The sequence below is a fragment of the Saccharopolyspora terrae genome, from assembly GCF_004348435.1.
Taxonomy (GTDB): domain Bacteria; phylum Actinomycetota; class Actinomycetes; order Mycobacteriales; family Pseudonocardiaceae; genus Saccharopolyspora; species Saccharopolyspora endophytica.
Genome location: NZ_SMKS01000053.1, coordinates 1 through 43,119 on the forward strand (window position 1 = coordinate 1; position 43,119 = coordinate 43,119).

The 43,119-nt window shown below is 70.6% G+C and carries 30 protein-coding genes; 11 read left to right on the plus strand and 19 right to left on the minus strand.

Annotation, left to right across the window (positions count from 1 at the left end; genetic code table 11):
- Window positions 1–24: 24 nt before the first annotated feature.
- The 5 genes from E1181_RS23615 (at window position 25) to E1181_RS23635 (ending at window position 15,429) form a co-directional block, all read left to right on the plus strand.
- Window positions 25–6,585, plus strand: coding sequence for a hypothetical protein (locus E1181_RS23615; protein ID WP_132677948.1), 6,561 nt, complete (start codon window positions 25–27; stop codon window positions 6,583–6,585).
- 95 nt (window positions 6,586–6,680) lie between these two features.
- Window positions 6,681–10,160 carry a hypothetical protein gene (locus tag E1181_RS23620; protein ID WP_132677950.1) on the plus strand — a complete coding sequence of 1,160 codons (3,480 nt, stop codon included), beginning with the start codon at window positions 6,681–6,683 and terminating at the stop codon, window positions 10,158–10,160.
- Window positions 10,157–11,122, plus strand: coding sequence for a hypothetical protein (locus E1181_RS23625; RefSeq protein WP_132677952.1), 966 nt, complete (start codon window positions 10,157–10,159; stop codon window positions 11,120–11,122). The genes E1181_RS23620 and E1181_RS23625 overlap by 4 nt, the downstream gene beginning before the upstream one ends.
- Window positions 11,119–14,514, plus strand: coding sequence for a right-handed parallel beta-helix repeat-containing protein (locus tag E1181_RS23630; RefSeq protein ID WP_132677954.1), 3,396 nt, complete (start codon window positions 11,119–11,121; stop codon window positions 14,512–14,514). Before E1181_RS23625 ends, E1181_RS23630 begins: the two co-directional genes overlap by 4 nt.
- Before the next feature lie 42 nt (window positions 14,515–14,556).
- On the plus strand, window positions 14,557–15,429 hold the full coding sequence (locus E1181_RS23635; RefSeq protein WP_132677956.1) for a macrolide 2'-phosphotransferase: 873 nt from the start codon (window positions 14,557–14,559) through the stop codon (window positions 15,427–15,429).
- Window positions 15,430–15,659: 230 nt separating this feature from the next.
- Here E1181_RS23635 and E1181_RS23640 read toward each other — a convergent pair whose 3' ends face one another.
- Genes E1181_RS23640 through E1181_RS23690 form a run of 11 tightly spaced genes read right to left on the minus strand, consistent with a single transcriptional unit; the run spans window position 15,660 to window position 27,150 of the window.
- Entirely contained in the window at window positions 15,660–16,214 is a 555-nt protein-coding gene (locus tag E1181_RS23640; protein ID WP_235876987.1) for a GNAT family N-acetyltransferase, read from the minus strand.
- A 40-nt stretch (window positions 16,215–16,254) separates the two neighbouring features.
- Window positions 16,255–17,715, minus strand: coding sequence for an ABC transporter ATP-binding protein (locus tag E1181_RS23645; RefSeq protein ID WP_235876989.1), 1,461 nt, complete (start codon window positions 17,713–17,715; stop codon window positions 16,255–16,257).
- On the minus strand, window positions 17,712–18,509 hold the full coding sequence (locus E1181_RS23650) for an ABC transporter permease (protein WP_207922277.1): 798 nt from the start codon (window positions 18,507–18,509) through the stop codon (window positions 17,712–17,714). Before E1181_RS23650 ends, E1181_RS23645 begins: the two co-directional genes overlap by 4 nt.
- The gene (locus tag E1181_RS23655) at window positions 18,506–19,444 is read right to left on the minus strand and encodes an ABC transporter permease (RefSeq protein ID WP_235876990.1); all 939 of its coding nucleotides are present in this window, start codon (window positions 19,442–19,444) and stop codon (window positions 18,506–18,508) included. The genes E1181_RS23650 and E1181_RS23655 overlap by 4 nt, the downstream gene beginning before the upstream one ends.
- Window positions 19,441–20,967 (minus strand): ABC transporter substrate-binding protein, encoded by a 1,527-nt coding sequence (locus tag E1181_RS23660; RefSeq protein WP_132677958.1) that lies wholly within the window; start codon window positions 20,965–20,967, stop codon window positions 19,441–19,443. Before E1181_RS23660 ends, E1181_RS23655 begins: the two co-directional genes overlap by 4 nt.
- A gap of 11 nt (window positions 20,968–20,978) precedes the next feature.
- Window positions 20,979–21,818: a class I SAM-dependent methyltransferase gene (locus E1181_RS23665; protein WP_132677960.1), complete on the minus strand. Its 840-nt coding sequence runs from the start codon at window positions 21,816–21,818 to the stop codon at window positions 20,979–20,981.
- The gene (locus E1181_RS23670) at window positions 21,803–23,068 is read right to left on the minus strand and encodes an MFS transporter (protein WP_132677961.1); all 1,266 of its coding nucleotides are present in this window, start codon (window positions 23,066–23,068) and stop codon (window positions 21,803–21,805) included. The genes E1181_RS23665 and E1181_RS23670 overlap by 16 nt, the downstream gene beginning before the upstream one ends.
- Window positions 23,065–24,072, minus strand: coding sequence for a dipeptide epimerase (locus tag E1181_RS23675; RefSeq protein WP_235876991.1), 1,008 nt, complete (start codon window positions 24,070–24,072; stop codon window positions 23,065–23,067). Before E1181_RS23675 ends, E1181_RS23670 begins: the two co-directional genes overlap by 4 nt.
- Window positions 24,069–25,118: a PLP-dependent cysteine synthase family protein gene (locus tag E1181_RS23680; protein ID WP_132677963.1), complete on the minus strand. Its 1,050-nt coding sequence runs from the start codon at window positions 25,116–25,118 to the stop codon at window positions 24,069–24,071. The genes E1181_RS23675 and E1181_RS23680 overlap by 4 nt, the downstream gene beginning before the upstream one ends.
- Complete coding sequence (locus tag E1181_RS23685; RefSeq protein WP_235876992.1) at window positions 25,115–25,894, minus strand: Rossmann-like domain-containing protein; 780 nt, start codon at window positions 25,892–25,894, stop codon at window positions 25,115–25,117. The genes E1181_RS23680 and E1181_RS23685 overlap by 4 nt, the downstream gene beginning before the upstream one ends.
- Window positions 25,891–27,150 (minus strand): ATP-grasp domain-containing protein, encoded by a 1,260-nt coding sequence (locus E1181_RS23690; protein ID WP_132677964.1) that lies wholly within the window; start codon window positions 27,148–27,150, stop codon window positions 25,891–25,893. Before E1181_RS23690 ends, E1181_RS23685 begins: the two co-directional genes overlap by 4 nt.
- Before the next feature lie 94 nt (window positions 27,151–27,244).
- Here E1181_RS23690 and E1181_RS23695 point away from each other — a divergent pair, with 94 nt between their 5' ends.
- Window positions 27,245–28,642: an alpha/beta hydrolase gene (locus tag E1181_RS23695; protein ID WP_132677966.1), complete on the plus strand. Its 1,398-nt coding sequence runs from the start codon at window positions 27,245–27,247 to the stop codon at window positions 28,640–28,642.
- An 81-nt stretch (window positions 28,643–28,723) separates the two neighbouring features.
- Entirely contained in the window at window positions 28,724–29,350 is a 627-nt protein-coding gene (locus tag E1181_RS23700; protein WP_132677967.1) for a maleylpyruvate isomerase family mycothiol-dependent enzyme, read from the plus strand.
- A gap of 10 nt (window positions 29,351–29,360) precedes the next feature.
- On the opposite strand, the gene E1181_RS23705 is transcribed toward E1181_RS23700, so the two are convergent.
- From E1181_RS23705 to E1181_RS23715, 3 genes are all read right to left on the minus strand, one after another.
- Window positions 29,361–29,591 (minus strand): non-oxidative hydroxyarylic acid decarboxylases subunit D, encoded by a 231-nt coding sequence (locus E1181_RS23705; RefSeq protein ID WP_132677968.1) that lies wholly within the window; start codon window positions 29,589–29,591, stop codon window positions 29,361–29,363.
- A gap of 26 nt (window positions 29,592–29,617) precedes the next feature.
- The gene (locus E1181_RS23710) at window positions 29,618–31,042 is read right to left on the minus strand and encodes a non-oxidative hydroxyarylic acid decarboxylases subunit C (protein WP_132677970.1); all 1,425 of its coding nucleotides are present in this window, start codon (window positions 31,040–31,042) and stop codon (window positions 29,618–29,620) included.
- Window positions 31,043–31,134: 92 nt separating this feature from the next.
- Window positions 31,135–31,719, minus strand: coding sequence for a non-oxidative hydroxyarylic acid decarboxylases subunit B (locus E1181_RS23715; RefSeq protein WP_132677971.1), 585 nt, complete (start codon window positions 31,717–31,719; stop codon window positions 31,135–31,137).
- A 108-nt stretch (window positions 31,720–31,827) separates the two neighbouring features.
- Between E1181_RS23715 and E1181_RS23720 the strand changes: the two genes are divergently transcribed.
- The gene (locus E1181_RS23720) at window positions 31,828–32,679 is read left to right on the plus strand and encodes a helix-turn-helix domain-containing protein (RefSeq protein ID WP_207922279.1); all 852 of its coding nucleotides are present in this window, start codon (window positions 31,828–31,830) and stop codon (window positions 32,677–32,679) included.
- A gap of 9 nt (window positions 32,680–32,688) precedes the next feature.
- Here E1181_RS23720 and E1181_RS23725 read toward each other — a convergent pair whose 3' ends face one another.
- Window positions 32,689–33,285 carry a DsbA family oxidoreductase gene (locus tag E1181_RS23725; RefSeq protein ID WP_235876993.1) on the minus strand — a complete coding sequence of 199 codons (597 nt, stop codon included), beginning with the start codon at window positions 33,283–33,285 and terminating at the stop codon, window positions 32,689–32,691.
- The gene (locus E1181_RS23730) at window positions 33,282–33,974 is read right to left on the minus strand and encodes an SDR family NAD(P)-dependent oxidoreductase (RefSeq protein ID WP_132677973.1); all 693 of its coding nucleotides are present in this window, start codon (window positions 33,972–33,974) and stop codon (window positions 33,282–33,284) included. Before E1181_RS23730 ends, E1181_RS23725 begins: the two co-directional genes overlap by 4 nt.
- Window positions 33,975–34,071: 97 nt before the next feature.
- Between E1181_RS23730 and E1181_RS23735 the strand changes: the two genes are divergently transcribed.
- Complete coding sequence (locus E1181_RS23735) at window positions 34,072–34,905, plus strand: helix-turn-helix domain-containing protein (protein WP_165944725.1); 834 nt, start codon at window positions 34,072–34,074, stop codon at window positions 34,903–34,905.
- On the opposite strand, the gene E1181_RS23740 is transcribed toward E1181_RS23735, so the two are convergent.
- Complete coding sequence (locus tag E1181_RS23740; protein ID WP_132677976.1) at window positions 34,898–36,214, minus strand: FAD-binding protein; 1,317 nt, start codon at window positions 36,212–36,214, stop codon at window positions 34,898–34,900. The genes E1181_RS23735 and E1181_RS23740 overlap by 8 nt on opposite strands.
- 270 nt (window positions 36,215–36,484) lie before the next feature.
- Between E1181_RS23740 and E1181_RS23745 the strand changes: the two genes are divergently transcribed.
- Complete coding sequence (locus tag E1181_RS23745; protein ID WP_408010516.1) at window positions 36,485–38,194, plus strand: bifunctional metallophosphatase/5'-nucleotidase; 1,710 nt, start codon at window positions 36,485–36,487, stop codon at window positions 38,192–38,194.
- Between the two features lie 208 nt (window positions 38,195–38,402).
- On the opposite strand, the gene E1181_RS23750 is transcribed toward E1181_RS23745, so the two are convergent.
- Window positions 38,403–39,332 (minus strand): proline dehydrogenase family protein, encoded by a 930-nt coding sequence (locus tag E1181_RS23750; RefSeq protein WP_132677977.1) that lies wholly within the window; start codon window positions 39,330–39,332, stop codon window positions 38,403–38,405.
- Window positions 39,333–39,404: 72 nt separating this feature from the next.
- Window positions 39,405–41,033, minus strand: a complete 1,629-nt coding sequence (gene pruA, locus E1181_RS23755) for an L-glutamate gamma-semialdehyde dehydrogenase (protein ID WP_132677979.1) — start codon at window positions 41,031–41,033, stop codon at window positions 39,405–39,407.
- A 119-nt stretch (window positions 41,034–41,152) separates the two neighbouring features.
- Here pruA and E1181_RS23760 point away from each other — a divergent pair, with 119 nt between their 5' ends.
- Window positions 41,153–42,808, plus strand: coding sequence for a PucR family transcriptional regulator (locus tag E1181_RS23760; RefSeq protein ID WP_132677980.1), 1,656 nt, complete (start codon window positions 41,153–41,155; stop codon window positions 42,806–42,808).
- Window positions 42,809–43,119 lie beyond the last annotated feature (311 nt).

Sequence of the window (43,119 nt, forward strand, 5' to 3'; positions counted from 1 at the left end):
CGGGATTACAACCTGGTTTCGCACGTGCACGGTGGTGATGCCGCGCGCAACTCCGGCTACGTGTCGGTGACGCCGAGCGCGACCGCCGCGCACCAGTTCGTCGTGCCCGACGGTGGCGAACCGATCCGGTACAACGGGCGTTGGTACGTGCCGATGTCGGGGCAGATCTACCAGATCGAGTCCTCGGGCAACATGATTCACATGGCGTCGCAGAACCTTCCGCGGGATCTGTTGGAGCGGATGCAGTACCAGACCGAGTGGGACTCGGTGCGGCACGTCGACCGGCGCAACATCCACTCGGCGATGACCGTGAGCGGTCACTTCCACCAGGGACCCGACGGTCGCCGGACGATCCTGCCCGGTACGACGCCTCGGTTGACCAACGTCGACAACGACGGCTTCGTCGACGGATACCGGGGTTACGACCCGCACGCCGACCGGGACAGCGGATTCACCCGCGACACCGACCTCGGACTCGGTCGTTCGCCCAGGCGGCGCTCGCCGTCCGACGACTACCCGGCCACCACGAGTTCGTCGTCCTACTACCCGAGGTATTCGAGCTCGTACGACAACCACTACGACCGGGGACCCGGACTGCCGCCCAGCGCGGAGAGCTCCAGCAGCGGTTCCCCAACGTCGCCCGACGCTCAGCAGACCGCCACCGACGAGGTCGTGCTCGACAACCCGCAGCTGCGGGCGAATCCGCCGCGCCCGCGCTGGATGTACCGGGGCGACACGCGTCCGCCGGAGGAGATCTTCCGCGACGGCATGACCTCCTGGGGACGCGACTACGACCTGGTCGCCCACGTGCACGGCGGTGACCAGGCCATGAGTTCCGGCTACGTGTCGGTGACGCCCAGCGCCGTTGCGGCGCACCAGTTCGTGGTGCCCAACGGCGGCCAGCCGATCCAGCGGGACGGCAAGTGGTACTTCCCGATGTCCGGGCAGATCTACCAGATCGAGTCCTCGGGCAACATGATCCACATGGCCTCGCAGAACCTGCCGCAGGCGCTGCTGGACCGCATGCAGTTCCAGACCGAGTGGGACGCCGTCCGCCACGTCGATTCGGAGAACATCCACTCCGCGATGACCGTCGAGGGCTACTTCCACCAGGGCCCCGACGGCAAGCGCACCATCCTGCCCGGCACGACGCCGAACGTCACCAACGTCGACAACGAGAACTTCGTCCCGGGCCACCGGGGCTACGACCCGCACGCCGACCAGGACAGCGGGTTCACCCGCGACAGCGACCTCGGGCTCGCCGAGGACACCCAGACCAGCAGCACCGAGTCGGCCGATATCTCGCCCGGTTTGCCGCCGTCGGATGGGTATTCGTCGCGTCGTTCGCACGAGTCCTCGCGGTCGCATCATTCGTCGGGGTCGCATCGTTCGTCGTCGGGTCGGCCTTCGTATTCGACGTACACGGTGGTTCCGTCATCGTCTTCTGCTCAGGGGAGTAGTTCGTCGCAGTCGGCTGGTCCGGTGCGGTTGGACAATCCGCAGTTGCGGGCGAATCCGCCGCGCCCGCGCTGGATGTATCGGGGTGATACGCGTTCGCCGGAGGAGGTCTTCCGGGATGGGATGACGTCGTGGGGTCGGGATTACAACCTGGTTTCGCACGTGCACGGTGGTGATGCCGCGCGCAACTCCGGCTACGTGTCGGTGACGCCGAGCGCGACCGCCGCGCACCAGTTCGTCGTGCCCGACGGTGGCGAACCGATCCGGTACAACGGGCGTTGGTACGTGCCGATGTCGGGGCAGATCTACCAGATCGAGTCCTCGGGCAACATGATTCACATGGCGTCGCAGAACCTGCCGCAGGATCTGCTCGACCGCATGCAGTACCAGACGGAATGGGATTCCGTCCGCCACGTCGACCGGCGCAACATCCACTCGGCGATGACCGTCAGCGGCCACTTCCACCAGGGACCCGACGGGCGGCGGACGATCTTGCCGGGTACGACGCCGAGGCTCCACAACGTGGAGAACCGCAACTACGTCCCCGGGTACCGGGGCTACGACCCGCATGCCGATCCCACCAGCGGCTTCACCCGGGACACCGATCTCGGACTCGCCGAACGCCCCCGGCCGAGCCGGTCCTCGCACGAGTCGACCCGTTCGGTGCCGTCCTCCTCGTACTACCCGGCGAGCTCCTCTTCCTCGTCGTCGAGGTACTATCCGACGTCGAACGACAGGTACTACTACGACCGGCGACCGGGACTTCCCCCGGAATCGACGAGCACTCCCGGCGAAGCACCCCGCGTCCAGGACGGCGCCGGCTCGGTTCGCGTGCCCAGCGCGATCGGCGACAGCCCCAGGCTCCAGGCCCCTGCAGGTCCCGTCAGCGCCGAAACACTGTCCGCCCAGGTCGGCCCCAGCGCGGACCGCGTCGTGCTGGTCCCGGACCCCGGCGCTCGCGGTGTCGACTTCGCCGACAGCGGCACCCGGGTCGCCATCGACCTCGGCAAGGAGGTCGTGGCGCTGGTCGACAACGGTCGCGGCAAGTTCCAGTGGCGCAGCTTCCAGCCCGACGGATCCCGGCCGCGCGTCGTTCGCGACGACACGCCCACGACTGACCCGACACCCTCGGACGACCGCCCGAAGCAGACCGCCGCACCGCAGCCCGCTCGTCAGCAGCCCCCGACGTTCACGGTCGAGGCTGAGCGGTGGAAGCCGCTGGACAACGCCTTCGTGGTGGACGGCAACGGCGACCGCAGGACGATCCAGCGCGGTCCGGCGAGCGGCATCCGGCAGGAGGTCCGCTACAGCCTCACCCCCGAGCCGGGTCGCTGGAACCTGGAGACGAAGCTGCACCTGCGTCCGGCTGAGGGCGTGAGCCCGGCGGATCTGGCGGCGGTGCGCGCCAACACCGCCGACGGCATCGAGCGCCTGCTCAACCAGCCCGAGAACGTCCTGCCCGGACCCGACGTCCGCGCGCACGGCCAGGTCACCTTCGTCGACGACCCGGCCGACGCGGACGGCATCATCGATGTGGTCCCGGGTCGGCCGGATGATGTGAAGAACCCGATGGATCAGCATCGGTGGGCGGCGGGTGCGAGTCCGTCGGAGTTCACGCACGAGGTGATGCACTTCTTCGGTGTTCGGGACGCGTATCCGCATCCGCGTCAGTTGCTGAACACCTCGGACAGCCCGGTGCCGGGCGACCTGATGGACACCCGCCGGGACGGTGTCGACTACCGGATTCTCGACCGCCACATGCAGCAGATCATGGACGTGGCTTCGCCACACCTGCCCGGGTTCTTGGTGACCGATGGTGTGGTTCCGCCTTCATCGGGAACGACGACGTCGTCCCAGCGCGAGGTCAACCCGGCCGACGTTTCCCCCGGCGTCTCGCCCGACGACCGCTACCGCAGCTCGTACGAGTCCTCGCGCTCGCACCATTCCTCGCGCTCGCACCACTCTTCGAGGTCGCACCACTCGTCCAGGTCGCACCACTCCTCGTCGAGCCACCACACACCGCCGTACTCGACCTACGCGGCCGCACCGGCACAACCGGCCGGACCCGTGCGGCTCGACAACCCGCAGCTGCGCGCGAACCCACCGCGCCCGCGCTGGATGTACCGGGGTGACACGCGTCCGCCGGACGAGATCTTCCGCAACGGCATGACCTCGTGGGGCCGGGACTACAACCTGGTCGCCCACGTGCACGGCGGCGACGCCGCCCGCAACTCCGGCTACGTGTCGGTCACCCCGAGTTCCGTTGCCGCGCACCAGTTCGTCGTCCCCGACGGCGGCGAACCCATCCGCCACCACGGGCGTTGGTACGTGCCGATGTCGGGGCAGATCTACCAGATCGAGTCCTCCGGCAACATGATTCACATGGCGTCGCAGAACCTGCCGCAGGATCTGCTCGATCGCATGCAGTACCAGACCGAGTGGGACTCGGTCCGGCACATCGACCGGCGCAACATCCACTCCGCGATGACGGTGCGCGGCTACTTCCACCAGGGACCCGACGGTCGCCGGACGATCCTGCCCGGCACGACGCCGCAGCTCACCAACGTGGAGAACCGCTACTACGAAGAGGGCTACCGGGGCTACGACCCGCACGCCGACTCCCGCAGCGGCTTCACCCGTCACACCGACCTCGGGCTCGCCCCACCGCCCCTGCCCAGCCGTTCCTCGCACGAGTCGAGCCGAACCGTCCCATCGTCCTCGACGTACCCGACGTCCTCCAGCTACTACCCGACGACCAGCTCCTCCTCGTCGACGTATTACCCGCCGTCGAGCAGCAGCTCGTACTACTACTACGACCGGCGACCGGGACTCCCGCCCAGCCAGGGCGGACCGATCGGCGACAGCACGAACCGGTCCCACGACCCCGCACCGGCCTCGTCCGTGCCGCGCGACCAGCGCTTCGCCGCGATGCTCGACACCTACCGGGCCGCGCGGTCCGCGGTGTCCTCGGGCGTCAACCCCGTCCAGTACCACGCCGACGGCGTCCCCGGCGGTGCCAGCAGCCGGCCCGACGCGCGGTTCGGCACCGAGATCGAGTTCACCGTCCCCGAAGAGCACTTCGACGTCGCCGTGCAGGAACTCGGCGCCGCCTTCCGCGACGCCGGCCTGGGCGACTGGCGCGACGGTCAGGAACTGGGGTCGGGGCTGGTCAAGAAGGCCCCGGACCGCTGGCGACTGGTCGACGAGGACACCCTCGACAACGGCATCGAGGCGGTGTCGGAGAAGCTCGGCGGCGACGCGCGCTCGTGGCAGCGCTTCGAAACCGCAGCCGACATCATCCGCTCCGTCGTGGAGAAGTACGGCGGCTCGGTGGACGAGGGCGGCGGGCACGTCAACGTCAGCTTCGACGGGGCGACCTTCACGCCCGAAGCCAGCGTGGCGCTCGCCGGACTGGCCAAGGCGCGAGAGCAGTCGCTGTACCGGATGGCGAACTCCACGATGGGCGGACGCCAGCGCGAACTCCGAGCGGTGGGCGCGATGCCGATCCCTCCCCGCGCCAACGCGCTGCAGACCCCGGAGGACGTGCGCACCCTGAACTCCAGCCGCAACGAGGGGCTCAACTTCGAGCACGTCCAAGGCGGTCCCCACGACCGCTGGGAGTTCCGGATGTTCCCCAGCAGCACCAACAAGGGGGAGTGGCAGGCTCGCGTGGAACTGGCTTCGGCGATGGTCGCCGCAGCGCAGGACCCGGCCACCCACGGCCGCATCGAGGCGCTGCTGTCCGACCCGAGGCTGCTCGGCGACGAAACGGGGGACCGTTCGGAGGAAGCCCAGCTCAACGACCTGCTGGACCTGCTGGACGTGCTGCCGCTGAGCAAGTCGGCGGAACAGCAGATCGTCGAGCTGTTCGCGGCCACCGAACCCTGGCAGCGCAGCGGCGCCACCGACGACTTCCAGACCCTGGCGGTGCCCACCCGCGACGGACTGCACTACCCGAGCCCGAACGACGACGTGTCTGCGCTGGTCGAGCAGGGCCGCGACACCAACCCGAACCCGGACGAGCAGGTCATCCGCGTGACCCCCAGCCAGGACGGCGACCGCGTGACCCTGTGGGACGGCAAGGACCACACGCCGCGCGACTTCACCAACTACGTGCGGCTGCACCCCGGCTTCGACCAGGACCGCAGGGTCGTGCTGGAGACCGGGAACACCGACGTGCGCGTGATCCAGGACGTCTCCAGGCTGCTGGGCAACGCCGAGATCCGGCCCCGCCAGGAGTCCGCTCCGAAGACCGAATCGGCGGACATCTCGCCCGGTTTGCCGCCGTCGGATGGGTATTCGTCGCGTCGTTCGCACGAGTCCTCGCGGTCGCATCGTTCGTCGGGGTCGCATCGTTCGTCGTCGGGTCGGCCGTCGTATTCGACGTACACGGTGGTTCCGTCGTCTTCGGCTCAGGGGAGTAGTTCGTCGCAGTCGGCTGGTCCGGTGCGGTTGGACAATCCGCAGTTGCGGGCGAATCCGCCGCGTCCGTCGTGGATGTATCGGGGTGATACGCGTCCGCCGGAGGAGATCTTCCGGGATGGCATGACGTCGTGGGGACGGGATTACAACCTGGTCAGCCACGTGCACGGGGGTGAGCACGCCAGGGATTCGGGTTACGTGTCGGTGACGCCGAGTGCGACTGCGGCGCATCAGTTCGTGGTGCCCGACGGCGGTGAGCCGGTTCGGTACAACGGGCGTTGGTACGTGCCGATGTCGGGGCAGATCTACCAGATCGAGTCCTCGGGCAACATGATTCACATGGCGTCGCAGAACCTGCCGCGGGATCTGTTGGAGCGGATGCAGTACCAGACCGAGTGGGACTCGGTGCGGCACGTCGACCGGCGCAACATCCACTCGGCGATGACCGTGAGCGGTCACTTCCACCAGGGGCCGGACGGGCGGCGGACGATCCTGCCGGGTACGACGCCTCGGTTGACCAACGTCGAGAACCGGGATTACATACCGGGGTACCGGGGTTACGACCCGCACGCCGATCCCACCAGCGGCTTCACCCGAGACACCGATCTGGGGCTGGGACGTTCGCCGAGGCGGCGGCGCTCACCGTCCTACGAAGACGAGTACGACGACTACCCGTCCTCGTCGTCCTACTACCGCGGTCGGTGACCGCTCGGACCCACCGCAGCCCGCGACCACGTTGAACCTCCTCGCGCTCGCCATCCGTGGAAGTAACGGGGCCACAGGGAGGAGGCAGGCAGCACATGGGCGCATTGGTCGTCGAGCGAACGGGTGCAGGCGTGGTCGTGCGCGCGGAGGAATCAGGTGCGCCGATACCGCCGCCGCCGTTCACCCTGGCGGACGGACGCACGCAGGTCTACATCGACGAGTCCGCGCTGCCCGCTTTCGACCAGCTCGAACCTGAGGTGCTGGCCGCCTTGCGCGCCGAACTGCGGCCCGACGGCGTCGGCCTTCCCGCGATCCGGCTGCTCTCACCCCGGGCGGGGCTCGCGTCCCCGAACGGTTCTCGCCCGCTGGCGCTGAGGCTGTCCGAAGCCCTCGGCGTCGAGGTCGTGGCCCCCGACGGCGAACTGGTCACGCTCCCCGGCGGCGAGCTCTTCTCCGCTGGTCAGCAGACCGGATGGGTCGGGTTCCGGCCCGGCCGGTCGAAGCTGCACGAGGGCCCCAGCTATCCCGTCCCGGAATGGCAGGACGGGCTCTCCACGAGCCTGCGAACCCGGCCTATCGACCCGAGGATCAGCGTCACCCCCATCCCCGCCGGGGTCTGGGTGCGCACTGCCGGTCAACCGGCCAGGAGCCACTCCGACATCGGGTTCCGGGTGCCGCTGTCGCGCAACCGGCTCGCCATCGTGGTCGGTGCACCCGGTGAGCCGCTGCCTGCGACCGAAGCCCTCGCCGCGTTCGTCGGTGGGCTCCCCGCGCAACTGCGCGAGACGTTCGGGCTGATCGGGTACGGGCCCGAACCGGTGAGCGTCCGGCCCATCGCGCAGCAGCTCGCCGAGCTGATCGGACAACCCGTGCACGGCTGCCACGCCGTGCCGCAGTACCTGCCCGAAGGCGGGCAGACCTGGCTGGTGCCCGACGATTCCGGTCGGCACAGCTGGCTCCCGTTCGTGCTCGAGAGCACCTACCAGCCCGGAGTTCCGCCGATCCCGCGGAACTGGCTGCCGCCGGTCTCCGGGCTCACCGAGGCCGGGACCGGAACGTTCTGGCTGCAGGACGGGTGGCTGGTCGACGTGCTGCCCGCAGGTCTGCTCGTGCGCCCCGTCCGCGTGCCGGTCGACCCCGTCGCGTCGAGGCTCCCCATCTCGCCGGACGCCGTCAACTTCGTCATCAGCTCCGCCGGCGGACCACCGCCGCAGCGCGTCCTGACCGCGGTGGAACGACTCGCCGGTGAACTGCCCGCTGCCGCGCGGGAACGCCTGCGCCTGATCGCCACGCCCCACGCCGAGCCCGATTACCTGGGACGCCTGGCCGCGTCGCTGAAGGTCGACGTCCACGTGCTCGGCACCGCAGGCCCGGGCCCCGCCGTCGAGAGCTCCGCGAGCGCGCCGCTGGGCGCGCACCCCTGGGAAGCGTCCACGGGTGTGGTTCCGGCGGGGATCGGCGGGCAGACCGTCGCCTGGATTCCCGCGCCCCCATCAGGTGCGTCCACGGTGGCCCAGCCCACCGCGCAGTTGCCGACGGTGGCGCAGCAGAGCCCTGCCGCGCCCGCCCCGGAGGAGCCTGCCACGACGCCGGATGGTGCGGCGCCGCAGCCGATTCGGCACCAACCGACGGAACCGTTGCGCATCGTCTCACCGGTCGTCGTCGACGCCGAGGGACGGATGCGCCCCATCGGTGACGGGTGGCGTCCCGGTCAGGCCGACGCGGCATCCCCGGTCGCTCCTGCTGCTCCCGCTGCGGACGTGGTGTCCGTTCCGCCGGTGCCCGCGGCGCTGGGACCGGCCACGCCGCTTCCGCAGTTGTCCCCACCGCAGTCGCCGCAAGCGCAGGCACCGGAACCGCCGGTGCCGGACGCCCAGCAGCCTGTTGATCAGGAAGCGGGTGGGCCGATCACGCCGGCGCTCGCCGCCGTCGCCGAAGCCGAAACCCCCGCTGCACCGGAAAAGCCGGTCGAGGAGCGGAAGCCGGTTGTCGCGAGCCAGGTCGCGGTGCCCGTCACGGCGACATCGGTGCAGATCCCGGCCGTCGCGTCCAGCACCCCGCTCCCGTCGATGAAGCCCGCGGAACCGGAGCCCGAACGCGAGCCTGAGCCGGAACCGGCGGCTCCGGTGCGGGCCGACGCGGCACCGGAAGCCCCGGCACCCGTGGCACCGCTGCCCGTCGCATCGGCGGCCGGACCGCCGCCCGCGGCACCGCGGGTTTCGGCAGCCCCAGCCCCTCCCGCACCCGCGCCGAGCCCGCCAGCGCCCTCACCGATGGCGCCCGCAGCGCAGCCCGCACCCCCTTCCGCTGCTGCTGCGCCTGGCCCGTCTCCGATCGCTCCCGCTGCCGCGGTCAACCGGATGCCCGCTCCTGCAGCCGCACCGGTGGCCCCACCGGTTCACGCACCTGCCCCGACTCCGGCAGCGGTAGCCCAGCAGCGGCCAGCACCGGAGCAGGGCGTTGCGGCGGTACCGGTGGCGACCACCGCGGTGCCCACCGAACCTGCGGCGCAGCAGGTGGTTTCCGACGCGGTCAACTCCGCAGCAGCTGCTGACGGGAAGGACGAGGTCGCCCAGGACGCCATCGAGTCGCGGTCGGCCGCGGAGCAGACGTCGACGCTGAACTTGGCCGACATCCGAGCAGCGGCCGTGCAGGAAGGTTCCGCGGAGGCGGAATCCGCACTCCAGGCGGAAACCGCTGCGACGGAGCAGGTCTTGTCCGTCGAGGCCGCCGAGACGAGCGCGGACGCGTCCGAGGCCGTCGCGGAGGCCGAGACCGATGACCAGGTCGCCGCAGCGGCGTTGAAGCCGCTGCTGCTGGTCGACCACGTCAGCACCGAGGAGGACCGGCAGCAGTTCAAGAAGTCCCTCGGCTGGAAGTACGACGCGGCCACCCGCTCGGTGACCCGGCTGCTCGCCGAGCGGCCGGGACTGCGAGGCGGCATGCCGGTGGACGACGCGATGCTCACCGAACTCGCCGCCGTGCACGTGTTCGCGACCTCTGACCAGCGTGAGTTCGTCAACGCGATCCGCACCGGAGACGTGGCCTCGCACTACCCGTTCATCTCCTGCCTGGCGGGTGGCCTGCGGAGGCTCCCGTCGCTGCAAGGGCTGGTCGTGCGCGGCGGCCCCGGCGACGCCGAGACCGTCGAGGACTACGTGGTCGGCAGCGAGCTCGTCGAACCCGCGCCGATGCTCGGCGTCTCGGACGAGTCGGCGTCCGTGCCCGGCTCGGTGGAACTGCTGATCTGGTCGGTGACCGCGCGGCGGCTCGGAGGCCTCGCCGCCGACGAGAACTCCGCCGACGTCGTGTTCCCGCCCGCCACGTCCTACCGGGTGCTGGCCGTGGAAGCCGATGCCGGTCGGGTGCTGCTGACCGAGGTCGGGAAGAAGCAGCGGTCCGAGGAAGCCCGCAAGCGCCACGACGCCCGCGTGCTGGAACGCCTGACCGAGGCCGCCAAGAACCGCGACGAGCGGTCCGCCGCCGATGCCACCGCACCCGACCGCGAGCGGTACTCGGTACTGCTCGGCGAGCCGACGAGCCCGTTCGCCAAGGCCGCCGGAGTCGATCGGTGAGCCTGGAACCCCCCGAGGTGCACGGTCTGCTGCTCCAGCTGGCGGGCCGGATCCCCGACGGCGAGCTCGCGGTCCTGCGCACCTGCCTGGCCGACGACGAGCTCGACGAGATCGCCGACTCGCTCATCAGCGCCGTCGGCCTGGGCCTGGCGCTGACCGAGCCGGAAGTTGAACTGCTCACGGCCCTGGCGCAGGAGCACGACATCGACGCCTCCGCGCTCGCGGAGGCACCGCGCGCCACCGAACCACCGCCGTGGCGGTTCACCGCGGAATCCGCCGACGACGCCGACGAGGCCGCAGTGCGGTCCGCCGAGCGGGTCGGGGGAGTGCGGGCGCTGTGGCGAAGCGGCCGGGTCTCGGCGGAGACGACGGAGCCGGTGTACCTCGTCGAAGCGGAGCAGGACGCCGATCTCGTCGAGCTCACCGCCGAGATCCAGCACGGGCTCACCGAAGCGGGCGCCGAACCGCGCGTCGAGGTCTTCCAGGCCGACGCCGCCCCCACCCAGTACCACGAGGCCGCGTTGGCGACATCCGAACTGGTCTGGAACACGGCGCCACCCGCGCGGCTGGCGCGGGTGTTCGACGGTGCCGACACCCTCGGCAAACCGTTCTTCCGGCCCGATCATCCGCGCGCCGAAGCGGCGGAGCGGCAGCGCGTGCTCGGTTACCTGCGCTCGGCGCCGATCGCGATGGCCACCGATCAGGTCATGCCCGACGTGATCGACCCGAACCGCACCGTTCCGCTGAACTTCCGCTCGGACGGCACCTGGGTCTGGAACGACGCGGTCCACTACTACCTCGACCGCTACCACCTGGCGCCGGATCCCGACCTGGTCTCGCACGTGGTGGCCGCGAGCACCGAGCCCCCCGCGCTCGGCCGGCTGGACCTGCACCGCGCGATGGGCGTTCTCACCGAACCATCGAAAACCGAATCGGCTGAAGAAAAACAGGGGCGAGAATGACCAACACACGATCGATGCTGTCGGTCTCCGCGACCGCCCCGGACTCGTTCCGCACCATCGGCGACGCCATCGCCGCGGCGACCACCGGTGACGTCATCTCCATCCAGCCCGGCACCTACACCGAATCGGTGGTTCTCAGCCGCGACGTGACGCTGTCGGCTGCGGGAGCGGAAGGGGGCGTGCGGATCGAGTCCACCGGTGACCCGGCCATCGTGATGGCGGCCGAAACCGCGGTGCTCTCCGGCTTGGTCCTGGTCCACAGCGGAGCCGAGACCTCGGCCATCGACGTCTCCACCGGTCGGCTGAGGCTGGAGGAGTGCCGCGTCGAGGCGTCCTCGGCGGCAGCGCTCTACGTGCACGGCCAGGCCGAGGCCAGCGCCAGCGGAACCGAGTTCACCAACCCCGCCGGGGCCGGGGTGATCGCCATCGACGGCGCCGAGGGCCACTTCGGGAACTGCACGATCAGCAACGTCAAAGCCGCCGCGGTCGTGATCCGCACCGATGCCGACCCGCAGTTCGTCGGATGCACCATCACCGACGCCGAGGGCAGCGCCGTGCTGGCCGCGGAACGCGCTCGGGGCGCGATGCGCGATTCCCGGATCGTGCGCGCCGGCAACCCCGCCGTGGTGGTGGAGGGCAACAGCTCCTTCCGGCTGGGCGGCACCTCCATCACCGAGCCGGCTGGTGTCGGACTGCTCATCGCCTCCCGGTCGACGCCGGTGATCGAGGACTGCACGATCATCTCCCCCGCGGCGCAGGGCGTCGTGCTGGTGCAGCAGGGCGAGCCCGAGATCCAGCGGCTGCGCGTCGACAAGCCCGCCGGGTACGGCGTGCACGTGCTCGAAGGCTCCAAGGGCGAGTTCGGCGAGTGCACCGTCGTGGACTCCCGCGACGCCGGCGTGTGGATCGCCGGGGCATCGCCGTCGTTCTCCGCGCTCGACGTGACCGGTGCCGGTGGCGCCGGGGTGGTCGTGACCGAGAACGGCACCGGGACCTTCCGCGAGCTGACGCTGCGACGACCGGCCGGTCCCGGCATCGAGGTGCGCGGTTCGAAGGCCACCCTCTCCGGTGGCGCTGTCGCGGAGGCGACCGGCGATGCGGTGCTGCTGGCCGCGAAGGCGCAGATCGAGGTCGAGGACGTCGCGATCTCCGGCGCCGGGGGCGTCGGCGTGCGCGTCAGCGAGCAGAGCTCCGCCGACCTGCGCGGTGTCACCGTCGCGGGCAGCGGGGGAACCGCGGTGCTGGTCGCCGATGGCCAATCGGTGCTGCGCAGCTGCGACCTCTCCGACGCCGGAGAGCACGGTGTGAAGGCGTCCGGGACCTCGTCGGTGGCCCTGGAGCAGACCCGCATCCGCGGCTGCGAGGGCAACGGCCTGGAGTGGGCGGCCGGGTCCTCCGGCGTGCTCGACCGCTGCGAGATCTCCGGGAACGCCGCCGACGGCATCGTCGTCGGCTCCACCGAGTCGATCAGCGTCCGCGACACCGTCACCAAGGACAACCGCGGCGCCGGTGTGCGGTTGCAGGTCCGACGCGACAACGTGCGGCTCAGCGGAATCACCAGCGCCCAGAACGGCGACCCGGAGAGCGACTCGGGTGAAGCCGCACCCGAATCCGACGATTCCCAGCGCTTCGGCAGTTCCCGCAGCGCCGACGCGGCGCCGTCGAGCGAGTCCGGCTACGAACCCGAACCGGTGCCGGCCAAGCGGAGCTCGGAAGGCCGGTTGGGAGAGCTCCTCGGTGAGCTCGACGCGCTGGTCGGTCTCACCGACGTCAAGCGCGAGGTGGAGGTCCTGACCCGCCTGGAGCAGATGGCGGAGAAGCGCGCAGCGGTCGGGCTGCCGATGCCGCCGATGAGCAGGCACCTGGTGTTCGCGGGTTCGCCCGGTACCGGTAAGACGACGGTCGCGCGGCTCTACGGGCAGATCCTCAAGGAACTCGGCGTGCTGCGCGCCGGCCAGCTCATCGAGGTCGGCCGTGCCGACCTGGTGGCCAGCGTCGTCGGCGGGACCGCGCTGAAGACCACCGAGTGCTTCGAGAAGGCCCTCGGTGGTGTGCTGTTCATCGACGAGGCCTACACGCTGTCCGGTGGAGGTGGTGGCGGCGCCGACTTCGGTCAGGAAGCCGTGGACACGCTGGTCAAGCTGATGGAGGACCACCGCGAGGACGTGGTGGTCATCGTCGCCGGTTACACCATGGAGATGCGCAAGTTCCTGGCCACCAACCCGGGTCTGGGATCACGGTTCTCGCGGACCATCGAGTTCGCCGACTACAGCAACGAAGAACTCGTCACCATCGTCGAGGGCATGTGCCGCGCCAACGACTACCGGCTGGAGTTCGAGACCCGCGAGGCGGTGCTCGGCTACTTCTCGAAGTACCCGCGGGACGAGGCGTTCGGCAACGGCCGCACCGCCCGCAAGGTCTTCGAGGAGATGATCGGCCGCCAGGCCTACCGCCTCGCCGACGACCCCGAGCTCAACCCCGTTGCCATGACTCGTCTGCTGCCGGAGGACATTGGTGCGCTGCCGGGTAGCGGTGTCGGCGCGGGTGCGGCCAACGCGGACACGGCCAAGGTGGAGAGCCTGCTCAACAAGCTGCACCACATGGTCGGTCTGGCCGACGTGAAGTCGGAGGTCGGCAACATGGTCGACCTGCTCGCCTCGGCCAAGCAGCGCCAGGCCGCCGGACTGCCGGTGCCGTCGCTGAGCAGGCACCTGATCTTCGGCGGGCCTCCCGGTACCGGTAAGACGACGATCGCCCGCCTCTACGGCGAGATCCTCGCCGCGCTGGGCATCCTCCAGCGGGGGCAGGTCGTCGAGGTCGGTCGTGGTGACCTGGTCGGCGAGTACGTCGGTCACACCGCCCACCGCACCACCGAGGCGTTCGACCGGGCGCGCGGCGGCGTGCTGTTCATCGACGAGGCGTACACGCTGTCCTCGCAGCGCGGTTCCAGCTCCGACTTCGGTCAGGAGGCCATCGACACGCTGGTCAAGCTGATGGAGGACCACCGCGACGAGGTCGTGGTGGTGGCGGCCGGGTACGAGGGGCAGATGGAGGAGTTCCTGTCCGCCAACCCGGGTCTGTCCTCGCGGTTCTCGCAGCGGGTGCGCTTCGCCGACTACAGCAACGACGAGCTGGTCACCATCGTCACCCAGCACGCCGCTGCGGCCGGCTACGAGTGCACCGGGCCGACGGTCGCGGCGCTGCGGGCGCACTTCGTGTCCACGCCGCGAGGCCCGTCGTTCGGCAACGGGCGTTACGCGCGCCAGGTCATGGACGCCGCGGTCACCCGCCACGCGAAGCGGTTGCGGCGCACGGCGTCCCCGACGTTGGAAGACCTCTGCCTGCTGCTGCCCGACGACGTTCCCGCCGCAGGAGAGGTCGCCAGCGGCTGACTCGCCGAGAAACCCCTCGACAGGTCGGCTAGCGTCGGAAACGTGCTGGTCGAACTGGCGGAGCGTCACGGACTGCGGATCCGGGTCCTGGAGATCGACGAGACCGGTTGGGACTTCCGGGTCGGTCACGCCGTGGACGCCGACGGGGCCCGATGGGTGCTGCGCGCACCTCGGCGCCGGGATGTCAGCGAGTTGATCGAGGGCGAGCGCCGGTTGCTGGAGCACGTGCGGCCGCGGCTCGCCGTGGCGGTGCCCGACTGGGAGGTCTGCACACCGGAGCTCATCGCCTACCGAAGGCTCCCGGGCCGGCCGCTGGGGCCGGAATACCCGACCACGCTGGAGTACCAGTGGTGGCGGGACCCGGCCGAGGACTTCTTCGACGACCTGGGTGCGGTGATCGCGGAGCTGCACCGCACGCAGGTCGACGACGCCGTGCGCCTGGGCATACCGGTCTCCGGCCCCCGCGATCTCCGGGAGGAGACCGCGGAGCACCTGGAACTGGCGGAGAACATGCTGGAGGTGCCCGAGAAGAAGGCGGCGCGCTGGCGAACCTGGATCCACGACGACGACTGCTGGTCAGGGGCCTCGGATCTGCGTCTGGTCCACGCGGATCTGCACCCCGGTCACACACTGGTGGACGAATCGGGTCATCTCACCGGAATTCTGGATTGGACGGACGCCGCGGTCGACGATCCGGCGCTGGATTTCGTGGCCGCGCACCACGCGTTCGGCGAGCGCGGCCTGTCGAGGCTGCTCGCCGGCTACGCGCAGGCCGGTGGGCGGGTACGAGCTGAATTCGTGTCGCATGTCAGGCTCCTCTCGGAGTTTCGGTTCACGGTTTCCTTGGGCGTGTACGCGCTCGAAGCCGGTCGTGGTGGATTCCTGGACATCGCGCAGCGGCGCCTTCTCGGTTGAGCGCCTTTGCTTTCCCACTCTGCAGTTGTCAAACAGCAAGTCGCCGAACGAAATCCCGCTCGTCGAACTGATGTTTCAAGTCTGCATCGCGGAGTTCGAAAACGCTAGCGAATAGCCGTCGCCAGATCGGGTGGACGATCTGGGCACGCTCCGAAACTATTTGGAGCGGAAAGCGTTTCATCACGCCACCGTGGAGTGGTTCCTGGCGTGCGTCGGCGAGTTGGTGGGTGTCAGATGACCGGGATCGGGATCTCGAAGTGCACGGCCGGGCTGTGGTCCGGGTCGGTGCGGCCGTCGTGGATCTCCTTGGCGACGCTGCGCCAGAACGGCTCGGCACCGTCGATGGCGGCGTTGGTGTGCAGGTAGATCGACTCGTATCCGGGCGTCAGCGCGACGAACCGGCAGGCCATCTCGACCAGTTCCCTGGCCAGTCCGCGGCGGCGGTGCTCGCGGCGGACGTAGACGCGGAAGATCTGCGCGGTCGTGCCCGAGGGGTAGCGCTCGGCGAGCCAGGGCGCGTGCGGCGGGCTCTGCGGGCCGTCGGCGCGGACGGAGGTGGTGGCGACGACCTCGTCGTCCAGCGCGGCGACCAGCAGCGCCTGCCGGGGGTCGTCGAAGTAGGCGGTGTCCATGTCGACCACGTCGTCGTGCCAGCGCGGGTCGTAGCCGTAGCCGAACTCCTGGTAGAAGGTGTCGAGCATGACCGACCTGGCGCCCGCCGCGTCCGCCCGGGTCGCTTCGCGCACCACGTACCGGCCGATCTGTCGCTCCCCGAGCTGGATCACGTCTACCTCCTCCATCGAGAACGTCTTTTGAAAATCATATTCAATTAGCGGCCGGCCATGTCTCCCGACCTCCCGCTTCGGCGGTGACGAGGGACCTGGTGACCGCGTGCCGCGGCGAGGTCAGGACCTCGGAGGCGGGCCCCTGCTCGACCACCCGGCCCTCGTCGAGCACCAGGACGCGGTGCGCGAGCCCGGCGACACCGGCCAGGTCGTGGGTGATGACCAGCAGCGCGCACCCGGTGTTGTGCTGCAGCTTGGCCAGCACGTCCAGCAGGTCCGCCCGTCGTCGCGGGTCCAGTCCGGAGGTGATCTCGTCGCAGATCAGCACGTCCGGTTCGGCCAGCACCGCGCGGACCAGCGCTGCCCGCTGCAACTCCCCGCCGGACAGGCCCGCCGGGGTCCGCCTCGCGGTCGATTCGGGAATCCCCAGCTGCGCCAGCTCATCGGCGGCTCGCGCCCGCGCCCGGTCACCGGGCACGCCCCGCAACCGCTCCGCGGCCCGCGCGACCTGGTCCAGCACCGGGGTGAACTCGCTGAACGAGGCCCGCGCGTCCTGGAAGACGTGCTGCACGCGGGCCAGCTGCTCCCGGGAACGCCGGCGCAGCACCGGGGACAACGGCTCACCGCCGAGCAGGACCTCACCCGAGCGGTGCCGGTGGAGTCCGGAGAAGCACCGCGCGAGGGTCGTCTTCCCGCTGCCGGAACGGCCCAGCACCGCGAGCCTCTCACCCGGCGCGACCTGCAGCGAAACGCCGTGGAGGGTGTCGGTCCCGCGATGGCCCGCGGTCAGGTCCCGCACGGACAGGACCGGGTCCGCCGCCTGCGGAGGTGCCGGTGCGACCGCCGTCGCCTCCGCGATGCCGTCCACATCGGAGGGACGAACGCGGCCGCCCTCCACGAGCAGGACCCGGTGCGCGAGGTCGCGGACCAGGTCGAGGTCGTGGGTGAGCAGCAGGATCGCCACGCCCTGCTCGGCGACCGCCCGGAGCTCCGCTGCCAGCTGCGACCTCGTGACGGGGTCCTGTCCGGTCGTCGGCTCGTCGGCGATGAGCACCTTCGCGTCGCCGATGAGGGCCTGGGCCAGCACGATCCGCTGCTGCTGCCCACCGGAGAGCTGATGCGGGTAACGGCGCAGGAACCGCTCGCCGTCCGGGATCTGCGCGCGCCGGAGCGCGTCCAGGACCCGCTGCCGGGCCTGCTGCTTCGGCACGTGCAGCCGGGCGATCTCGGCGAGCACCGAACCGATGCGGCGCACCGGGTTCAGCGCCGCCGACGGCTGCTGCGGGATGAACCCCACCTGCCCGTCGACGTCGACGTCACCGGAGATCACCGCGCCCGGCGGTCTCTCGCCGAGCAGCGCGAGAGCGGTGGTGGTCTTGCCGCTGCCGGACTCTCCGACCAGCGCTGCGATCTCGCCGCCGTTCAGGCTGAACGTAGCGTCCGAGACCAGCTCGCGGTCGCCGAGGGCGACGGTCAGGTTCCGCACGTCGATGGCGGTCACCGGGCCTCCAGGAAGGTCGTGTCGGACTGCCGGAGCCAGCGGTCGAACAGCAGGTTCACGCCGACCGACAGCGCGATGATCAGCAGCGCGGGCAGCACCACCGCCCACGGCTGCAGGAACAGCCCGGTGCGGTTGCGGTCCACCATCGCCGCCCAGTCCCCGGCCTGCGGGGAGAGCCCCACGCCGAGGAAGCTCGCCGAGGCCACCAGGTAGATCGCCCCGGTGAACCGGGTTCCCAGGTCGGCCGCCAGCGTGCGGCGCATCGCGCGGGCGACGTAGCCCACCGCGATGCGCGCCCGGCTCTCGCCCTGCAGGCGCATCGCCTCCACGGCGGGCCGTGCCGCCAGCGACAGCGCGGCGGCGCGGGTGATGCGCACGACGTCCGGCAGGTTGATCAGCGCGACGACCGCCACGAGCACCCACGGTTGACCGGGTGACAGCGCCGCCAGCAGCAGCAACATCAGCATCGACGGGACCGCGAGCAGCAGGTCCAGCGGACGCATCACCACCTCGTCCAGCAGCCGGTTGCGGGTCATGCCCGCGAGCAGCCCCAGCGGGAGGGCCAGCAGGTAGGTGCAGGCGGTGGCCGTCAGAGCCGTGAACACCAGCGACCGGCCGCCGAGCAGCACCTCGTCGAGCACGTCGCGGCCGACGAAGTCGGTGCCGAACAGGTGCCCGCCGCCGAGCACGAACGCCACGTCCTTGGCGGGGTCGTCCGCGGCGAACAGCGGGCCGAACAGCGCCACCAGCACCGGTGCGGCGACCAGCGCGCCGGGGATCAGGTACCTGTTCATCGGTGGGCCTCCGCGGTGGGGGACAGGATGCGGGCGGCGACGTCGGCGCCGAGGTTGACCAGCACCGTCGTGCTCGCGAACACCAGCGCCAGCCCCTGCAGCACCGGCAGGTCCCGTGCTGAGACGGCTTCCAGCAGCGTCGTTCCCAGGCCCGGGACCACGAAGATGGCCTCCACCACGATCACGCCTCCGATCAGCCAGTCCGCCGTCCGGGCCAGCTGCTGCACCGCCGGGGCCGCGGCGTTGGGCAGCGCGTGCGCGAACCGGATCCGGGCGGGTGAGAGCCCGAGGCGCCGGGCGTGCTGCACGTAGGGGGAGCGCTGCGCCTCGATCATCCCGGCGCGCACGAGGCGGCTCAGCGAGCAGATCGGCCGCAGCAGCAGCACGACGACCGGCAGCACCAGCAGATCGGGCCTGCTCAGCAGGGAACCGCCCACGGCCGTCGGCGGGAACCAGCCCAGCTGCACGGCGAAGACCGTCACCAGCAGGATCGCCATCGCGAACTCCGGTGCCGCGTACAGCCCGAGCGTGGTGCTGGTGATCGCGCGGTCCAGCCGGCCGCCTTCCCGGCGGGCGGCCAGCACGCCGACACCGGTCGACAGCGGCACCAGCAGCACCAGCGCCAGGCAGGCCAGCAGCAGCGTCGGCCCGGCGGCCGAACCGATGACCTCGGCGACGCTGCGCGGACCGGCCAGCGAGGTGCCGAGATCGCCCTGGGCGGCGGCGAGGCACCAGTCCGCGAACCGCTGCCACATCGGCCTGTCCAGGCCCAGCTGCTCCCGGAGCCCGGCGATGACGGCCGGATCCGGGTTGTCCCCGGCGATCGTCACGGCCGCATCGCCGGGGAGCGCTTCGGTCAGCAGGAAGATCCCCACGACCACGAGGAACACCTGGACGACGCCGAGCAGGACGCGGCGAAGCAGGTAAGGGATCACGCCAGCCACACCGTGTCGAAGCGCGCCCAGTCCAGGGTGTTGGCGGGCGCCCGGTCGTCGACCCCGCCGACGTTGGCGGCCGAGGCGACGATCCAGTCGGACACGCCCCACCACACGAAACCGCCCTCGTTGAACAGCTGCTCCTGCATGCGCCGGTAGAGCTCGGCGCGGCGGTTCTCATCCAGGGTGGACTGCGCCTCGTTGTATAGGGCGTCGAACTCCGGGCGCCGCCACGCGGTGTTGTTGGTCGTGGAACCCGACAGCAACCGCTGGGAGAAGTGCGAGTCCAGCGGCATCCCGCCGGACCGGTAGCTGGCCAGGACACCGCTCTTGTTGATGTCGGACCAGTAGGTGTCCTTGTTGCCCAGCCGCACGTTGAGGTTGAGGCCCACCTTGCGCGCCTGGTCGCTGATGGCCATCGCCGCCTCCTTCAGCCCGGTGGAGGCGTCGGAGGTGTTGAAGTCAATGGTCATGCCCTCGGCTCCGGCCTGCTTCACCAGCGCCCGCGCCCGCTCCAGGTCCTGCCGGCGTTGCGGCAGTTCGGCGTAGTAGCGGTATCCCTTGCCGTAGAGGTCGTTCCCGACCTGGCCGGATCCCTGCAGCACCGAGCGCAGCAGCTCCTCGCGGTCGATGAGGTGGAACATGGCCTGCCGCAGCTCGGGGCGGTCGAACGGCGGGCGGTCGACCTTCATGGCCAAGCCGTGGAAGTTGCCCAGCGGCAACCGGTGGACCTGGAGCTGACCGCTGGACTCGTAGGTGCGGGCGCTGGTGAGGGTGAGGTCGTGGGCGTAGTCGATCTGCTTGCCCAGCAGCGCGTTCACCCGCGCGGCCTCGTCGTTGGTGACCACGATCTGCAGCTCGTCGACCAGCGGTGCGCCGTCGAAGTACTCGGGATTGCGGGCTGCGAGGAAGGAGCGGCCCGGTTCGAAGGAGACCAGCTCGAACGGGCCGGTTCCGATCGGTTTGCTGAAGTCGGTGGTGCCCTCGGGGATGATGTAGGCGCCGAGGGTGGCCAGCGCGTTGGGGAACTCGGCGTAGGGCCGCTTGAGCCGGAACTCGACGGTGCGGTCGTCGATCGCGCGGCTGTTCGCCAGGTCGATCACCGAGAGGGTGGACTTGGCGCGGCGGCTGCCACCGGGTTCGGTGATGCGCGCGTAGCTGGCCAGCACATCGGCGGCGCGCAGCGGGCGTCCGTCGTGGAAGTTCGTCCGCCGCAGCGTGATCCGCCAGGTCAGCAGGTCGGCGGAGGGCTCCCAGCGCTCGGCGAGCCGGGGCTGCGGGGACATCTCCGAACCGTAGTCGGCGAGCTTGTCGTAGAGGGCCTTGGCGCGGGCGATCTCGATGTAGAGGTCGGTCTCGTGCGGGTCGAGGACCTCGGCGGCGCCACCGCCGGAGAACGCGGCCCGTAACCGGCCGCCGGGTTTCGGCGCTCCGACGGTGCTCCCACCGCCCGAGGCGCACCCGGTGAGCAGGACGGCACCGGCGGTCAGACCCAGGAAGCCGCGGCGGTTCAGGTTCTGCATGGGGATCTCCTCTAGCGTCGGCGTGCGATCAGGTGCAGGCGGTCTCCGGACATCCGCTCGGACAGCTCCGCGTCGGCCTGCCACGGACTGTCGGTGCGGGGGCCGGGTTCGTCGAACAGGGCCAGGACGTCGAATCCGCAGGTGTCGGCGAAGTGGCGCAGCTCCTGCGGGAACAGCAGCCGCCAGGCGGATCGCTGGACGAGCTCGGAGCCGTCGTGCTGCCACGCGCGTTCTCGCCGCAGCAGCTGTTCGGCGTGGTCGATCCACAGCCGCGTCCAGGACCGGTAGGTCGATCCGTCGTAGCTGAGCTCGCGTTCGGAGGTCGTGTCCAGCAGTTCGGTGTTGCCCAGGAAGAACGCCCCGTTGCGGGCTTCGGCGACCAGCAGCCCGCCCGGGCGGAGGTGCTCGTGGCACCGCCGCAGGAACGACACGAGCTCCTCGTTGCGGTGGCAGTACAGCAGCGCGCTGTCCAGGCAGGTGATCACGTCGAACTCGCGGCCCAGCGAGAACTCCCGCATGTCGGCGACGGCGAATTCCGCTTCGGGGCAGTGCTGTTGGGCGTGGGCGACCATGTCGGCGGAGGTGTCGATGCCGGTCACCCGGTACCCGTTGCGCACCCAGTACCGCGCGTCCCGCCCCGTCCCGCACCCCACGTCGAGCAGGTCGCGGCTCGGGCGTTGGGATTTCAGTGGAAATCGGGATTCTGATTTCCACTGAAATCCGGGATCGGGTTTCCACTGAAATTCGGTGAAGCGGGTGACGACGTCGTCGACGAAGGTGGCCGCGGTGTGGTGGGGGTCGGGGAACCAGGCCTCGTAGATCTCGGGGTTGTCGGTCAGGAAGTTGCGCATGCGGGTTCCTCGGTTCGGGGGCCGATGCCGGTGCGGCGGTGGACGGCGAGGACGGCCAGTGCGGAGGCGAGTCCGATGAGGACGCACAGGGCGGACGGGAGCCACGGCATGCTCGGGGAGGCGAGGTCGGTGGCCCAGCCGATGAGGGCGTTGCCCGCGGCGGCGGTCAGCCCGGAGGCCAGGTAGAACACGCCGAAGTAGGTGCCGGACAGCGCCGTTCCGCCGAACGACGGGATCAGCTCGTAGACGAACGGTTGGGCCAGCATCACGCCGACGGACAGCCCGAACGCGGTGACCAGCACCGGGGTCAGCCGCAGCAGCGCCTCCCCGGGCGAGGTCGGCGGAGCGCCGGGCAGCAGGCTCGCCGCGACGGCGGTGACCGCGAACGACCCGCCCATCAGCGCCAGACCGGTGGCGATGGAACGCCCCCGGCTCCAGCGCTCGGAGAACCGGGCGGTGATGCGCACCTGCAGCAGCAGGCTCGCCGCCGTCGACACCAGGAAGATCACCGACACCGCCGCAGGCGAACCGGTGAACTGCTCGGCGTGCATCGGAAGCACCAGGTAGAGCTGGTTCTGCAGGGCGAACATGCCGGTCAGCGCTCCGGTGAACGCCAGGAACCGGCGGTTGGTGAGCACGCCGCGCCAATCGGTGAGAACCGAGGTCCCCGAGCGCTCCACCCGCCGCACCGGCAGCACCAGCACCTGCGCGACCGTCAGCAGCGCGAAGATCACCGCCGCGATCACCGCCGAGAGCCGGAAGTTCACCAGCAGCAGCGCGCTGCCCAGCAGCGGACCGAGCAGCATCCCGGTGTTGGCGAACACGTTGAACAGCGAGAACACCTCGGCGCGACGGTCACCGGCCTCGGTCGCGAGGTAGGCGCGCACCGCCGGGTTGAACAGCGCACCGGCCAAGCCGCTGAGCACCGAGGCGCCCAGCAGCACCGGCACCGAGGAACCGAAGGCGAACAGCCCGAAACCCACCGCGCGCAGCGCGCATCCGGCGATGATGACGCCGCGCGCGCCGAGCCGGTCCGCGGCCGAGCCGCCGACCAGGAACAGGCCTTGCTGGCTGAGGTTGCGCACGCCGAGGATCACCCCGACCACCGCCGCCGACATCCCGAGGTCGTGCCCGAGGTAGCCGGCGAGGTAGGGGACGAGCAGGTAGAAGCCGGTGTTCACGCCGAGCTGGTTGACCAGCAGCACCTGCACCGCCAGCGGGTAGGTGCGGATGAGTCGCCAGGTCTTCAAGCGGGTCGAACCCCCAGTCCGGTGGTGTCGGTGACCCGCAGCAGCCCGTCCTCACCGCCGATGCCGGTCCAGGGATCGCGGGCCAGCAGCAGGTGACCGTCGAGGTCGACCCAGCGGGCCAGCCCGGTCAGGTGCACGGCCGGGGCGATGCCCAGCGAACTGGCGACCTGGCACCCGAGCATCACGTCGACGCCGAACTCCCGTGCGGTGTCGACGAGTTCCCGCGCGGCCCGAATCCCACCGCATTCGGGCAGTTTGATGTTGATCCCGTGCACCCGCGAGCCCAGCGCGCGCACGTCGTCGACGGTCCGGGCGTCCTCGTCGGCGATCACCGGGATCGGGGAGTCCGCCGCCACCTGGGCGAGCACGTCGGGCGTGCCCGGGGCGATGGGCTGCTCCACCGCGTCGACGTCGAACCCGGCCGCAGCGCGCAGCATGTCGGCCGCCTGCTCGGGTTCCCAGGCGCCGTTGGGGTCCAAAAGCAGCCGGACGTCCGGCAGCGCGTCGCGGATGGCCTTGACCCGGTCCAGCTCATCGGGCTCGGCGCCGATCTTCACCTTGAGCAGCCGGAACCCCTGGGAGGCCAGTTCGCAGGCCGACGCCACGGCGCGGTGGGTCGGGGTGATGCCGATGGTGCGCGCCGTGGGCACCGGCCAGCTCGGTGCCGTCCCGACCAGGTCGTAGACGGCGACGCCGCGCGAGCGGGCCACCAGGTCGTGCAACGCCGCGTCCACCGCCGACCGCACGCCGGGAGAGGCCGAGATGCCCGTCACCAGCGCGGAAGTGGGGTCGAGCGGGGCGAGGTCCCGTTGCGCCGCCGCGAGCTCCCGCTCGATGCGGTCCACGTCCAGCCCGTAGTAGACGCTGGTCACCACCTCGCCGTGGCCGACGACGCCGTCGTGCTCCGCGGCGACGGTGACCGCACCTCGTTCGGCCATCACCGATCGCGAGATCCGCAGCGGTTCGCGCAGCGCTAGTCCGCCCACCCGCCAGCTCAGCTTCACGCGGGCACCTCCAGCTTCATCAGCGGGTCGCTGATCACCCGGCAGCGCGTCCACCCCGTGGCCTCGACCTCGGGATCGGCGACCTCCACCGGGCGGATGGCCGTGGCGCAGTCGAGGAGTCCCCGCGCGCGGCAGTAGTCGTCGTCGAAGACGGTGCCCAGGTAGCGCTGCGGGCCGTCGGGGAACACCGTCACGACGTTCGCGCCCGGCTCCACCCGCGACGCCCACGCGGCGACCAGCGCCACCGCCCCGGTGCTCCAGCCGCCGGTGACGAAGGAATCGCGGGCCAGGGTGCGGCAAGCGGCGACCGCTTCGGCCGGACCGACCCAGTGCACCTCGTCGAAGAGCTCGTAGGCGACGTTGCGCGGGTGGATGCTGCTGCCGAGACCGCGCATCACGCGAGGACGCGCGGGCTGGCCGAAGATCGTCGATCCGACGGTGTCCACGCCGATCAGCCGCGCCTGCGGCCACCGCTTGCGCACCGCGCGGATCGCACCCGAGCTGTGACCGCCGGAACCGACGCTGCACACCAGCACGTCGACGCGGTCCAGACATCGGGCGATCTCGGCGCCCATCTCGTCGTAACCGGCCGGGTTGTCGGGGTTGTTGTACTGGTCCGGCCAGTAGGCGCCGGGCAGGTCGCGGCAGATCCGCTGCACCCGGTCCAGGCGCGCCTGCTGCCAGCCGCCCACCGGATGGGGCTGGTCGACGACCTCCAGACGGGCTCCGTGGGCCCGCAGCAGCGCGCGCATGCCGGGTTCGAGCTCGCTGTCGACGACCAGCACGATCGGATGTCCCAGCGCGTTGCCGGCGAAAGCCAGTCCCACGCCGAGGGTTCCGCTGGTCGACTCCACGACCGGGGCGCCGGGGCGCAGCTCGCCGCGCCGACGGGCGCCGCGCAGCATCGACAGGGCGGCGCGAGCTTTCATCCCACCCGCGCTGAGGCATTCCAGCTTCGCCCAGAACCCCGGGTGGGGACGTGGCAGCGGAGCCGACACGCGCGCCAGGGGCGTCTCCCTGACCAGGTCGAGAAGGTCGGGGTTCACGAAGCCACCTCCGAGTAGCGGTAGAGCACGCTCGGGCCGCCGTCGAGCCAGAAGAACGGGTACGGCTCGGCGGACACGGCGGTGACGCCGTCGCCGAGGAAGTGCGGCAGGATTCCGCTCCCGGTCTGGGCGAAGAACACCAGCGGTTGTCCGGTCCGGCGCGCGTGGTCGAGCAGGGTGTGGAAGGTTCCGCTGCCCAGCACCATCCCGGAGGCCAGCACCGCGTCGCAGTCGTCCAGCGCGTTCTCGGCGTCGGTGATCACCGGCTCGTCCCACTCGGTGCGGCCGCCCTTGCGGTCGCAGGCCACGTAGCCGATCCCGCGTTCCCGCAGGCGTTGCAGCAAGGAGTTCACGACGCCCACGACCAGCACCCGGCGGACCCCGGAGGGCAGCAGGTTCACGACGTGCTCCGAGCGGTGCAGCGATTTCCGCAGCGAGTCACCGCGTTCGACGTGCACGGCCTCGGCGTGCTCGTGGTGCGGACGCAGGTGCTGCAGGTGCGCGTCGAGAGCGGCGATCCGCACGGCGGGCAGCGGGTGCCGCAGGAGCTTGCGGACGGGTTCGCCGACGCAGGCCAGCACGACGTCCTCGCCGACCTCGCCGGGTTCCACCGCGCAGGATCCGACGGCCTCACCGACGCGGAGGCTGAGCACGTGGTTGCGGTAGGAGCGCTGCCGGGAGGCGTGCCGGACTCCTTGCTGGGTCAGGAAACCCACGCTGATCTCGGAATCCGCCTCGGGGAGCGCGGTCTCGATCAGGTCGTCCAGAGCCGTCACGCGGCGTCCTCCGCGTAGCGCACGTCCAGCCCGGAGATCAGCAGCTCGGCGTGCGGACGCGCCGCGCCCGGCCGGTCGCTGGTCACCATCACGTGGCCCAGGTAGTTGTTGTTGCTGGTCGCGGGGCCGGCTCGGTGGCCGGCGGGCTTGAGCTTGAACTCCGCCACCGCGGGATCGCGCAGCGCTTCGGTGCCCTGGATCTCGGCGATCGGCCCGGTGCGCGGCGGCAGCAGGAACGAGATCGCCGCGCTCGACGCCCCGGTGTCCACCGGGCTGAGATCGGGCTTCTCGCCCAGCGCGACCTGCGCGTACACCCCGGCGAGGTCGATCCCGGTGACGCGGCGGATGAGCTCGGTGATCTGGTTGCCCGCCGGACGCGGGTTGACCTCGACGATGCGCGGGCCGTCGGCGGTCAGCTTGATCTCGGTGTGGCAGACGGTGTTGTCCAGGCCCAGCGCCTCGATCGCGGCCACGGCGGTCGAGACCACGCCGTCGCGGGTCTCGTCGTCGAGCGCGGCCGGGAACATGTGACCGGTTTCGACGAACCACGGTGCGCCGGCGACGCTCTTGTCGGTCACGCCGACGACCGTGGTCCGCCCGCCGAAGGTGACCGTCTCCACGCTCACCTCGGCGCCGGTCAACAGCTCCTCCAGCAACACCACGGGACTGCGTTGCTGGCCACGAGCGTTGACCGGAAATCCTTGCAGCTCGGCGAAAGCCGCGCGCAGCTGCTCGACGTCGTCGACCCGCCGCACGAACATGCCCGCGCACAGGTCCACGGGCTTGAGCACCAGCGGGAATCCCATCGCCGCAGCCGCCTCCTCCAGACCGCGCAGCGTTTCGGCGAGCGCGAAGGCCGGTCCGGGGACTCCGGCCTCGTGCAGCGCGCGCCGGGTCCGGTCCTTGGCGCAGGCGCTCTCGACGGCTTCCGGAGCGGGGCCGGGAAGTCCCAGCCGCTGGGCGATCTTCGCGGCGGTGGGCAGGTAGTAGTCGCACGAGGTCGCCACCCCGTCGAAGCCCAGCACCGGCTGCAGCCGTTCCAGGTGCGGCAGCAGCACTTCGGGGTCGTTGGTCTCGCAGGTGAGCACGTTGTCCGCGCCGAGCAGCGGGTGCGGGCCGGGGCCTGGGGCGGAGCGCAGGTAGTGCTGCAGATCTCTGGTGACGAAGCTGAACCGGTGGCCCTCCTCGTTGAGCGCTCTGGGGAGCAACGTGCTCATCGCCCCGACCCAGCTCTCCACCAACAACAGGTGACTCACACCGACTCCTCCCGGCCATTGCGCCTGACGCTCGGCGATGATAATCGTTTTCAATAAGTCTGACAACTCGCCGTAGGGATGTGAACCCGAAGTGATGAGAACGCTTCGCCCGGTGGTGGCTCTGGTGCTGCTCGCCCCCTTGCTCACCGCAACGCCTGCGGCGGCCGAGCCGCCTGAGTTCGGTGCTTGCCCCTTCGAAGGTGCCGAGTGCGCGGAGCTGTCGGTACCGCTGGGAGAGGGGGACCGGTCGATCTCGATCACGATCTCGCGCGTGCGCGCGACCGGCACGCCCGCCGAGCACCGGGGTGCGCTGCTGGTCAACCCGGGAGGGCCCGGCGGTTCCGGGCTGGAATACGCGGTGAGCAAGGGGGAGAAGCTGCCGGAGTCGGTGCGGCGCAGCTACGACATCATCGGGTTCGACCCGCGCGGCGTCGGCCGAAGCGCCCCGCTCGACTGCGGTGAGCTGGGCGGGCTGTTCGAACACCCCGCGCCCGAGCCGGTTCCGGCCGACCGACGAGCGGAATCCGAACACCTGCACCGATTACGCGCGATGGCCGAGGACTGCCTGCGGCACAACCCGGACGCGGCGTGGATGAACACCACGAGCACCGCCCGCGACGTGGACCGCATCCGGGAAGCGCTCGGGGAGTCGAAGCTCAACTTCCTCGGCGTCTCCTACGGCAGCTACCTCGGCGCCGCCTACGCCGCGCAATTCCCCGACCGCGTCGGGCGGATGGTGCTCGACAGCGTCGTGAGCCCGGACCGATGGCACGACTTCGACGTCCGGCAGGCGTTCGCGATGCTCGACCAGCGCGACACCCTCTTCGAATGGATCGCCGCGCACCCGGATTTCGGGCTCGGCCAGACGAAACAGCAGGCCCGAGAGACGTATTCGGCGGCCCGCGCCGGGCTGACCGGGAGCTTCGGCCCCGCGGAGTTCGACAACCTCGTCTACAAGACCCTCTCGCGCACCGAGCGCTGGGAGCCCTTCGCCCGCGACCTCAGCGCCCACGTGCACCAGGGCGCGCCGCTGAGCCCCGCGCTGCCGGAGAGCGACCCGGAATCCCGCAACTACGAGGCGGCGCTGCGCACCGTCAAGTGCGCCGACAGCAGGCGTCCCAGCGAGGACGAGGTCATCGGCTCCCTCCGGGCGCTGCGCGCGGCCGACCCCGAACCGATCGTCACCGGGCTCGAAGCCACCACCTGCGCCTACTGGCCGGAACCCGTCGAGCCCGCCCGGTTCGGGCACCCGGAGATGCCGCCGGTGCTGCTCACCCAGGCCGAGCACGACCCGACCACCCCGCTCGACGGTGCCCGGCGGATGCAGGCCAGGCTTCCCGGCGCGCGCATGGTGACGCTGCACGACTCCTACTCGCACGGCGTCTTCGCCAGCCAGCGCAACCCCTGCGTCGATGACGCGGCCGCGAACTACCTGCTCACCGGCGAACTTCCCGCTGACGACCTCGACTGTCAGGGGCCGGGACTACCGTGAACCTGCTCGCACGCGCACACCGACCTCGGTCGTGACAGGTTCGCAGGTGCGGGCGTGGCGCACGGGAACTGGAGGTGGTCCATGCGTCGGGCCGACACGATGGCGATGGCCGTCGCCGAACGCACCGATCTCGCGGAGTACCTCGGCACGCTCACCCGCGAGCAGTGGGAAGCACCGAGCCTGTGCGCGGGCTGGCGGGTGCGCGACGTGGTCGCGCACGCGATCAGCTACGACGACCTCACCTGGCCTGACGTGCTCAAACGCGCGGCACGGGCGGGTTTCGCGCCGAACGCCGTCAACGATCTCGGCGTCGCCGAGACCCGTGCCCGCAGCACCGGCGAACTGCTCGACCGACTGCGCGCCCACCTCCGGCCCACCGGCCCGATCACGGTCCTGGGCGGCATGATCCCGCTGGTGGACGCGCTGATCCATCACCAGGACATCCGCCGTCCGCTCGGCCACCCGCGCGAGATCCCACCACAACGGCTGCGCGCGGTTCTGGACCTGGCGTTCAAAGCCCCACCTGTCGGGGCCAAGAAGCGCGCCGCCGGCCTCCGCCTGGTGGCCGCGGACCTCGACTGGACCCGCGGCGAAGGCCCCGAAGTCAGGGGACCGGGTGAAGCGCTGCTGATGACCCTCGCCGGGAGGTCGGCCGCCTTCACCGAGCTCACCGGAGAGGGCAAGGCCGTTCTCGCCGCCAGGGTCTAGCCTCCGGTTCTCAGCCGCGCAGCGGTGGGATGGTCGGGACCTCGGAGGCGGTGGCGATGGCTTCCGGGGTCAGGCGGAACTGCTCCGGGTAGTGCTCGCGGGTGGTGCGGCGGGCGGGTTCGGTGGTGCGCCACATGTACAGGCAGCGCGGGCACTGCAGCACCTCCCAGACGCCCGGCACCGGCGAGGTCGTCACCGTGCGGAGCTCCGGATCGGCGCAGCGGGGGCAGATCGTCTGCATCGGGTTTCCTTTCCGCGCAGTGTGCTTCATCGGTGAGCGAGCTGGGAGCGCAGGCGTTCGGCCCACTCGGCGGTTTCGGGGAGGTCCTTGGTCGGGGTGCCGAAGTTGCCGCGCACGTCGGGTTTCACCGGGGTGGTCGCGTCGATGATCATCTTGCTGGTGACGCCCGCCGGCTGCGAGGCGGGAGCCAGTTCCACCACCGACAGGTTCGGGATGACCACCACGTCCTCGGACGGGTTGACCTTCGCCGACTGCGCCCACATGACCTGCGGCAGGTCGAACGGGTCCACGTCCTCGTCGACCAGGATCACCTGGCTGACGTAGCCCAGGCCGTGCGGCGTGGTCATCGCGCGCATGCCCACCGCCTTGGCGAAACCGCCGTAGCGCTTGGCCGTCGAGATGATCACCAGCAGGCCGTGCGTGTACATCGCGTTGACGGCCTTGACCTCCGGGAACTCCGAGCGCAGCTGCTTGAGCAGCGGGACGCAGGTGTTCGGGCCCACCAGGTAGTCGCACTCGGTCCAGGGCATGCCCAGGTACAGCGACTCGAAGATCGGGTTGGTGCGGTAGGAGATCCGCTCGATGCGCACCACCGGCATCCGCCTGCCACCCGAGTAGTGCCCGGTGAACTCGCCGAACGGGCCCTCGATCTGCCGCACCCGCGACTCGATGCGGCCCTCGATGACCACCTCCGAACCCCACGGCACGTCGAAACCGGTCAGCGGAGCGGTCGCGATCGGCATCGGCTCACCGCGCAGCGCACCGGCCATCTCGTACTCGGACTGGTCGTAGGCCATCGGCATGCCCGCCACGATCGGCACCACCGGATCGTTGCCGAGGGTGATCGCCACCGGCAGGTCCTCACCGAGCTCCTCGGCCTTGCGCAGGTGCTGGGCGATGTCGTGCATCGGCACCGGTTGCAGCGCGAGCCGGTCCGTGCCGATCACCTCGATCCGGTAGATGCCCAGGTTCTGCTTGTCGAAGTCCTCCGGCGCGTCCGGATCGCGCGAGACGACGGCGGCCTTGTCCAGGTAGAACCCGCCGTCACCGTCGTTGAGCCGGAACAGCGGCAGCACGTCGAAGAGGTTCACGTCCTCGCCGGAGACGCTGTTGGCCTTCCACGGCGCGTCCTCCCGGCGGACCGGGGCGACCGGGAAGTCGTCCCAGCGCCGGGCGAACTCCTCGACCTGCTCGCGGGTGGAGGTCTCCTTCGGCAGGCCCAGCGCCATCGCGTGGTTGCGCCAGGAGCCGTGCACGTTCATCGCGATCCGGGCGTCGGTGAACCCCGAGACGTTGTCGAACCACAACGCCGGTGCGCCCTCACCGATGCGGCCCGCCGCGTTGGCGGCAGCGGCCAGGTCCGGTTCGGGGGACACCCCCTCGCTGATCCGCAGCAGCTGCCCCTCCTCCTCCAGGGCGTCGAGGAACGACCGCAGGTCGTCGTAGGCCATCGTGACTTCTCCTTCAGAGACTGGTTTGTGGTCCTGTTGATGGTCCTCACGCCTCGCGGCTGCGCCGCTTGCGCGGCGTCCGCAGAGTGAACTCAAGAAACCTTGAGCTTGGCTGTGCGCAGCCCTTCCCAGCGCTGGGCGGCCGGGGCCGGCAGGTCGAGCTGGTCGAGGACGCGGGCGGTGATGTGCTCGACGAAGTCGTCGATCGAGGCCGGGTTGTTGTAGAAGGCGGGCATCGGCGGCACGATCCGCACGCCCATCCGCGAGAGCGCCAGCATGTTCTCCAGGTGGATCTCGCTCAGCGGCGTCTCGCGCGGCACGAGCACCAGCGGACGGCGTTCCTTGATCGTCACGTCCGCCGCGCGCGCCACCAGGCCGTCGGCGTATCCGGAGCGGATGCCGGCGAGCGTCTTCATCGAGCACGGCACGATCACCATGCCGTCGGTGCGGTACGAGCCGGACGAGATGCTCGCGCCCTGGTCATCCGGGTTGTGGACGACGTCGGCGAGCTCGCCGATCTCCTTGGCGCTGAGCCCGGTCTCCAGCTCCACCGTTGCCCGCGCCCAGCGGCTGAGCACCAGGTGGGTCTCCACCTCGGGCAGCTCGCGCAGCTGCTCCAGCAGCCGCACACCGAGCGGCGCCCCGGTCGCTCCGGTCATCCCCACGACGAGTCGCACGCTTCTCCTTTTCGGTCACCTCGCGCTGATGACTCCACGCTAAGCGCCGATCACGCAGGTGAGACGGTATTCTGGCGACAAGCGATGGGGAGAATCGGACAGGACCGAATGACCGAGATCACCGACGTCGGCTACCGGCCGGGGCTGAACGCACCGATCGGCATGGACGTCATCGACTTCACGGAGCTGCGCTCGCGCGCCGAGCGCCGCGGGATCGACCTCGCCGGTCCGCAGCGGCCCGACTTCCACCACCTGATCCACGTCCACGCCGACGCCGATCCGCTGCCGCACACCGTCGACTTCACCGAGCACGTCATCGAACCCGGCGGCTGGCTGTGGGTGCGTCCCGGCCAGGTGCATCAGTACGGCGCGCTGACCCGCTCGCGCGGCACGATCGTCATCTGGCGCCCCGGGTTCGTCACCGTCGACCCGCCGCCCCCGGAAACCCCTGTGCGACCAGGAGGTTCGGCACGCGACGCGGTCGATCTGGCGCTGCGGCACCTGCTCGCCGACTACGCCGACCTGGGCTCGATGACGTTGGAGGCGCACAACAGGTCGCTGCGGATGCTGCTGGCGGTGCTGCTGCTGCGACTGGCCCACGCGGGTGAGGCCCCGCCGCCCGCCACCCCGGCCGACAGCCCGTTCGAGCGGTTCCAGGCGGCGGTGGAGCGCGACTTCACCCGCACCCACCGGGTCGCCGACTACGCCGCCGAGCTCGGGTACAGCGCTCGAACCCTCACCCGCGCAACGCTGTCCGCGACGGGCCGCTCGGCGAAGTCTCACCTGGACGCCCGGATCGTCCTGGAGGCCAAGCGGCTGCTCGTCCACACCGACCGCGCCTCAGCGGACATCGCCCGCCACCTCGGCTTCACCACGCCGGGAGACTTCAGCAAGTTCTTCCGCAAGCACGACGGCCGAACCCCGCTGACCTTCCGCGCCGAAGCCCGAGGCACGAGCTGACCCCGCCGTTCAGGCGAGCTCGCGCAACGCCTGGCGAAACCGCTCGAACTCCCCGCTTCCGGTGATCGTGCCGCAGGGGAAGCGGAAGACCGGGGGCATGTCGATGCCGAGGGCGCGGACGCGATCGAGCTCGGCGCGCAGGGAATCCGCTCCGCCCACCGGTGCCGCGACGCCGACTTCATCGGCCAGAGCCGCGAGAGTGGGCGGATCGGCGATGTTGAGGCCGTCGGTGAAGTAGGCGCGGAAGAGGCGCTCGGCCATGACCTCTCCGTTGTCCTGCTCGGACGCGGCGGCGAGGAGGCGGTGAGCCTCGAAGGTGTTGGTGAAGATCGCGCGCCGGAAGTTCAACCGCAGACCGTCCTTCTCGCCGATCGACGAGGTCGCGATCTCGCGGGCGACCGCCTCGCCGCGCTCCCGCGCGTGCAGCTCGAACAGCGGCTCGCCGTCCGGAGAGGCATCGGGACGCAGCTGGAAGGGCGCGAACCGCACCTCCACCTCACCACCGGTTCGCCGATGCGCCGCGGCCGCGTGCCGGAATCGCGTGAACCCCAGGTAGGAGTGCACGCACACGAAGTCCAGCACGACCTCCACGCGCGGGGCGCTCACCACGCCACCTCTCCGTGGCGGGAGAAGAAACCACCCGTGGGACCGTCGGGGCCGGTGGTGGCCATCCGGACGATGATCTCCGCTCCTTCGGCGACGGTCTGGACGCCGCGGTGGCCGTTGAAGTCGGTGGCGGTGAAACCGGGGCAGACGGAGTTGATGCGCATCGCCGGGAACGCCCGGGCGTACTGCGCGGTGAGCATGTTCAACGCGGCCTTCGCCGAGGAGTAGACCGGCACCGGGATCCAGTGCGGATCATCCGCGGTGGGATCCGGTTTCGCCGCCGCGGCGATCGATCCGAGACGGCTGCTGACGTTGACCACCACCGGGTTCGGGCTCGACTCCAGCAACGGCAGGACCGCGTTGAGCACCCGGACCGGACCGAAGAGGTTGATCTCGTAAGCGGCGAGCAGGTCGGCGGGGGAGGCTTGGCCGGGTGGCAGCACCGCACCCGGCACGCCCGCGTTGTTGACCAGCACGTCCAGCCCGTCAAGGCTCTCGGCTGCCGCGCGCACCGAATCCTCGCTGGTCACGTCGATGACCAGGGGAACGGCTCCGATCTCGGCCGCGGCCTCCGCGCCACGTCGTGCGTCACGCGCCCCGAGCAGCACGGTGTGTCCGATGTCGATCAACCGCCGCGCCGTCTCCAGACCCAGGCCGCGGTTGGCGCCGGTGATGAGCGTCGTCGTCATGCCGACACTCTGCGCCGACCAGCGGTGGAATCCCGATGCAACGGTCTTCCTGGGACCGCCCCACCCACGTGGAGCGAGCGCGGGCGATACTGGACCGATGACCGAACAACCCGGGGAGCTCGGTGCGGCGCTGCGCGGCTGGCGCGACCGGATCGTCCCAGCCGAGGTGGGGCTTCCAGCAGGCCTCGGCCGTCGTGCGAAGGGGCTGCGCCGGGAGGAACTCGCCCTGCTGGCCGGGATCTCGGTCGACTACGTCATCCGGCTCGAACAGGGACGTGCCAACCCGTCTCCGCAGGTCGTCGGGGCCCTGGCCAGGGCGTTGCGGTTGACCGGGGCCGAGCGCGACCACCTGTTCGCGCTCGCCGGAAAAGCCATCCCCACCAGCGGGCACAGCTCGCCGCACCTGACGCCGAGCCTGCAGCGGCTGCTCGACCAGCTGCGCGGCATCCCCGTCGGCGTGTTCGACGCGGGCTGGACCCTCACCGCCTGGAACTCGCTGTACGCGGCGCTGTTCGGCGACCCCAGCGGGTTGTCGGCGCGGGAGCGCAACGTCGTGTGGGCCTACCACGCGGGTCTCGCGATGCGGGTGCGTTCGACGCCCGAGCTGGCCGCGGTGTTCGAGTCGGCGACGGTCGCGGACCTGCGTTCGGCTGCGGCCCGCTTCCCGGCCGACGCGGAACTGCGTGCGCTGCTCGACGACCTGCGTGCATTCCCGCGCTTCGCCGAACTATGGGACTCCCGCACCGTCGGTGAGCACGTCGCGCACTCCAAGGTCGTCGACCACCCAGAGCTCGGCCCCATCCCGGTGGACTGCGACGTGCTGGAGGTGCCCGCCAGCGACCTGCGGCTCGTCGCCTACACCGCTCCGGACGAGGACGCGGCGGAACGGTTGCGGCTGCTCGACGTCATCGGCACCCAGACATTCACCTGAGGCACTGGTCCTCCTGCGGGAAGGACATCTGGGCGGGGTGGGCGAGCACCAGGTCGTGGGAGGCGGGGTCGAGGTCGGTGCCGATGGGGTAGAGGGTTCCGCCGAGCTCGGCGGCGCGGCGGCGCCAGCGCTGGTTGCGGCGCAGCCGGTCCGGCAGCCAGAACGGATCGGTCTGGCCCGCGGCGTCGGAGAGCATGTCGAACAGCCACACCAGCTCGTCGTCCGGAAGTCGCAGGCCAGGCCGGGTGAACGACGAGCGGCGGTGCGGGAACAGCAGCCCGATGCTGGTCTCGCTGAGATCGAGGTCGGTGATCTCCGGCGCCGTGCCCGCCAGGAACTCGTCCAGCGCCGAATCGGGCATGAAGTAGTCCGCCCACACCTTGTGCACCCGGTTCCAGCCGGCCGTCACGAACGGCTCGTAGCGGGTGTCGGTGCTGGTCACGAACTCCCAGTAGGAGACGTCCCAGACCTGCGCCGTCGCGTCGAGCCCGCGCAGCAGGTGCGCGTCGTCGGGCTTGCGGTCCGCGCGGTAGTAGGTGGTGAAGCGGAGCTGGTAGCGGTGGCGCTGCGGGGCGAACCAGCGGATCAGCAGGTCGTCGACCTCGTCGCGCCGGACCAGCACGCGAGCCGCCCGCACCGCCTCCTGCAGCGACGGGAAGTGCAGGTCGTACACCCTGGTCAGCGGTGGAACCGGGGTCAGCGCCAGCCGCGCGCGCGTGATGATCCCCGCGCAGCCGAGCCCGCCGAGGACCGCGTTGAACAGCTCGCCGTTGCGCTCCGGCGTGCACCACCGCACGGCTCCCGTCGGGGTGACGACCTCGACGGCCCGCACCCGGTCGATGATCGCGCCTTCGCGGTGCAGGCTGGAGATGCCGCCGACGCTGAGCACCCCACCGGTGCTCAGCTGGAGGTACCCGGTCGGGCCCGAGGTCAACCGGCGCCCGCGCAGCCAGGCGTGCCAGACGACGTCGCGCAGCAGCACCCCCGCCTCGACGTCGGCGTGGTCGTCGGTGACCGCGTGGATGAGGTCGAGGCTGCGCATGTCGACCTGGATCCCGCCGGACGGGCACAGCGCCTGACCACCGGTGGTGTGCAGGGTGCCGTGGGCGCGCAGCGGGACGTCGTTGCGGCAGCACCAGGCGGCCGCGACGGCGATGTCGGCGGTGGAACGCGGACGCAGGATCGCGGCGGGTCTGCGGTCGACGAGATTGCCGAGGTCGGAGGCGTGCAGCTCGTCCCCGTCGGTGATCAGGACTCCGCGACCGGGCAGTTCCGGGAAGGTGGAGAGGTCCAGCGCGCCCGAATCCATCCCGATCACTCCCCCCAAGTGAACGACGTCCCGCCATCGGCCCTGTCCAAATCGGAGTCCATCCTGAGGAACGGGGCTTTCCCCGTGCTTTCTCGCCTGGTCAGACCGGTTTCCGGGGGTCAGCCGAGTCCCGGGCGACGTGGGTGTCTGCTTCCAGACATTCACCTGATGGTGCTGGTCTTGGACATGTGCGCGGGAGAGGATTCCGCTGGCGACCCTCCGGCGCGTCGGGGAAGTGGAGCGGAGGGCATTCAGCGGAAGGAAATCGGTGTGAAGACAGCTCGGTTCAGCCGTCCGGCGGCGCTGGGGACCGCCGTGCTGGCCGCGGCGGCGGTGACGGCGGCCCCGGCCGTGTCGGCGACCCCGGCAGCGGTGACGGCCCCGTCGACCAACCAGGTCCGGCTGATCACGTTCAACGACCTGCACGGCAACCTCGAACCCCCGGCGGGCTCGTCCGGCCGCATCACGCTGCCCGACGGCACCGCCGTCGACGCCGGCGGTGCGCAGTTCCTGGCCACCCACGTGGCGCGGCTGCGCGGCGAGGTGAAGAACTCGCTGGTTCTCTCGGCGGGCGACAACGTCGGCGCCTCGCCGGTCAACAGCGCGCTGTTCCACGACGAGCCCACGATCGAATTCCTCAACCAGCTCGGCGTGTCCACTTCGGTCGTCGGAAACCACGAGTTCGACGAGGGATACGAGGAGCTCCAGCGGATGTCCGACGGCGGTTGCCACCCCGCCGACGGCTGCCAGTTCCGAGACCCGTTCCCCGGCGCGGACTTCGAACAGCTCGGCGCCAACGTCACCTTCACCGACGGTCGTCCCGCTCTCAAGCCCTTCGACGTCCAGAACGTCAACGGCACGCGCGTCGGCATCATCGGCGCGACGCTGGAAGAGCTCCCGTCGGTGGTCGCCCCCGGCGCCATCGAAGGTCTCGAGTTCGGCGACGAGGTCGAGGCCATCAACCGCACCTCGAAGATGCTCGACACCATGGGCGTGAAGGCGCAGGTCGTGCTGCTGCACCAGGGCGACAGCGCCGAGAGCGGTGGGCCCGACAGCTGCAACCTGACGCCGGGGCCGGCGAGCGAGATCGCCAAGGCCGCGTCGCCGAACGTGGACCTGATCTTCACCGGGCACAGCCACGCCCAGTACAACTGCACGATCGACGACCCGGCGGGCAACCCGCGCCAGGTGCTGCAAGGCGCCTCCTACGGCCGCCTGCTCTCGGTCGCCGACCTGGCCATCGACCGCGTCAGCCAGGACGTCGTGCGCTCGGAGACCAAGGCGCGCAACGAGATCGTCACCCGCGACGTGCCCGCCGACCCCGCCGCTCAGGCGCTGATCGACGAGGCGGCCACCAAGGCGGCGCCGATCGCCAACCGCCCGGTCGGCAGCATCACCGGAGACCTGCCCCGCGCGGCCGCCCCGTCCGGGGAGTCGCCGCTGGGCGACGTCATCGCCGACGCGCAGTTCGAGGCCACCGCGGCCAACTCGCCGCAGATCGCCATCACCAACCCCGGCGGCATCCGCGCCGACCTGCTCTTCCCCGGCTCACCGGCCGGTGAGGGAGACGGCGTGATCACCTACGGCGAGGCGTTCGCGGTCCAGCCGTTCGGCAACATCATGCAGACCATGACGCTCACCGGCGCCCAGCTCAAGGCCGTCCTCGAGCAGCAGTGGACCCCGGAGGAGACCAACGTCCTGCAGGTCTCGGCCGGTCTGCACTACAGCTACTCGGCGAGTGCGCCGATCGGTTCGAAGGTCACCGAGATCAGCATCAACGGTCAGCCGGTCGATCCCAACGCCCCGTACCGGGTTTCGGTGAACAACTTCCTCGCCGGAGGCGGCGACGGCTTCACCGAACTCACCAAGGGCACCGATGTCGTGGGAGGACCGGTAGACCTCGACGCCTTCCTGGCCTACCTCAACGCCCACCCGGGCATCACCCCACCCCCAGCAGACCGAATCACCGCCCTGCCCTGAAGAACCCACCCACCCGAGGCGACCCCGCAGCCGTGACGCTGCAGTCACCTCGGGTGGGTGCCCTTCCGGATTTCAGTGGAACTCGTCCCCCCCCGATTTCAGTGGAATTCGGGGACCGGGTTTCAGTGGAAATCCGCAACCTGGTTTCAGTGGAAATCGGGGACCGGGTTTCCGCTGAAACCGGGGACTGCCCGGGCGTCGTGCGGGGTCAGCCTTGGGTGGCGAGGGAGCGGAGGAAGAAGGCGACGTTGGCCGGGCGTTCGGCCAGGCGGCGCATGAAGTAGCCGTACCACTCGTCTCCGTAGGCGGTGTAGACGCGGAGCCGCCCGCCGGCGGCGGCGATGCGGCGCTGCTCGTCGGGCCTGATGCCGTAGAGCATCTGGTACTCGAAGTCCGCGTTCGTGCGGCCGTTGCGGGCCGCCAGCTCACCGGCGATGGCGACCATGCGGGGGTCGTGCGAGGCGACCATCGGGTAGCCCTCGCCCTGCATCAGGACCTTCAGGCACCGCACGTAGGAGCGGTCGACCTCCGACTTGTCCTGGTAGGCCACCGATTCCGGCTCGTCGTAGGCGCCCTTGCACAGCCGGACCCGGGAACCGGCCGTGGCCAGGTCGCGGCAGTCCTGCTCGGTCCGCCGCAGGTAGGCCTGCAGCACCGCGCCCACCCACGGGAAGTCCACGCGCAGGTCGCGCAGGATGCCCAGGGTCGAATCGGTGGTGGTGTGGTCCTCCATGTCGAGGGTGACCGTGGTGCCCGCCGCGCTCGCGGCCTCGCAGATCAGCCGGGCGTTGTCCAGCGCGATCTTCTCGCCGTCCGAGGGCAGGAACTGGCCCACCGCCGACAGCTTCACCGACACCTCGGCTCGCTCGGCGAGCCCCTGCTCGGCCAGAACTCCCAGCACCTGCCGGTAGTCCCGGACGGTGGCGGTGGCTTGGCCCGCGTCGAGGGTGTCCTCGCCGAGCCGGTCCAACGTCACGAACAAGCCGTGGCCGCTCAACTCCCGGGTCGCCCGCACGGCGTCCTCGGGCGACGTGCCGGGCACGAAACGCCGAACCACGGGCTTGGTCAGCGGGTTGGCCTCGACGAGCCGTCGCACCGAAGGCGAGCGTCCCGCGGCCAGCAAAGCACTGCGCAACACCGAATTCTCCCCACGCTCAAGCTGTTCCGGACAAAGGGGGCGCCCCGGACCGTCCGGGGCGCCCCGTCGTGCTCATCCCATGTGGGGGTAGGTGTGACCGGTCGGCGCGTCCCAGGTCTCCTTGATGGCGCGCGGGCTGGTCCAGCGCTGGATGTTGAGCAGCGATCCGGCCTTGTCGTTGGTGCCGGAGGCGCGGCTGCCGCCGAAGGGCTGGCGGGAGACGATCGAGCCCGTCGGCTTGTCGTTGACGTAGAAGTTGCCCGCGGCACCGCGCAGCTTGCGGTGGGCTTCGTCGATGGCGGAGCGGTCGGTGGAGAACACCGCGCCGGTCAGCGCGTACGGGCTGGAGGAGTCCACGACGTCGAGGATCTGCGAGTACTGGGCGTCGTCGTAGACGTGCACGGCGAGGATCGGCCCGAAGTACTCGGTGGTGAAGACCTCGTCGGCAGGGTCGGTGCACACCAGCACGGTGGGCTCGACGAAGTAGCCGACGGAGTCGTCGTAGCCGCCACCGGCCAGGACCTCGATGGTGTCGGTGGTCTTGGCGCGGTCCAGCGCCGCCTTGTGCTTGGCGAAGGCGCGCGCGTCGATGACGGCACCGCCGAAGTAGGAGAAGTCGGTGACGTCGCCGAAGCGGATGGTGCGCGCCAGGTCGGCGAGCTCCTCGCGCAGACCGCCCTCCCAGAGGGAGCGCGGCACGTAGGCGCGCGAGGCCGCCGAGCACTTCTGGCCCTGGAACTCGAAGGCGCCGCGGGCGAACGCGGTGGCCAGCGGAGCGGGGTCGGCCGAGGGGTGCACGACGATGAAGTCCTTGCCGCCGGTCTCACCCACGATGCGCGGGTAGCTGTGGTAGGAGTCGAGGTTCTCGCCGATCGTGCGCCACAGCTTCTTGAACGTGGCGGTCGATCCGGTGAAGTGCAGGCCCGCGAAGCCCGGGTCGGTCAGCGCGACGTCGCTGACGGCGTGGCCGTCGCCGGTGACGAGGTTGATCACGCCCGGGGGCAGGCCGGCGGCCTCGAACAGCCGCATCGTGAAGTGCGCGGCGAACTGCTGCGACGGGGTCGGCTTCCACACCACCGTGTTGCCCATCAGCGCGGGCGCGGTGGGCAGGTTGCCGGCGATGGCGGTGAAGTTGAACGGGGTGATCGCGGTGACGAACCCGTCCAGCGGCCGGTAGTCCATCCGGTTCCACTCGCCCGGCACCGAGCGGGGCTGCTCGGCGATGATCTGCCGCGCGTAGTGGACGTTGAACCGCAGGAAGTCGATGAACTCGCAGGCGGCGTCGATCTCGGCCTGCTGCACCGACTTCGACTGGCCGAGGATGGTGGCGCCGTTGATGGTGTCGCGCCAGGGGCCGGCCAGCAGGTCGGCGGCGCGCAGGATGACCGCGGCCCGCTCGTCGAAGGAGGTCGCGGCCCAGCCCGGGGCGGCGTCCTTGGCGGCGGCCACGGCGTCGGCGACGTCGCCCGCGGTGGCCTGGGCGGACGTGCCGAGCACGTGCTGGTGATCGTGGGGCTGGACGACGTCGAAGCGATCGCCGCCCGCCATGCGCTGGGTGCCGCCGATGGTCTGGGTGAGCTCGATGTGCTCGGACTCCAGCTCGGCCACGCGCTTCTGCAGCGACTCGCGTTCCGGCGAGCCGGGCGCGTAGCCCTTGACCGGCTCGTTGTAGGGCACCGGCACCGAGGTGATCGCGTCCATGCCTGTTCCGCCTCCTTGAGACGCCGTGGGTGTGTTGATTGGAGGTTAGGGTGTGACTCACGCCCGGAGATTGTTCAGTTGGCTATCGTTGACGGTGTCGGTTTGTGGGATCGGACAAAATGGCGCGTGATGTCGAGTCGGTCGGAGTGACCGATGTGGGAGTGCCGCTGCGGCAGCTGCTGGCCGCGGTCGGTGACCCCTTGGTGGATGTGCTCGCCGCACCGCGAGGCTTGGACGTCGAGGTTCGTGACGTGGTCATTGTCGACCCCGAGGAGGAGTCCGGCAGCGCTCGCGACAACGATTTCGTGCTGGTCATCGGCGCGCGCGGCCGGGCCGCGGCACCGCTGGTGCGGGCCGCGGCGCGCGACGGCGCCTCGGTGGTGGCGGTCAAGATCGGCTCCGAGCCCGAGGCGCGAGCGTTGCGGGACACCGCGATCGCGGGCGGCATCGCGCTGCTGGGCGTGCGACCGGAGGTCCGCTGGGAGCGGCTGGAGGCCTACGCCCACAACGCGATCGACAACGCCCGGCTGACCAGCGACGCGGATGTCGGCGAGGCGTTGGGCGACCTGTTCTCGCTGGCCCAGACGGTCGCGGCGATGACCGACGGCATCGTCAGCATCGAGGACACCGCGAGCCGCGTGCTGGCCTACTCGCGCTCCGACGACGAGGTCGACGAGCTGCGGCGGCTGTCCATCCTCGGCCGCCAAGGTCCCGAGCAGTACCTGGCGATGTTGCGCGAATGGGGCGTCTACCAGCGACTTCGCGCCGGTGAGGACGTGGTGCGCATCGACGAGCGACCGGACCTGGGCATCCGGCGCCGGATGGCGGTGGGCATCCACGCGGGCAACCAACCGCTCGGCTCGATCTGGGTGCAGGAGGGGCGGCGCCCGCTGTCGGAGCGGTCCGAACGCGCGCTGCTCGGTGCCGCGCGGCTGGCGGCCCTGCAGCTGATCCGGCAGCGCTCAGAGGCCACCGCGGGACCGAGGCTCCGGGAGAACCTCCTGGCCGGGCTGCTGGAGGGGCGGGTCGACGCGCGCTCGGTCGCCGACAACATCGGCGCCGACGCGGACCGGCCCGCGGTCGTCGCGGTGTTCACCCTGCGCCCGATGGGCAGCGTCGACCGCTCGGAGCTGGAGCTGCAGCGGGCGGAGATGACCGGCCTGATCTCGGTGCACGCGTCGGCCTACCGGCGCAGCGCGCTGGTCACGACCATCGGGTCGCGGGTGTACGTGCTGCTGCCGGAGCTGCCGGAGCGCTCCGCCGCGCACTCGGCGCTGTCGCTGACCCGCGAGATCGTCGCCGCCGCCAAGCAGCACCTGACCTCGCGGGTGCAGGCGGGAGTCGGCTCTGCCGTGCTGACGCTGGACGAGGTGGCCGAGTCGCGGGCCGAGGCGGACCGGGTGCTGGACGCGCTGGTGCACGACATCGACGCCGAGGTCGCCACGATCTCCGACGTGCGCGCGCAGGTGGTGATCAGCGAGATCCTCACCGTGCTGCAGGGCAACGAGCGCTACCGGGACGCCCGGCTCACCGCCCTCCACGACCACGACTCCGAGCACGCCACGGACCTCGCGCGCAGCCTGCTTGCCTACCTGGACCACTTCGGCGACGTCAAAGCCGCCAGCTCGGCCCTGCACGTGCACCCCAACACCCTGCGCTACCGGGTTCGCCGCGCCACCGACCTCACGGGCATCGACCTCGCCGATGCCACCGAACGCCTCAACACCCACCTCCAACTCCTTCTCACCAAACGCACCCGACACCGCCCAACCTGACCAGGCACAACACGCCGCGCAGGGGAGGCCCTTCGAATTTCGCGCGAAATTCGACCCGGAAACCTCGCCTTCGAACTTCGCGCGAAATTCGAAACCCCCACGTCAGGAGAGGTGCCGCGGAGCGGGCTGGGCTCGTGCGTTGTCACGCGCCGGGTGAACGATTCGAATTTCGCGCGAAATTCGACCCCGAACTTTCGGAGTCGAATTTCGCGCGAAATTCGACTGTGCTGGGTGGGGTCAGAGCTTGCGGAGGCGGACTCTGTTGATGGTGTGGTCGATGTCCTTGCGGAGGACGAGGGTCGCGCGGGGGC

Coding starts and splice junctions, on each gene's coding strand:
- E1181_RS23710 (WP_132677970.1), bottom strand. CDS start 31,042: ATGGCCTACGACGACCTGCGGTCGTTCCTCGACGCCCTGGAGGAGGAG.
- E1181_RS23665 (WP_132677960.1), bottom strand. CDS start 21,818: ATGCGCAACTTCCTGACCGACAACCCCGAGATCTACGAGGCCTGGTTC.
- E1181_RS23740 (WP_132677976.1), bottom strand. CDS start 36,214: ATGGATTCGGGCGCGCTGGACCTCTCCACCTTCCCGGAACTGCCCGGT.
- E1181_RS23630 (WP_132677954.1), top strand. CDS start 11,119: ATGACCAACACACGATCGATGCTGTCGGTCTCCGCGACCGCCCCGGAC.
- E1181_RS23720 (WP_207922279.1), top strand. CDS start 31,828: ATGACCGAGATCACCGACGTCGGCTACCGGCCGGGGCTGAACGCACCG.
- E1181_RS23660 (WP_132677958.1), bottom strand. CDS start 20,967: ATGCAGAACCTGAACCGCCGCGGCTTCCTGGGTCTGACCGCCGGTGCC.
- E1181_RS23620 (WP_132677950.1), top strand. CDS start 6,681: ATGGGCGCATTGGTCGTCGAGCGAACGGGTGCAGGCGTGGTCGTGCGC.
- E1181_RS23695 (WP_132677966.1), top strand. CDS start 27,245: ATGAGAACGCTTCGCCCGGTGGTGGCTCTGGTGCTGCTCGCCCCCTTG.
- E1181_RS23700 (WP_132677967.1), top strand. CDS start 28,724: ATGCGTCGGGCCGACACGATGGCGATGGCCGTCGCCGAACGCACCGAT.
- E1181_RS23735 (WP_165944725.1), top strand. CDS start 34,072: ATGACCGAACAACCCGGGGAGCTCGGTGCGGCGCTGCGCGGCTGGCGC.
- pruA (WP_132677979.1), bottom strand. CDS start 41,033: ATGGACGCGATCACCTCGGTGCCGGTGCCCTACAACGAGCCGGTCAAG.
- E1181_RS23705 (WP_132677968.1), bottom strand. CDS start 29,591: ATGCAGACGATCTGCCCCCGCTGCGCCGATCCGGAGCTCCGCACGGTG.
- E1181_RS23650 (WP_207922277.1), bottom strand. CDS start 18,509: ATGAACAGGTACCTGATCCCCGGCGCGCTGGTCGCCGCACCGGTGCTG.
- E1181_RS23730 (WP_132677973.1), bottom strand. CDS start 33,974: ATGACGACGACGCTCATCACCGGCGCCAACCGCGGCCTGGGTCTGGAG.
- E1181_RS23760 (WP_132677980.1), top strand. CDS start 41,153: ATGGCGCGTGATGTCGAGTCGGTCGGAGTGACCGATGTGGGAGTGCCG.